This window comes from Streptomyces sp. Z423-1 (assembly GCF_013009255.1).
Lineage (GTDB): Bacteria > Actinomycetota > Actinomycetes > Streptomycetales > Streptomycetaceae > Streptomyces > Streptomyces gossypiisoli.
This window is the reverse complement of sequence record NZ_CP053109.1, coordinates 343,614-400,101: the sequence shown is the minus strand read 5'-3', so window position 1 is coordinate 400,101 and position 56,488 is coordinate 343,614. Positions and strand designations below refer to the sequence as shown.

Below are 56,488 nucleotides of genomic sequence, written 5' to 3'. Positions count from 1 at the left end.
GCAGTCAAAGACGTCGACGCCGTGATGTCACCGGATGCAGCAGGCTGGTCGGTTCTCAGCGAACGACCCCATGCGGTCTTCAACGACGGGCGATGATGGGAAGACGGTGTCACAACCAGCGCTTCCGTTCTGTCTCTACGGGTGAAACCGAGAGGAACAGAGGACACCGTGCGTGAAATTCTGATCGTCGGCGGCGGCTACGCGGGTTTCTACACCGCATGGGGCCTGGAGAAGAAGTTGGGTCGGGGCGAGGCACACGTCACCGTCGTGGATCCGCGTCCGTACATGACGTACCAGCCGTTCCTGCCGGAGGTCGTGGCAGGGTCGGTGGAGGCTCGTCACGCAGCGGTATCACTGCGCAGGCACCTGCAGCGGACCCGCTTGATCGCGGGAACGGTGACGGAGATCCGCGACAGCGAGCGCACAGTCACCGTCCGACCCGAGAGCGGAGCGGACTACCAGCTGAACTACGACATTCTCGTCGTCACGGCCGGGGCAGTCACCAGGACATTCCCCATCCCGGGGCTCAGTGAAGAGGCGATCGGCCTGAAGCATGTCGAGGAGGCCGTGGCCATCCGTGACCGACTGCTGACGTCGTTCGACCGTGCGGCAACGCTGCCTCGCGGTCCCGAACGCCGAAAGCTGCTCACGGTCACCTTCGTCGGCGGTGGCTTCGCCGGTGTGGAAGGATTCGGCGAGTTGCTGTCCTTGGCGACCGCACTGCTGAAGCACTACCGGAACTCGACGCGGAGGAACTGGACTTCCACCTCGTCGAGGCACGTGGCCGGATTCTTCCCGAGGTCGGTGACCGGACGGCCGCATGGGTGGTACGGGCGCTGGAGAGACGCGGAGCGCGGATCCACCTGAACACCCAGCTCGTGTCCGCCATGGGTGGCCACGTCGTACTGTCCAACGGGGAGGACTTCGACTCGGGCCTGATCGTGTGGACCGCGGGCAACGCGTCGAATCCCACCGTCCACAATCACACGGACCTACCGGTCGACGACCGTGGTCTGCTCGTCGTTCGGGCCGATCTCCGCGTCGGTACGGAGACAGACCCGGTGGAGAACGTGTGGGCCGCCGGCGACGACGCCTCCGTGCCCGACCTCGCGGCAGGGCGGCCCGGAGCGTATACGGTTCCCAACGCCCAGCATGCGTTGAGGCAGGGCAAGCGCCTGGCGAAGAACATCCTGGCGACGCTGCGAGGGCGGCCTGCCAAGAACTACGTCCACCACAGTCTGGGGGTGGTGGCCACGTTGGGCCTGGGCCGGGGTGTGTTCCAATACCGCCGACTGGTCATCAAGGGCTTCCTGGCCTGGCTCATGCACCGTGGATACCACGTGCTCGCCGTACCGACGTGGGAACGCAAGATCCGCGTGCTCGCCGTCTGGATCACCGCTGCGCTCTACGGACGGGACATTGTCTCCCTGGCCTCGGTGCAGCACCCACGGGAGGCGTTCGTGTCCAGCGGTGAACCGGGTCGTGGTGAGCAGCCGGCTGACGCCCCTGTCCACTGAGCCGACCTGCTTCGCCGACTTCCGGCGTGGGAGCGCCGCATGTACGCACAGATGGACGGGTCTTGCGTCGAATCGGTCCAGGACCAAGTCCGGAGCACGTCCGAAGTGGTGTGCGGCGCTCTGCCGGAGGCTGCCCGTACCTACGCTGAGGAGCCGACATGAGTGAGGGCTCGACACTGATCACACGATGGAGGGCGCTCGACCGGCTGCACCGCCGGATCGAGGCCTCGGTCGAGCGGCGCATCCATGGAGAGCTGGGCTTGAGCCTTCGTGAGCTCCACGCTTTGGAAGCCCTCCAGAACGGTGCCACCACGGCGGCCGGGTGGCTCTATATGAACGACCTGGCCGCCGAGATAGGACTGAGCCAGTCGGCCACGAGTCGACTTGTGACCCGGCTGCAGGACCGAGGACTGATCACTACGAGTGCCTCTGTGCACGACCGTCGCAGCGTCGATGTACACCTCACCCCTGTGGCACAGGAGGTGTTGCGTCTCGGGGCCCCACTGCTCACCGAGGCCGTTCGAGAGGCGGTCCAAGCCATCGGTGCGGTGGACACCGACCCGCAGCTGCTCCGCTACCTGTGGGGAGGCCCCGGCATCAACGGCCACGCTGAGGGACGGACTCGGACTTTTGTGGAGCGTGCCTGACGGCTGCCCGGCTCTCTTCGAACGGGTGGGCAAGAGAACGGTCGGCACGGAGGACGTGGACGGTCCGTGTCGAAGACAGTGTGATCGGAGCGAAGATGTTGGTACACTGGGCACAACGTTTAGGACATTTCTGTTCGACACGGTCTCCGTGGAATGTCCGAACGTGTTGACACCTGCCGGAGCAGGTGCGGCGCTCCGGGCATCGACCATTCCCCCGTTGGCGGTGCCCGGAGCGGACCAAGCCACCCGGGCCCCTACTGAGGCATTCCGCCTGCCGCACGGCGCCGCCCCGCCTTTCAGGACGTGATGGCGCGGTACAGACCCCGGCCCGTTCGGCGGATCCGGGAGGTGCCGACCAGGCGGTCGAGGGTGCTCCTGACGGCGTTGATGCTGCCACTGTCGGTGTCCCGGCCGAGTGCCGCAGCGACATCCCGAGCCCGCACGTCGACGTCGCCGACTCTGGTGAAGTACTCCAGAATCTGTTCGGTGAGCTTGCCGTACTTGCCCTGTCTGTCGGCGTCGGCGGGGGATTCCGCCGCCGTGCTGCCCCCGGCGGGCGGGGCGGAGGAGGCAGGCTCCCGCACGCCCGTCCGGCCCGTCGTCGGCTGCTGTTCCCGCAACCCTGTCATGGTCCGGACTCCCACGGACTCCGCAGGTGGCAGCTCCGTCTGCGGCGCCACGTCGGCGGGAGCCGGAACCCGAGGCGCGCCTGCGGAGTGGACCGATGCAGGACCGGTCTGGGACATCACGGCCTGGAGGGCACTGAGCGCCCGCTGGACGGAACCTAGATGGGCAACAACCGCAGCCAGCTCCCTTTCCAGTGCCTGCTTCTGGACTTCCAGGCGGGCCAGGTCTTCCTGGAGGCTCTCAGCGGTGATTTCAAGGTCATGTGCTGTGTGGGTTACAGAGACCATGTGTTCCTCTCGTCCTCAACCCTTGTTCTCGCGTCCTCGCCTGGCTGATCCGCGATGTCGTTCGGCCCCAAGGTCGATGTGGGCACCGCCGGACATCATATGCGGGAGCGTGTTCTGTGTAGAGATGCACCAGGTTGACCACATGTGGCTCTGATGATGACTGTGTTGCAATCCATTGTCGCCACTGGCCGAAGCCAAACGCAACGGGTCCGAGGTGGCCGTGCACAGGAACAGGCACCATAACCGGCGGACACCGTCGAAGCCTGATTTGTCACTTGCTGTCAGGGCGGCCTGGCCGGCGCATCAAGGGTGGCATGTGATGAAGCCGTTGGGGCATGCGTCCTCCGAGTCGGTAGCGGCATCGTCGTGGCTCGGCCGGCTGCCGTCGTTCGCATGCTTCTCCCGGTCGGCGGAGGCCGTCGGTCGGCTCAGCCGCCGCAGAGTTTCGGAGACGGCCTCTATGCGCGAGTCGACCGTCGCGAGTTCCTCCTGAAGCACACGCAGGCGAGCCTCGAGCAGGGTGGCCTCCGTTGCCAGCCAGACACCGAGAGCCGCAGGATCGGAGTGGTGGTCAGGGTCTCCAGACATCTGCCGTCCTTCTGTGTTCAGTCTGCGAGTGCGCGGTATCTGCGTGGATGCGGGCGGTGCAAAGACAGTTCGGCACGGGCCATGCCGTGTGACCGCGGCATCGGGCATGAGCGGGGCCGAGGACGCCAGATGCGCAGAGAGGATCCGATACAGGGTCCTCGTCTGCGGGTGGTGACCCAGCGTTCCTACGGCAACCGGTCAAACCGTGCCGCCCCGCGCCTGGCCAGGACGAGAGTCACTCCGATCAGGAGCGACGCCACGATGCCGGTACCGAGCACAGGAAGACCGGTGAACGTGGTGGCCAGGACGGCGAGAACCGCGACCGGGTGGACCACATCGGCCGGGCCGCGCAGCTGCGAGGCCCGCCGGTGCAGAAGCCACACGCAGGCGATGAAGAGCGCGACGGGCACCGTGTACGTAGCCGCCGCCTGGCGATCGGTGAGGATGCCGTGCCCGGTGGCATGGGAGACGTTGAGGGCGAGGCCGGCACCCACGGCAGCCGCGGCCGCGAAGACCAGATAGTGGCCGTAGCCCCACAGCATTGCAGTGGTCAGCCCGGCGAGGTGGCGGGGAGCGTCCTGCGCGAAGTACAGCCACCACAGCGCGAAGACAGTGAGTATGCCGCCCGATGCGAGGGCGAGGACAGTACCGAGCTCCGCGTCGGCGTCCACAGCCGCGCGGACGGCGAGGGTCGCCGCCGTGATCGACTCCCCGAGCACGATCAGGGTGAACAGGCCGTAGCGCTCGGCTATGTGGTGCGGGTGCCAGGTGGTAGTGGCCGCACGCTCGGCCCACACGGGAACGGCGAGTTCCCCAAGCACCAGCACGACGAACGAGGCGACGCCTCCATCGTGGGGGAGGCTCAGGCGGGCCAACCAAACGACCTGCAGGACCAGGATGCCCAGGGCATAGCGCAGGGCGGCGCGGCGGTGCTCCCGGTCCGCGTGCGCGGCCCGCAGCCACTGAGTCACCATGGCCAGCCTCATGAGGACATAGCCCCACGTGACGACGGTGAAATCCGCTTGCTCGAGAGCCTTCGCGATGCCGGCGGCCATGACGAGCGCTCCGGCGATCTGGATGACGGTGAGCAGCCGATACGGAACGTCGTCGGTGTCGTAGGCGGAGGCGAACCAGGTGAAGTTCATCCACGCCCACCAGATCCCGAAAAAGACGAGTGCGTAACCGAGCAGCCCGTGACCGAAACGGCCCTCGGCAAGCTCGTGCTCGAACGCCGAGGCCGCTTGGGCGACAGCGGCGACGAAACAGAGGTCGAAGAACAACTCCAGCGTCGTGGCGGTGCGGTGTCCCTCGCCGGAATGGCGGGCGCGCATCGGGCGATGCCAGGCACTGGCTGCGTACGGTGACTGACTCATGTGGGCGCGATCCCTCCAGATGCGGAAAGGCCGGCAGGGGGCAGGCTCAGAGCGACGTTCACCGCATCGCCACAGCCGGTTGCACAGCGACGGACTCCGGCGGGGCTGGCGGGCCCCGCGCACCGAATCGGGTCAGCGGGCAGCAGACGGACTCGTCCATACGGCTTCACACGGTGGACCGCCCGACCTGGACGTCAGCCGACCACGGCGACGAAGGGTACTGATACCTGTCAGGCAAAGGTAAGGGCACTGTGGCGGGAGAAGTGGCCGAAGAGGAGTGGCCCTGGCCCTGAGGACAGGGCCAGGGCCAGGGCCACCCCAAGGTACTCAGCCCTGCTGCGCGAGCCAGTCGGTGAAGCGGGTCTCGGCGATGTGCGCGTCGGGGCCCGGGAGGAGCGTTGTCTCCTGCAGCTCGGCACCGAAGTAGGGGGCCCGCGGGTCCGTCACGACCGTGCGGGGGTCGTTCTTGGCCGCGAGGCCCTTGCGGATGAGTTCGTCCAGCTGGAAGGTGTCCGGACCGGCTACCTCAACCACGCCGTTGACCGGCGTGCCGACAGCCGTGCGGCCGACGACGGCGGCCACGTCGTCGGAGTAGATGGGCCGGATCCTCACGGGGGCCAGACGCACCGTGTCGCCGTCCGTCGCCGAGGCCGCGATACCCTTCATGAACTCGAAGAACTGTGTGGCATGGACGATGGAGTACGGAATTCCGGAGGACTTGATCAGCTCCTCCTGCGCCTGCTTGGCACGGAAGTAGCCGCTCTGCTGGAGCCGCTCGGTGCCGACCACGGAGAGCGCGACATGGTGGGTCACACCGGCGTTCGCCTCGGCCTTGAGGAGGTTGGTGGTCGAGGTGCGGAAGAACTCCATGACGGCATCGTCTTCGAAAGAAGGGGAGTTCGACACGTCGACCACGACCGAGGCGCCCTGCAGAACCTCGGCAAGGCCCTCACCCGTCAGCGTGTTGACTCCGGTGTTGGGCGCGGCCGGCACCGCCTCGTGGCCGTGCTCGTTGAGCTTCGCGACCAGCTTCGAGCCGATGAGTCCGGTACCACCGATCACTACAACCTTCATGATGGGAAACCCACTTTCCGAGATTTTTCTGATTCTTGCGATGCTTGCCGAGCGGTCTTGTCGCCGGCTCGTCCGCACCGGTCGATTTCGTCTGTACTAGGGATGACAAGGAGGTCGCTGGATTTGTGACAGGGAGCCCGGGGCAATCGCGGAAAAATTTCCGGAGATTACCCGCGGTCAACGCGGGCACGAGAGACGCGTGTCGGCGGTGCCGACGCCGTCGACGAAATGTGAAAGGCGGGAGATTACTCGGCGAGCTTGCCTTCGGTCGAGACTTCCTCCATCAGGGATGCGATCTCGTCCGGGACGGGAGGAATGCTCTCGCGTGTGATGCCCGTCGTCGGCGACCACACGAGATTGACCTGCAGAGCAGGGTCGAGGTCCGGATAGTCGCTGCGGTTGTGGCAGCCACGGGTCTCACGGCGTTCGAGTGCCGCCTCCAGAGTGGCCCGGGCCGACAGGGCGGCGGACTTCAGGTCGAAGGCGTGTGCGAGATCCTGGTAGCCGGCGATGTCGGGATGGACGCCGACGTTCTCCATCCGCTTCTCGATCACCTCCAGCTCCGCCAGCCCGGCGCGCAGCCCTTCCTCGTCGCGTACCACGCCGGCGTGCTCGGTCATGGTGTTGCGGATGGCGCGTTGGAGCGCTCGCACGTTCTCCGGGCCGTCCGCGGTCAGCAGTTCGTCGACCTCGGCGCGCGCCTCGGCCACCGCCGACGCCGAGCGCGGCTGCGCGGTCAGGGACTCCGAGTAGGCGGCGGCCGCCTGCCCGGTGATACGGCCGTACACGAGCAGCTCGATGAGGCTGTTGCCGCCGAGCCGGTTGGCACCGTGAAGTCCGCTGGAGGCCTCCCCGATGGCGTACAGGCCGCGGACGTCGGTGCTGTGGTCCTCCGGCCGGACCCAGACCCCGCCCATCGAGTAGTGGGCCGTGGGCGCGACCTCGATCGGTTCACGGGTGATGTCCAGCATCTGCAGATCCAGAAGAGTCTGGTAAACCCGGGGCAGCCGGTTCATGATCGTCTGCCGGGGTAGGTGGGAGACGTCGAGCCACACCCCGCCCTTGGACGTGCCGCGGCCTTCCTTGATCTCCGTGTAAGAGGCCAGGGCCACGCGGTCGCGGGTGGACAGTTCCATGCGCTCGGGGTCGTATCGGGCCATGAACCGCTCGCCGAGCGCATTGCGCAGGATGCCGCCCTCGCCGCGCGCGGCCTCACTGACGAGCGTGCCGGCCGCGTTCTCCGGCTCGATGATGCCGGAAGGATGGAACTGGACCAGCTCCGGGTCCCGCAGGCGCGCACCGGCCTCCACAGCCAGCCGGAACGAGTCACCGGTGTTCTCGTCGCGCCGTGACGAGGTGCGCCGCCAGATGCGGGTGTGGCCGCCCGCCGCGAGGATGACGGCGTCCGCGTGGATGAGGTAGCGCGTTCCGTCCCGCAGGTCGAAGCCGTAGGCCCCGAACACGGCGCCGTCGTGTGTCAGGAGCCGGGTGATGTACACGGTGTCGAGCATGGGGATGTCCAGTTGATTCGCGCGCCGGATGAGGGTGCGCTGGATCTCCAGGCCGGTGTAGTCGCCGGCGAAGGCGGTGCGCCGGAACTTGTGCGCGCCGAAGAAGCGCTGGGAGATACGGCCGTCCTCCTCGCGGGCGAAAGCCATGCCGTAGCGCTCGAGATCGTCGATGCCCCGGGCGGCTCCCTGGGTGACGATCTCGGCGGTGTGGGGATCGCCGAGCAGGTAGCTCTCCTTGAGGGTGTCAGCGGCGTGCTGCTGCCAGCTGTCCTCGGGGTCCATCGTGGCCAGGGCCGCGTTGATGCCGCCGGCGGCGAGGGACGTGTGGGTGTCCTCCTTGGGTCGCTTGCCGACGGCGAGTACGTCGGTGCCGGCCTCGGCCAGCTCGATCGCCGCCCGCAGGCCGGCACCGCCGGTGCCGATCACCAGCACCATGGTGGAAAGACGTTTCTCGGTGGCAGCCACGATTGCTCCGATCGTTTGGGTGGTCACTGACTCTGACCAGGACGTCGGAGTGTTTGTGACAACCCCACCGTTGACAAGCTGTCCACGGAACACCTGTGAGGAGACATTTCTCCGGCTGACAGCGCGTGGACCTGCGGGTTTGCGAGGGCTGGGCGGCGGAGTGCGGCCGCCGCAGAAGCATGGCAACCGGTCGTACACGGCCGGCCACCGTCCACCCCGAGGGCTCCGGGGAGGGGCTGTGTCACAACCTCACACGTCCCCTGGTCATACGGCTAGGGCGTGTTTCGAAAGTAGCGTCGTCCGCCCGGAGGGCGAGGCCCGCGGCGTCTGGTGCGGTGCATCGCAAGGCGGAGGTCGCCCGCGTACTGGGCGTACGCGGGCGACCCCGACAACGCAGCGAGGCGCCGTGCCAGGCGTCGCGGGCCAGACGGGACTTTCGAAACACGCCCTAGCAGGCCGGGGCTGCTCGGCGCAGCCCCGGCTGGACGTCTCCATTGGCGACGAAGGAGAAGAACATGGCGTACGTCATTGCCCAGCCCTGCGTCGACATCAGGGACAGGGCGTGTGTGTCGGAGTGCCCAGTGGACTGCATCTACGAGGGAGAACGCACGCTGTACATCAATCCCTCGGAGTGTGTCGACTGCCATGCGTGTGAACCGGTCTGCCCCGTGGAGGCCATCTTCCACGAGGACGACCTTCCGCCGCAGTGGGCGCACTACGCATCCGTCAACTCCGAGTACTTCGAGCAGCGGTCCCCCGGACGGGACGGGCAACCGCCGAGCGCCCTCAGCGACCACCCCCTCGTCGTCGGACTGCCGCCCCAGGTGTCGCACAAGAAGGACATCGCCGTGTTCACCATAGGCAAGGAAGAGGCGGCCGACGTCGACCTGTGGTTCCCGCCATTCCCGTCCTGATCCGACACGGCTGCCTGCCTTGCCCCCGACGTTCCCGGTGGCGGTCGTGTCGGACACGGGCTGGCCAGCCGCCGTCGACATCCTCTCCGGTCGGGCACAGCGCTCCTCGTGGAGGGCGCAGGACCGGCGACGTCGCCGATGCCCTCTCTCTACGGCGGGGACAAGCGGGCCTGCCGGTCGGCCGGTCCGTCCGACATGTCACCACTCTCATGACACAGCGGTGCCGCTTCAGCCGGCCAAGGAGGCCACATAGGGCGACAGCTTGGACGGGTTCATCACCCACATGATCTGGTCGATCCCCTCTGCGGATACGTCTACGCAGAGCAGGGCCACGGCGTTCCCGCCGGACGAGACGAGAACGGCGGGCCGTCCGTTGGCCTCGACCCACTGCACGTCCGACTGGGGCCAGAAGCGTGGCGCGAAGGCCACCAGGTACTTGGAGACGTGGAGACGCCCGATGACAGGGATCCTGGATGCGCCGCGCACCCCTCCGCCGTCGGAGTAGCTGACGACGTCCGCCGTGAGGAGCTCTTCCAGCACCGCCAGATCGCCCGTCTGCGCGGCCCTGAGGAAGACCTCCAGGAGGCGGCGGTGCTCAGCCGGGCTGACGCGCTCGCGGCGCTCGGCGGTCAAGTGCCTGCGCGCCCGGCTCACCAACTGGCGGGTGTTGGCCTGGCTCGTCTCCAGGATGTCCGCGATCTGCTGGTACGGGTAATCGAAGGCTTCCCGCAGGACGTAGGCCGCCCGCTCCACCGGGTTCAGCTTCTCCAGGAGCAGAAGGACGGCCAGTTCGAGCGCTTCGGCCCGCTCCGCCCCCACCTGCGGGTCCGTACTGGTGTTGACCGGTTCGGGAAGCCAGGGACCGACGTACGACTCCCGCCGTGCCCGGGCGGACTGGGCGAAGTTGATGGCCAGACGTGTGGTGACCGTGGTCAGGAACGCGGCCGGCGCGAGCACGTCGGCGTGGTCGGTGTTCTGCCACCGCAGCCACGCGTCCTGAACGATGTCCTCGGCCTCCTCAGCACTGCCGAGGACCCGGTATGCGATACCGAAGAGCTGCGGACGTACCGCGAGAAAGTCCCTCGTCGCCTGGTCAAAGGAAGCGGCGTCGGCACCAGCGTGCATGGTTGTCCCTTCCGGCGTCGTCGCCCTCAGCCTACAAGCCGTCCGAGTAGAGGCGCCCGCCGATCATCTCGGCCTGCGATGTCAGCTGTTGTGACACTGTCTCGTTGCACTCACGGGCCTGGCTGCCACGACAGAGGCAGGGACCGGCACGCGTGTCACAGAACCGCAGGGCTTCCGGTCAACACTGTCGAACAGTCATGGGATCGCGGCGGCCTCCGCCGGGGGACGCGCCCACCCTCATGACATCGGGATAGACGGAAGGTGCGAAACAGTGACGGACAAGGATTCAGCGCACGTGCACGGAGCCGATCACCACGGCGGGTCGGAGAGTTGGATGACGGCGGCGAAGATGCTGCAGGATGCGTCTCCGATCACCGTCCCCGAGGGTGCTTCGGCGATGACCGTATACGTGGAGTGGGAGCCCGGCGACCCGGGTACTCCTCCGCACCGCCACTCTGGGCCGGCGTTCGGGTACGTCATCGAGGGCGCCGTGCGTTTCGAGCTCGAAGGCGAGCCCGAACGTGTGGTTGAGGCCGGCGGCACGTTCTGGGAACCGGGCGGCGACGTGATCCACTACCAGGACGGCAACGCGCTGACGGACGCCAGGACCCGGTTCGTGGTGACCATGATGTGTGCTCCCGGGCGACCCATGCTCGAACTTGTCGACAAGGAAGAGCTGGAGAAGCGGGCCCACCTGCGGGCCCCACGACCGACCGAGTGACCTTTCGGCTGCTCGAACGCGCCGGTTCCGAACGGGGCCCGACCGCTCCCTGGGAGGACGCGAACAGGCATGAGTGCCCCTGACGTCGTGCACGGCATGCTGACGGCGCTCTTCACGGCCGCGGCTTTGCACGGGCTGCGGCACGGCATCCTGTCACCAGGTTCCGGGTGGCGGAGCCGCATCGACCATCTCCTGCATGCCGTCATGGCTCTGGCCATGGCGGCCATGCCCTGGGGCCGGGTGCCGGTGGGGACCGCACAGAGCACGTTCTTCGTGGCCGCCGCACTATGGTTCCCACTGACTGCCGTCCGCCGCCGCCACGAGTCCCAACTGACCGCGACCGCCAGGAGGCTGCCCTACGCGGTCGGCATGGCCGCGATGGCCTGGATGGTGATGCCCCACGCCACTAAGGATGCGCCGCACCAGACTCAGGCCAAAGGGTTGCCGTCGGCGCACCAGGGTGCGCATCTCGCCTGCCCCGCGGGGGAGTCGAGCCCCGCGGACGTGGTCATCGCGGTGTTGGCGCTGTGCTTGCTCACATGTGCGCTCCGGTCGCTGACGCGTGCCATGCTTCCCGTGAGGGCGACCAAGGAGACCGTGGACATATCGGACGCCGTGGGCACCTCGACTCTCGGCGAGTCCTATCGGCACTTCTGGGACGGATCCATGGCACTGGGAACGGCGATCATGCTGCTCATGCCTCACTGATCACGGCGCCCCCTGGTCAGGGCAGACGACCGCGATGTGTGGCGGATCCCGATGTGTGAAGGCCGTGCCCGCTCACGGCCTGACAGCATTCGCGGTGAAAGACGCGTTCGAGTCCGACTGATGCCCGGAACACTCGCCCTGTTGGCACTGCGGAGCCGTCGGTCCGGCTGCAACAGCCGGGAAACCGCGTGTGCACCAATACCTCAAGCGGGGAGAGTGAAGAGGCGGTACTCGGACACCGCGGTAAATCCGAGGCGCCGATACAGGGTTTCTCCTGCCGCACTTGCCGCGAGGGCTGCCAGTCGCATACCTCGCTCCTGACCGACCCGCAGCGCCTCAGTCGTCAGAGCTCCGCCGATCCCACGCCGACGACGGGTCTCGGCGACGTGGACAAGGAAGATGCCGGCGACGCCTCGCGCCGCGATGACCACCGTGGTGCCGACCACTTGGCCGTCGAGGACCGCGGCGAGACGGACGATGTCCGCGTTGTCCGACCGCTGCTCCTCGATGCGCACCACGTCGGCCTCCAGACCGGGAGCGACGCCCATGGAAGCGCTGTAAGTGCGGACCAGCTCCGTCAGTCGGGCATGCCCATTGACCCGCTCGATCCGCATGCCGACCGGGGGCTCACCGAGGTCCACGTCGCGATCGAGAGCCCGGACCATCACGGGCAGGGTCCCGAGCACGACAGCTCCGTGCTCGACGAGAGCGGCGCCTGTGCCGTCCGGACTGTCCGGACCGACCCACCACCACCAGGGAACTCCTGCCAGCCGGTTCCGCGCGGTTTCCACAGCGTGCCCGACCGCGTCGAGGGACCGTACCCGCACCACCCCGTTGAACTGCGGTTGGGGAAGCCCACTGCGATAGTGCTCGAAGCCTCGGTTGCCGCACTCCGCCTCCCCCCACCCCATGAGGTACTGCCGGAAGTTGGCTGTCACCTGTGTCATGGATGCCGCGGCGCCCACGGTGGTCGACGTGTCCGCCGTCTCCGCCACTTTCGTCACCTCACCATCCTCGGGCGGCCCTGCTGTCGGCCCTGTTCAGGGGTTCGCGTGGACCGGGTGCTTGCTCAAGACAGACACCCGGTTGAACGCGTTGATGGTGATGGCCACCCAGATCACCGCGGAGACCTGATCCGCGGTGAGCACCTCCTGGGCGGCCGCGTAGGCGGATTCCTGCGCGGCGGTGTCGGCGGGGTGGGTCGTCGCCTCCGCCAGGCCGAGTGCCGCGCGCTCCACGGCAGTGAACAGTTCCGTGTCCCGCCAAGCGGCCAGCACGCCGAGGCGCTGCGGCGTCTCGCCCGCGCGCAAGGCCGTTCGGGTGTGGACGTGCAGGCAGTAGGCACAGCCGTTGAGCTGTGACACGCGCAGGTTGACCAACTCGACAAGGTTCCGGTGGAGTCCCGCGTCCGCAGCGACCGCGCGGACCGCCGCGGATGTCTGCATGAGCGCGTCGTACGCCTTGGGACTCTGTTTGTCGATGAAGATCCGCCGGACGTCGGACGTCGCCATGGGCTTGCGCAACTCTGGCTCCTTCATGGGCGCTGCCACCGTCTCCCGAACATGTCATATCGTTGAAGTGAAAGTGTGAAAGTATCATAGTGTGAGGGGTGGTTCTCGGTGAGCAATGTGGAGATGACGCCAGTGGAGATGTGGTGCGGCTCTCCGGACGGTGACGCCACGTCGACAGTCGAGGTACTCACGCCACGTGACGTGCCGTTGGGCGGCCCCCGTGCCATGCCGGTACGGCGCACGCTGCCGCAGCGCGCCCGGTCCCTGATCGGCGCCTGGTGCTTCGCCGACCACTACGGTCCCGACGACGTCGCCCGCACCGGCGGCATGGACGTGGCACCGCACCCGCATACCGGGCTGCAGACGGTGAGCTGGCTGTTCAGCGGGGAGATCGAGCACCGCGACAGTCTCGGCAGTCACGCCTACGTCCGACCCGGCGAACTGAACCTGATGACAAGCGGGCACGGCATCAGCCACTCGGAGGTGAGCACCCCGCGCACCACCATCCTGCACGGTGTGCAGCTCTGGGTGGCGTTGCCGGACGCGCACCGACACACAGCGCGCGACTTCCAGCACCATGTGCCGGAGCCCGGGCGGGTGGAGGGGGCCGAGATCAGGGTGTTCCTGGGATCGCTGGCCGGGAACGCGTCACCGGTGCGGACCTTCACGCCCCTGCTCGGCGCGGAAATTCGCCTCGACCCCGGCGCCTCGCTCACGCTCCGCATCTACCCGGCCTTCGAGCACGGACTCCTCGTGGACCGGGGCGACGTCCGGCTGGCCGGGACCCTGTTGCGCCCGGCCGAACTGGGCTACGCGCCTCCGGGCGCCGACACCCTGACGCTCCGCAACGAGTCCGACGAGCCCGCGCTCACCGTCCTGCTCGGCGGACCCCCGTTCGAGGAGGAAATCGTCATGTGGTGGAACTTCATCGGGCGCAGCCACGAGGACATCGTCCGGGCGAGGGACGAATGGGACCAGGCGGACGAACGGTTCGGGGCCGTTGAGGGATACCCGGGGGACCGGCTCCCGGCCCCTGCCCTGCCCAACGCCACCATCAGGCCACGTCACAACCCCGCGCGCCACTGACCAGTAACCGAGAGGGAAACCGATGAGCCAGTCTGCCGCCACCCCGATCGTCGAGCGCAGGGACGACCACCATCGTTACGAGATCCTGGTCGAGGGCGAACGCGCGGGCCTGACCGCCTACCGTGACCGCGGCGCGCAACGCGTCTTCTACCACACCGAGATCGACGACGCCTTCGCCGGCAAGGGCCTCGCCGGCCTGCTCGTGCAAAAGGCGCTCACCGACGTGGCCACCCTTGGCATGCGCATCGTGCCCGTGTGTCCATACGTGGCCAAGTTCCTCACGAAGCACGAGGAGTTCGCCGACATCACCGATCCCGTGACCCCCGAAGTCCGTCATTGGCTGAAGAAAGAACTCGCTGACGAAAGGCCATGACATCCGCTGCCGCCGGGACCAGCCATGACACTGTTGAAACGCAACATTGGTAGAGTCCCTTGAGCCTCCGCCTTTCACAGGCAGCTGCCCGTGGTCGATCCGGGTGCACGGAGGCACGCCGTCGCCATGGCGTGAGAGAGCTGCCATGCGCCCCCCGTTTCCGAGAGGCAACCGTTGCTCATGACGAGCGAGTCATCGCGTGATCTCCGTCCTTCTTCCGCGATATCAGGCGTATCGCAGGGAACGACGAAGTACCTCGAATACTTCCAGGTCCAGCGCTTACACAGCCTGCAGCACCCCGTCACCGATACCCCTTACGAGATGGCCTTCCTGGTCAGCTCCCAAGTGATGGAGCTCTACTTCGGACTGCTGTGCCACGAGCTCGGCAGGTCACGCCAGGCAATCCGCACCGATGACATCCCCGGCGCGCTGCGCACCCTCAGCCGCAGCGCTTCCCACCTGCGTGCCCTGGAGGGCACGTGGGAGAGCTACACCGACATGACGCCGACGGACTGGAACCCGATCGTGGCCCACCTGGGCGGCTCGTCCTCCGTCCAGTCGCCGATGTACCGCCATCTGAACTTCCTGCTGGGCCTGAAGTCCCCCAAGATGCTGGCGCCGCACGAGCCCACACCGCAGATCTACGAAGGACTCAGGATGGCACTCGGCGAACCCAGCCTGTACGACGAGGCGCTCGCCCTGGTTCACCGCCGCGGCGTGCCGTTGCCCGATTCGGTCCTGCGCCGGGACTTCACCGAACCCTACGCCGCACGGCCGGAGGTCGAGGCGGCCTGGACACGCGTCTACGCGGACGACTCCCTTGGCGAACTACGGGAACTGGCCGAGGCATTGCTACGGATCGCCGATCGCTTCAACCGCTGGAAGCAGGGCCACCTGACCGTCACTCAGCGCACCTACGGGCCCAAACCTGGCTTCTATGGTACGGACGCCGTCGCCTGGCTGCGCCGCAGCCTGGACCTGCCCGTGTTTCCTGAGCTGTGGAGTGCTCGCGCCGCCATGTGAGAACGTATGACCAACGGCACGGCCGGCCCGCGGTGCGCCAGGGAGGCGCGCCGCGGGCCGGCCGGTGGTTTGGCCGGGCCAGATGTGTCAGGCGGGGACGACGGTCGGGTAGTCGGTGTAACCGGTGGCATCGCCGCCGTAGAAGCTGTTCGGGTCGGCCGTGTTGTACGGGCCCTTGGTCTTGAGGCGGTTGATGAGGTCCGGGTTGGCCAGGTAGGGGCGACCGAGGGCTACCGCATCGGCGATGCCCTCTTCCATCACCTCGGCCACCGCCTCGTGGGGCGCGTGCTCATCGTAGAGAGGGTTGAGAACAAACGTGCCCGGCCATGCGGCACGGATCTTACGGGTGAGGTCGCGCTCCCCGGTCTCGCGCATGTGGACATAGGCGAGGGACAGGTCGGAAAGGACGCTGAGCAGCGTGCTGTACAGCCCTGCGGGGTCGCTCTCCACAATGCCGAGGTCGGTGTTCCCGGGAGAGATGCGCAAGGCGACCCGCTCCGCGCCGATGGCCGCTGCGGCGGCCTTGACGACCTCGGCGGGGAAGCGGACACGGTTGTCCACACTGCCGCCCCAGTGGTCGGTGCGCAGATTGGCGTTGTCGGAGAGGAACTGCTGGAGGAGGTAGCCGTTGGCACCGTGGATCTCCACGCCGTCGAATCCGGCCTCGACGGCGTTGCGGGCGGCGGTGGCGTGGTCCTCGATGGTGCGGAGAATTTCCTCTTCGGTCAACTCGTGTGGGACGCCATTGTCCTTGGGGCCTTCTGCGGTGTACGTGACGCCGGGCGCAGCCACCGGCGACGGGGCCACGGGGGCAAGGCCGGTGAGCAAGGGGTGGCCCACACGACCCGCATGCATGATCTGCGCGAAGATCGTGCTGCCCGCCGCGTGCACGGCGTCCGTGACAGTGCGCCAGGCGGCGACCTGCTCGGAGTTGTGCAGACCGGGCGTGGAGATGTAGCCCTGGCCGACGACGCTCGGCTGGATGCCCTCGGTGATGATCAGACCGGCACTGGACCGTTGGGTGTAGTAGTCGACCATGACGTCCGTGGCACGTCCGTCCGGCGTGGCACGGTTACGTGTCATCGGGGCCATGAACACCCGGTTCGCCACCGTGATGTCGCCGACCTTGATGGGTTCTAATGCGTTGGTCACGAGTCTTCCTCTCCTGTGACAGCACCGCGACGATGCGGTTTCGGGGACGGCGTGGATGAGCTGCGCGCGGAGGGGCAAGCTTCTGCTCCACAGCCAGTGTTGTGGTGCGGGAATACGCCGGAGGGCGGACCGGGCCGGCGGGACCCCTTGACCACCGACGCCTCCGCCACCGCCACCCGTGGTCGGGTGGCGTCCCGCTGTGGCAGGGATCTGTGTCTGCCTCCGGATTGACCGGACAGCTCAGGAAGTTGTGACAGCCGCCGGTCCCGGGGCGACTCTCAGCAGTTACCCAGCCGGGCTACTCGAAGTCACACCCCGCGTTGGGCGCATCGCGGGACAAAGGTGCGCCGTGCGGAAGGACGTAGAGAACCTTCAGGACGACGTCGGTGGCCCCGAGGTTCCTGCCGATGTGCACGTGGTCCGCGCCGGAGGGCTCCTTGACAGAGCTCCCCCTGGGGTAGACCCCGTCGGACGCACACGTGGAGTCGAAGTGGCTGAGCGTCCCCTGCTTGACGTACCCGTACAGAGGACCGTCGTGGAAGTGCCAGCCGGTCGCCTGACCCGGCGGAATGGTGACCTCGCGCAGGATGAAGTCTGTCCCTCCGATGGTGGACTGGGTGATGATCTTGCCCGTCACACCGGGGCCTCCGGGGGTCGCGTCCGCGACCGCGGGAAGGGACAAGCCGACGAGCAGAGCACTGACGGCTCCGATTCGGGAGAGGTTGCGCATGTTCGCTCCATCTCGTGGGTGCATACGGTGACTTCCGGGCCTGTGTGAATGGCCGCTCCTCGCCAATGGCGTCACACGGTGTTGTCCGGAGCTGGGCGATCGGCCCGGATCCACCCTAGGCCATGGCCGCACACGAGGCGCAACCGCCCTCAAGTCAATACAGTGTGAGACAGTGTCATTCCTGTCGGCTGCCATGGGCGCGACCCGGGTTGGTCCTTCAGAGCACGCCCGGGTGACCTGACCTGACCTGACCTGACAACCTCTTCCACCGTGAGCGAAAGGCAGTTGCCATGGCCGAGGTGTTCTACGACGCCGACGCCGACCTGTCCATCATCCAGGGCCGCAAGGTCGCGGTCATCGGTTACGGCAGCCAGGGCCACGCCCACGCGCTGTCGCTGCGTGACTCGGGTGTCGACGTGCGTGTCGGTCTGCACGAGGGCTCCAAGTCCAAGGCGAAGGCCGAGGAGCAGGGCCTGCGCGTGGTGACGCCGGCGGAGGCCGCCGCCGAGGCCGACGTCATCATGATCCTGGTCCCGGACCCGATCCAGGCGCAGGTCTACGAGGAGCACATCGCCCCGAACCTGAAGGACGGCGACGCGCTGTTCTTCGGCCACGGCTTCAACATCCGCTTCGGCTTCATCAAGCCCCCGGCCGGCGTCGACGTCTGCATGGTCGCCCCCAAGGGCCCGGGCCACCTGGTGCGCCGTCAGTACGAGGAAGGCCGCGGCGTGCCCTGCATCGCCGCCGTCGAGCAGGACGCCACGGGCAACGCCTTCGCGCTGGCCCTGTCGTACGCCAAGGGCATCGGCGGCACCCGCGCCGGTGTCATCAAGACGACGTTCACCGAGGGACCGAGACCGACCTGTTCGGTGAGCAGGCCGTCCTCTGCGGCGGTACGGCCGCCCTGGTCAAGGCCGGTTTCGAGACGCTGACCGAGGCCGGTTACCAGCCGGAGATCGCGTACTTCGAGTGCCTGCACGAGCTGAAGCTGATCGTCGACCTCATGTACGAGGGCGGCCTGGAGAAGATGCGCTGGTCGATTTCCGAGACCGCCGAGTGGGGCGACTACGTCACCGGCCCGCGGATCATCACCGACGCCACCAAGGCCGAGATGAAGAAGGTCCTCGCCGAGATCCAGGACGGCTCGTTCGCGCAGAACTGGATGGACGAGTACCACGGCGGTCTGAAGAAGTACAACGAGTACAAGCAGCAGGACTCGGAGCACCTGCTGGAGACCACCGGCAAGGAGCTGCGCAAGCTCATGAGCTGGGTGAACGAGGAGGCGTAAACCTGATGAGCGACAGCCCTCCTGGCCCCCTTGCCGCTGCGGGCGGCGCTGCCTTCGCCGAACTGCTGCTGAGCAGTCATCTCGCCCTCACCGGCCGCCCCTTGTGCCCGCCTCGCTGGGCATCGATGCACGATGCGGCGCATTGGCTCTACACCGACGCGCCGTTTGGACTCCTGGCGCACGGCATGGGCCCGGACCCCGCGTTCATCTACGCCAACCGCACGGCCCAGCGGTGCTTCCAGTACTCGTGGGAGGAGTTCATCGGCATGCCCTCTCGCTTGTCTGCCTCCCCTCTTCATCAGGAAGACCGGCATGCCTTCGTCCGATCCGTGCATGAACACGGCTTCGCTGACGGCTACAGCGGACTGCGCAGGACCAAGAGCGGCGAAGAATTCTGGATCAAGGACGTGACGATGTGGGATCTCCTCGATCCGGAAGGGAACAGACGGGGGCAGGCCGCAGTCTTCCGCGACTGGCGCGGGCCCTGAAAGGGTGATGATTGCCCGTGCGCTGAAGTTTCCTTCGCCGCACGGGCTTTTGCTTCGCGCGCAGTGCGACGGCGGCGCGTTGGGGTGCCACCGGCGGTGTCACAACGTCTGCTGGATTCCGGTCAAGTTGACGAGCCAGCAGAATCAGAGGGTGCCGTGCGTGAGTCTCGCGTTGCCGAAAATCCCCGCCGAACAGGGCCGGGGTGCGGTACTGGACGGGTGTACGACCGGCCCATCCCTCGGCGGGCTCACGGACGACATGCCGGTCTTTCGCCGAGGACCGCTCCTCCTGACCGAAGCCATCTGCCTGGTGCCCGAAGCAGGAACTCTCACGTCCCGACATGCACGGCCCCGTTATCTGGATCACTGTCGCGGCGGCCACGTGATGTGTGCCGTGCGAGAGGGAGGTTGCCGTATGGATCACGATGAGGCGGTGCCGATCGCGGAGCTGCTCGACGAGCGTCGGCATCTGCTGGATGTGGCCTTTTGGATGCTGGGCAGTCCCGGTGAGGCGGAGAGTGCGGTCGATGAGGCCTACCGCCGGTGGTACGGGCTGTCCGAGGCCGTGCGCGGGCGGATCGCCTCGCCCCGGTCCTGGCTCGCCAGGACCGCCGGCGAGATCTGCCTGCGCCGCCTCGCCCAGCCCGACAGGGCTGACGACGCCACCGGCGCGGCAATCGCCGGCGACGGCTTAGAGTCATACGAGCATCCCGCTGCCACCCTGGACGAGGAGGAGGTGAGTCGGGTGCTGCTGAACGCGCTGGACTCCCTGTCACCGGACGAGCGGGCGGCGTTCGTGCTCAATGACGTGTTCGGCATGGACCGCGACACGGTCGCCGACATCGTGGGCCGCACCCAGCCGGAAGTGGCTGAACTCGCCGAGCGGGCCCGCCACAGCCTTCGGGTGCAGCGGTCCCCCCCCACGACGCCGGAGGAACACGATGCAGTGGCCCGCGCGGTCCGCCAGGCCTGTCTGAGTGAGGACGCCGATCTGCTGGCGTCGCTGCTGTGTCCGGACGCCACGGCGTTCTTCGACGGCGGCGGCAAGGTCCGGGCACTGATCAGGCCGGTACACGGCGGCCGGCAGGTCGCCCAGAGCCTGCTGACCCTCCTGGCCCGCCACCCGCGCACCACCCTGAGTGCCCAGTCCGTCAACGGCCGCACCGGCCTCGTCGTCCGCTACGACCGCCAAGTCGCGGCCGTCATCAGCCTCGACATCGCCGACCACCAGGTCGCACAGGTCTGGGTCATCCTCAACCCCGACAAACTCCGCTCCTGGAACCCACCCGCATCTCACACCTGAGTCAGACCTGGCTACGCGTGTGCAAGCGCCGAGGAGGCCGGGCCACAACATTGTGAGGCTTCCCGTTCGACTGCGTACGGTGCCCTCGCTTTCTCCCGCTGCTCGACAACGTGTTGATCCGCAGCCCCTGCGTGGAGTGTGCACAGAGAGGTGATGTGACTCCCACGGTATGCGGCGGCACAACTTTCTGCCCTGACGCTGTCACAAAAGCGAGCCGACCCCGGTCTTATGAGGCAGATGCGATTGGAGCAGCCGTGACCTTCAGTGACCCCAGTCCCCGCACCCCCCGAACAAGCCGTGCAGTGCCTCATATCCGGCAGTACGTCGGCCGTCAGAAGCGTCAGCCGGGATCGCTGGTCGGAGCCGTCGACCGCCACGCGGGGGCGGCGTGGCCGCACCACTAGACAGCCTCAACTGGAGGAACGGAGACCGCAGAATCATGCATATCGAACCGTCCCCCACGTCACATGACCTCGACGAGGCTGTGTCTGTCTTCGTGCAGCACCGGGCACGCCTGTTCGGAATTGCCTACCGTGTGCTGGGCAGCGTGGTCGAGGCCGAAGACGTGGTCCAGGAGGTGTGGCTGCGGTGGCAGAAGACCGACCGCTCCGTGGTGGTCAGCCCGGTGGCTTTCCTCTCGAGTACGACGACCCGCTTGGCCATCAACGTCGCGCAGTCTGCACGTGTGCGTCGGGAGACCTACATCGGACCGTGGTTGCCCGAGCCGATCGACACGAGTTCGGACCCAGAGGTGGGGGCGGAGCGCGCGGAAGCCCTGGAGCTGGCACTGCTGCTGGTGTTGGAGAAACTGAAACCCGCCGAGCGGGCCGCATACGTACTGCGCGAGGCCTTTGACTACGCCTATCCCGAGATCGCTGAGATCCTTCAACTCAGCCCCGTCAACGTGCGGAAGATCGTGAGCCGTGCCCGCAAGCATCTGTCGGAAGAGCAGCGGGAGAGTGTGGACACGGCAGAGCACCGACGCCTGCTCAACGTCTTCGTCTCAGCAGCTCAAACGGGGGATGTGGCTTCCCTGGAGGCGCTGCTCACCCCCGACGTCGTCAGTCTGTCCGACGGCAATGGCATGCGGGGCTGCGCTCGTATCCCTGTGCTGGGCCGAGCACGTGTGGCCAAGATGGTGACGTACCCCAAACTCTGGCGGGAAGCGGAGCCCAGGTTGGTCGACGCCAACGGCTGCACAGGCGTGATGGTCTACCGAGATGGCGACCCCATCGCGTTCATGACGATGGCCGCCTCGAAGGAAGGCATCCACAAGTTGATGTGGGTGTTCAGCCCGAGCAAGATCGCCGCGTTCCTGGATTCGCCCTCTCGGTTCACAGCTGAATCTCGGCTCTGTGCCGGGTGATGTGTCACTGCGGCCGTGTGACGAGGCGGAACGCACTGTCGACCGCCGGCTTGCCGAAGCAGCCGGTGCCCACAGGGCGTCCGCCTCATCATGACAAGCTCGCACCGTGGTTCCAGGAGCGGAGTTTGTCGGGGTTGAGGATGACCCAGACCTGTGCGACCTGGTGGTCGGCGATGTCGAGGCTGATGACGGCCGCGACTTGGCGGTCGTAGCGGACGACGAGGCCGGTGCGGCCGTTGACGGACTGGGCACTCAGGGTGGTGCGCGGGTGGCGGGCCAGGAGGGTCAGCAGGCTCTGGGCGACCTGCCGGCCGCCGTGTACCGGCCTGATCAGTGCCCGGACCTTGCCGCCGCCGTCGAAGAACGCCGTGGCGTCCGGACACAGCAGCGACGCCAGCAGATCGGCGTCCTCACTCAGACAGGCCTGGCGGACCGCGCGGGCCACTGCATCGTGTTCCTCCGGCGTCGTGGGGCGGGACCGCTGCACCCGAAGGCTGTGGCGGGCCCGCTCGGCGAGTTCAGCCACTTCCGGCTGGGTGCGGCCCACGATGTCGGCGACCGTGTCGCGGTCCATGCCGAACACGTCATTGAGCACGAACGCCGCCCGCTCGTCCGGTGACAGGGAGTCCAGCGCGTTCAGCAGCACCCGACTCACCTCCTCCTCCAGCCGCGCGCGTGCCTCTTGCGCGTCCCCGCTCTGCGCGCTCAGCCCCTCCCTCTGTCCGGTCGCACTCCTGTCGGGCTGGGCGAGGCGGCGCAGGCAGATCTCGCCGGCGGTCCTGGCGAGCCAGGACCGGGGCGAGGCGATCCGCCCGCGCACGGCCTCGGACAGCCCGTACCACCGGCGATAGGCCTCATCGACCGCACTCTCCGCCTCACCGGGACTGCCCAGCATCCAAAAGGCCACATCCAGCAGATGCCGACGCTCGTCGAGCAGCTCCGCGATCGGCACCGCCTCATCGTGATCCATACGGCAACCTCCCTCTCGCACGGCACGACGGATACGGCCGCACACCGGCTCAATCCGTTAGACCGGGCACCCACGGATCTTGTGACACGGCCTTCCGTGTGATCACGGGGTCCGGGTGCCGGACGGCGCCGGGCGCGACTGCATGTCACACGCGCGCCGGTTGCTCGGTCTCACGTGACGATCCCGTTTGCCGAAAAGTGAACTTTGGAGGTGTGCTCTGCCATGACTGCTGAACGCGGAGAAAACGCCACGTACTGGCGCGAGCGGGCAGCTTGCCTGCGTGTGGACCCCGATCTGTTCTTCCCCATCGGAAGCGGTGATCTGACGCTTGAACAGATCGACGAAGCCAAGGCCGTCTGTGGTCGTTGCCCCGTCGTGGAACAGTGCCTCGACTGGGCCGTGCGCGCAGGGCACGTGGAAGGCATATGGGGCGGCTCGACGGAGAGCGAACGCCGTGCGATGAGGCGACGTGAGGCCCGCGGGGTGAGCTACACGATCACCACGGCGGCGTGACCGCACGTGGTGGCCGTCAGGTGAGCCCGAAGTCGGTGAGGTGCAAGCGGCGGGGCGGTGGCTCGGGCAGCTCGCCGGCGCTGGTGGTGCACAGTCCGTCGAAGGCCAGTTCGAGGTAGCGTCGCCATGCCTGCGGCTGGACGGCGAGCAGAGGCGCGGCCGTCTGGTGGATGCCGCCGAGGAGCAGCACGACGTCGGTTCCCGTGATGTCGCTGCGGATGGCGCCTTGTTCGCGCGCCCGAGCTGTGAGTGTCTCGGCGACGCCGCAGAGGCGGTCGATCGCGTCCCGCACCTCGGCATGCTGCAGTGACGGCCGGCCGATCACCTCACAGAACGCCCGGTCGGCCGCAAGCACCTCGACCCCGGCGGTCATGAACTCCCGCAGCGCCTCAGTCGCATCGTCTGCCTCCGCAAGGCGGTCGGCTGTGTCGATGAGCTGGTCGAGCATCTGCAGCATGATCGCCGCGAGCAGGTCTTCCTTCGATGCGAAGTGCCGGAACACGGTGCCCTTGGCCACGCCGGCACGTTGGGCGATCTCGCCCATCGAGACGTCGACGCCGCGCTCGGCGAACGCCGCGGTCGCGGCCCCGAGCAGGAGGCGTCGATTGCGCAGCATGTCCGCTCTCGGGCTCGGAGCGGCTGTCCTCTCGGTCATGCGTACCCCTCTCGATCCAGAGTCTATCAGTAACATGACCGCCCGGTCATGTTAGGTGGTACGCTCAACATGACCGTGCGGTCACCTTCTCGTGCGCAAGACCGCCGGCCGTCAGGCATGTCGCCTGCTTCTCATCGCGCACTCCTGGGAGGAAAACATGAACGACACCTCTGCCCTTGAAGGGAAGGTCGTCCTGGTCACCGGCGCGTCCTCGGGCATCGGCCAGGCCACGGCGCTGGCCCTGTCGAAGGCGGGGGCCACCGTGGCCGTCGGGGCTCGCCGGACCGACCGGCTCAAATCCCTGGCACAGGACGCCCCCGGCGAGATGCTGGCTCTCGAGCTGGACGTCACCGACCCCCAGTCGGTGCAGGACGCGGTCGCGGCGACCGTCGAGCGATTCGGCGCGCTCGACGCCTTGGTGAGCAACGCAGGTGTCATGCTCAGCGCCCCGATCCTGAACGCGGACACCACGGAGTGGACGCGCATGGTCGAGACCAACCTGCTCGGGTCGATGTACGCGGTCCATGCCGCCCTGCCCCACCTGCTTCACTCCAAGGGCGCCGTGGTGCAGATCTCCTCGACCGCAGGCCGTACGGCATCGGCCGCCAGCGGCGTGTACGCGGCCACCAAGTTCGGGATCACCGCGTTCTCGGAGGCCTTGCGGCAGGAGGTCACCGCGCAGGGCGTACGCGTCATTGTCGTCGAGCCCGGCTTCGTCTCGACCGAGCTGGCCGACCACATCACCGACACCGCCATACGGGCCATGGCCAAGAACATGGCCGAGTCGATGCGCACCCTCCAGCCCGAGGACATCGCCGGTGCCGTCCTGTACGCACTCACCCAGCCCGAGCACGTCGCCGTCAACGAGATTCTGATCCGGCCGACCGACCAGACCCGCTGACCCCGGGTGCGGGCCCGCGGCCGGGTTCGCACCACAGGCCTCCAGTCCCCACGCGTGGCCGGCCGCCCGCAACAATTTTTCCCGACGTATGTCACACCTTCGGCGCGTGCCCTGTCATAAGGGTGAAAGCAGGCAAGAGCTTGCCGCCCCAAGGAGGCAGTGATGACCAACCCCGTTCTTGAGCCCGCGGCGCAGGAGATCGCGGATGCCACGGCCAACCCGCCGTTCCTGTACGAGCTCGGCCCGGAGGGCGCCCGCAAGGTCCTGGACGACCTGCAGGCGGCGCCGGTGGAGAAGCCGGACGTCGAGGAGAAGTGGATCACGGTGTCTGCCGAAGTGGGCGATGTGCGGGTACGCATCGTCAAGCCGGTCGGGAGCCAGGGCGTGCTGCCGGTCGTTCTCTACGTGCACGGAGGCGGCTGGGTCATCGGCAACGCCGGTACCCATGACCGGCTGGTGCGCGAGCTGGCTGTCGGCGCGAATGCCGCCGTCGTGTTCGTCGAGTACGACCGTTCGCCGGAGGCCAAGTACCCGGTCGCCATCGAGCAGGCGTACGCGACCGCTCGATGGATCACCGCGAAAGGCGCCGAGGAAGGCCTGGATACCTCCCGCCTGGCGGTGGCCGGCGACTCCGTCGGCGGCAACATGACCGCGGCCCTGACCCTCATGGCCAAGCAGCGCGGTGATGTCTCCTTCGTGCACCAGTCGCTGTACTACCCCGTCACGGATGCGGCCCAGGACACCGAAAGCTACCGGGAATTCGCGGACGGGCCCTACCTCACGGCGAAGGCCATGGCGTGGTTCTGGGACAGCTACACCACCGACCCCGCCCAGCGCGCGGAGATCACCGCCTCACCCCTGCGGGCGAGCCTGGAGGAGTTGCAGGGGCTGCCGCCCGCGCTCGTCATCGTCGATGACAACGACGTGCTGCGGGACGAGGGTGAGGCGTACGCGCGCAAGCTGACGCAGGCCGGCGTCCCGACCACGAGTATCCGCATCAACGGCACCCTCCACGACTTCATGATGCTCAACCCCCTCCGCTCCACGCAGGCCACAACTGCCGCGATGCAGCAGGCGGTTCACACGCTGCGCATCGCTCTCGGCACCAACTGAGAGTTCTGCACCGCTCTCGGCCGCCACATTTGAAGGACCAGCAGCACAAGCTGCTCTCAAGCCCCGGCGCTCGTGCGCCTGAACTTGTCGGCGCAGGACAGCGATCATCCCTGTCCGCCAACTTCTGGCCGACCGATCCACCAAGCCGATCCCGGCCGCAGCATGTTCCGGGCGAACTCCGGGACGCATGGCACGCGTCATACGCATCGCCCGCCTGCCGACCACGGCCTTCCTCTCCACGACTTGCGACAGTGTCCTGCCGCAGTCGCGGCCCTGTCCTGCTGCCCGGACACGGCCGAAACCTCTGCCTCGAAAGGGCCTCCCATGCACCGTCGTTCCCTGTATCGCCGTGCCCGCACTCCACTCGCCCTGATGGCCACCGTCACGGTCGCCGCCGGCATCCTCGCCGCGTCGGTCGGTCCGGCGAGCGCCGGCAAGACCAGTGCACCGCAGCACCGCAAGCCGACCGTCGTGCTCGTCCACGGGGCGTTCGCCGACTCCACCAGCTGGAACGGCGTCGTCAAGAAGCTGAAGCGGGAAGGCTATCCGGTGGTGGCCGCGGCCAATCCGCTGCGCGGGCTGAGCAGCGACGCCAACTATCTCAGGGACCTCCTCGCCGACATAGACGGCCCGGTCGTGCTCGCCGGGCACTCCTACGGCGGCTCGGTCATCAGCAACGCCGCCTACGGCGCCGACAACGTCAAGGCGCTCGTGTACATCGCCGCCTTCCTCCCGGAGAAGGGCGAGAGCGCGGTCGAGCTCTCGGGCAAGTTCCCCGGCAGCACCCTCGGCGACACGCTGCGCCCTGTTCCCGTCACTCTGCCGGACGGCACCAAGGGGACGGACCTGTACATCGAACAGGCCAAGTTCCACGACCAGTTCGCCGCGGACGTCCCCAAGGGCACCACTGACCTCATGGCGGTCGCCCAGCGACCGGTCACCAGCGCTGCCCTGGAGGAGGGCGCCTTGGAGCCTGCCTGGAAGACCATTCCGTCCTGGGTCCTGGTGGCCACCGAGGACCTCAACATCCCGCCGCAGGCGCAGACCTTCATGGCCGAGCGCGCCAAGGCCCGCGTCGTGAAGGTCCGGGCCTCGCACGCCGTGAGTGTGTCCCGACCCGACGACGTCGCCGACATCATCGAGAAGGCGGCGTGGACGGTCCGCTGACCGGCGTATCCGCGACAGGGTGGAGCGGCGAGGACGCCGCTCCACCCTGTCGCGACCGTGGGCTCTCTCACCCCGTTCGACCGGCCGCGGGTTGGTCGTCGTGGAGGGCCGACAAGGCGGCGGCGAGCCTGCCCCGGCTGGTGATGCCCAGGCGGGGATAGATGCGGTACAGGTGGGCGCCGACGGTGCGGTGCGAGATGAACAGGCGCTGGCCGATCTCCCGGTTGCTCAGCCCCCGTGACGCCAGCACCGCGATCTGCATTTCCTGCGCCGACAGTTGCGCCCTGGTGTTCGCACGTCGCCGGCCGCTCGACTCGCCGGCGGCGCGCAACTGCTCGCGGGCCATGTCGAGCCAGGGCTGCGCGCCGACCCGTTCGAACTCGTCGCGGGCGAGCCGCAGCGGAATCCGGGCGTCCACATTGCGGCGTTGCCGGCGCAGCCAGCGGCCGTGGTGCAGGTGCAGCCGGGCACGCCACAGCGTCCAGCTGGCCGGCAGGGCGTCCTGCGCCGCGGCGTAGCGCTTCTCGGCCGTGTCGTCCGGGGCCAGGACCGCGTCGGTGTAGGCCTGCGCGACCAGGAGCATCTCCGACGGCAGTCGGCGGGCCAGCTCCGGGAGTTCGGCCAGCAGTTCCCGGGCCTGGTCGACGGTACCCGCGGCCAGTGCGGCCTCCGCCAGGTCCGGTGCGAGCAGCCAGCGGCACACCGAGTGGTAGTGGATGTCGTCCGGGTCGAAGGCGCGCGCGAGGATCTCGTACGCTTCGGCCGGACGGCCGTCGAACAGGGCGAGCAGGCCGTCGACGTGCTGAGCTCTCGCGCCGGCGAACGGCATACCGGCGAACAGCCTGTGGGCGCGCATCTCGTGAATCGTCCGGGCCGCGTGCTCCGTCTCGCCCCGCAGGGCCGCCACCAGGCCGACATTGGCCTTCAGGCCCAGCCAGACGAGCCACTCTCCGGTCTCCTCGGCCAGGGTGAGACCTTCGGCCGACTCCTCGCGGGCCTGGTCGAGCTGGCCGAGGTACGACCTGGCATAGCTGGCGGCCAAGGAGCGGGCGAGCAGCCCGAGCCGGCCCTGTGCGCGCCACGCCGCGACCGCCGATGACAGGTAGCGGATGGCGCGGGTGACATCACCCATGCCGATGGCGCCACTGCCGAGGAAGTGCAGGCTCCGGCCGTCCTCACGGTCCGGTTCGAGGCCGTCGAGTCGCCTGAGTACGTCGGTCCCGTGCTGGTAGGGCTGGGTGTATGCCCGCACCGTCAGCACGTGGGGGGCGTCGGGATCGGGGTGCCACCGGTCCAGCTCGGCCGCGGCCCGAGCGCGCACCTGTTCGTCGCCGTCCTGGAAGAAACAGCGCGCCGCGGCACGACCATCTCCTGGATGCGTCGGTGCGGCTCGACCGGCTCGAACACGGACCTGTCGGAGACGACCATCAGGCGGGCACGCTCCACCGGTCCGAGCTCGGTCATGTCGGCGCGGTCCAGCAACAACTGGGCCTGACTGCGGTCGTTGATCTCACTGGCCAGCTCGGCAGCCCGAACGAGGATCCGGGTGCGGTCGCGGGGGTCGCGGACGAGTTCGGCCGCCTGGCGCAGGGCCGGGACGGCCGCCGCGACCTTGCCCCGGGCCTGGGACGTGTCGGCGAAACGCTCGAGGCGTGCGGCCAGTTCGTCGTCCGGGCCGAGCATGGAAGCCGCGAGATGCACGAGCTGCCGGTCGGGTGTCTCCTCGAGCAGCGCCGCGAGGGCGCGGTGGGTGGCCAGCCGGTCGGCGACCGTGGCGCGCGTGTAGATCGCCGAGCGCATCAGCGGATGCAGGAACTCCGGAGCACGGCCGACCAGGGTGACCAGACCGGCGTGGACCGCCTCCTGCAGCGCGGGCACGGACACTTCACAGCCGCAGAGACGGCTCGACACCTCCAGCAACAGGCTCAGCGGTGCGGTGGGCTCGGCCGCCAGGGCCAGCAGGAACGCACGGCACTCCCGGCTCACCGAGTCTGTCCGTGCCGCGAACGCCGCCTCCAGCCGCTGGGTCAGCGGCAGATCGTCCACCTGCGCGGCCATCCCCTGCAGCGCCTTGGGCAGCTCCACCAGGGCCAGCGGATTGCCCGCGGCGCGCTCCAGGATCAGCGCCCGCACCGGGGCCGGCAGGTCGGGCGCGCCTGTATCGAGCAGTTCCGCAGCGGCCGTCCGCCCGAGCGGCTCGAGAGGGAGGTCGGGGTACATGCCCAGGCCGTACTCCGAGGAGGTGTGCGTCCGTGCGGCAACGACGACCAGGATGGGGAGGTCACGGGTGCGCCGGGCGACGAACCTGAGCACGTCCCGGCTGGACGAATCGATCCACTGCATGTCGTCGACGAGCAGCAGCAGCGGCTGCCGATCGGCGGCGTCGGCGAGCAGTTCGAGTACGGCCAGACCGACCCGGTAGGTGTGGGGCTCGGTCTCCGTGGTGCCGAACACACCGCCCAGCGCCAGCCGGTGGGGAGTCGGCAGGTGCTCGATACCTGGAAGGGCCGGGTGCAGCAGCAGTTGCAGCGCGGCAAACGGCAGCCACTGCTCGGTCTCCACCCCAGAGGTGCGCAGGACCCTGAAACCGCCCTCGTCGGCCGCGGCGCCGACCGCTCCCAGAAGAGCAGACTTGCCCACCCCTGGAGTGCCATAGACCAACAGCGCGTTGCCGCGCCCCGCCGCCGTGTCCGTCAGCAACCCTCGCAGGACGCGCAGCTCCTCCTCACGGCCGATCATCGCGCCTGTGCCGGGTGCGGTCCTTGCGGAGTCTCCCGTTCTGTTTTCGTCGCAGCAGGCATCGTGCGCGGCATGTCCAACTTCCTCCGGCAACGGGTAACAACGTGCAACATGTTACCCGTTCGCTGCAACTGTCCACACGTTGCATGACACGTTGCCGTGTGGTTGACCGTGTCCTGCGTGCACGTGCAGTCAGATGACCGATGTTCGGGCGTGGGGCGACCGCGGAAGCTGGCCCGGTACAGGTTGGAGGTGAAGCGGGTCCCGGGGGACCCCGCATTTATTCGGCTCCGATTGTCCTCATCGCTTTTCCCACCCTCAGTGAAGAGGGTCTATTTCGACACGTAACACCCATGAGCCTTCTTTTCTTTCCGGGAAACAAGCATGGCTGCGCTGGCAGAACACGGACCGTGCCGGGGTGCTGAATCCTTCAAGCTATCTGGCGCGGATCACAACCCGGCTTGCACTCAACGTCGTTCAGTCCGCCCGTGCCCGCCACGAGATCGGTACACATCACTGGCACCCTGAGACGATCGACCCCAGCACGGATCCAGCCACCAGGGCCGAGCGAGCCGAGGAACTGGAACTGGCCCTACGCCTGCTGCTCGAGAAGCTCACCCCCCTGGAACGAGCGGCCTTCGTTCTTCGTGTGGCGTTCGACTACCCCTACAGTGAGATCGCCGCCAATCTTCAGCTCAGCCAGGTCAACACCCGCCAGATCGTCAGCCGAGCCCGCAAGCGCCTCTTCGCCGAGCGAGGCGAACCAGTAAGCGCGACGGATTATCAGCGATTTATCGAAGCGTTCGGTACCGCAGCGCAAGCGGGGGATCTCACTGGCCTTGAAGACCTCCTCATCGTCGATACCGGCCGGAATCGTATCCAGGCTGCCTACCGGTGGACACCGACCCAGCGGAACGCTCGCCGTGAAACAGAACCTGCACTTCCACATGATGTGCCACTTGCCGCCTGGTGAGTGTCTCGATTCACACTCCCACTCGCTGTCGGCGACGGTCTGCAGCGAGCCGATCCGGGGCGCGCGACTGCTGCCTCGTGTACATCGCCGCCTGCCTGCCGAAGAAGGGGAAGAGTGCGGTCCAGCTCTGGGGCACGTTGCCCGTTCGTCGGCAGCCCCCGCTTATCCGGCCGCCTCCTGACCACCACAGGGTCCCTGGACCCCAGGTCGGCATATGGAGAGGCGCGCAATCGTTGAGAGACGTACGATCGACGGAGGTGGCGCCTGGGTCGGGGAGATGGTGGTGTACGGGTGCTTGGCCGGAGCAAGGAGTGTCGTGCGCTTGATCAGCTCGCGGCGAGTGTACGAGCCGGCCAGAGCGCCGCGCTCGTACTGCGTGGCGAGGCGGGCATCGGCAAGACCGCTCTGCTGGACCATCTCGCGGAGAGCGCGGTCGACTGCCGGGTAGCGCGAGCCGGCGGCACCGAGACCGAGATGGAGCTGCCGTTCGCCGGGCTGCACCAGCTCTGCGGACCCCTGATCGAGGACATCGATCACTTGCCCGACCCACAACGCGACGCACTCGGCATCGCCTTCGGTCTTTCCAAAGGCGCAGCGCCGAACAGGTTCCTGATCGGCCTGGCGGTCCTCAGCCAGTTGGCCGTCGTGGCCGAGGAGCGGCCGTTGATCTGCCTGGTCGATGATGCGCAGTGGCTCGATCGCGCGTCGGCACAGGTTCTCGGCTTTGTGGCGCGACGCCTCGTAGCGGAGTCGGTCGGCTTTGTCTTCGCGGTGCGGGCGTCGGAGGACGAGGAGCCCGTGTTCGAAGGGCTGCCCGAACTGAGTGTGCGCGGCTTGAACGAGCCCGACGCTCGTTCGCTGTTGGACTCGGTGGCCCCTGGGCGGATCGACGAGCGCATCCGGAGCAGGATTCTCGGCGAAGCACGAGGCAACCCGCTCGCCCTCCTGGAGCTGCCGCGCGGGTGGACGGTCGTCGATCTGGCAGGCGGGTTCGCCCGGCCGGAGGCGCAGCCGGTGGCGAGCCGGATCGAGCAGAGCTTCCTCACCCGGGTCCAGTCACTTCCACCGGCGACGCAGCGGCTGTTGCTGATCGCCGCCGCCGAGCCGGTGGGGGACGTCACCTTGCTGCGACGCGCGGCGGAGAGACTAGGGATCGGAATGGACGCGGCGGCCCCGGCCCTGGCCGCGGGACTACTGGAGCTGGGCACGCGCGTGCGTTTCCGCCATCCGCTGGTGCGCTCGGCGACCTACCGCGCGGCGGCCTTGTCCGACCGGAAAGAGGTTCACCGCGCGCTGGCCGAGGTCACTGACGCGGACGCGGGCCCTGATCGCCGAGCGTGGCATCGCGCCCATGCGACGGTGGTCCCCGATGAGGCGGTGGCCGTCGAGTTGGTGCGCTCGGCGGACCGGGCGCGGGGACGGGGCGGCGTCGCGGCGGCGGCAGCCTTCCTCGAGCGGGCGATGGAGCTGACGCCCGACCCCGCTCTCCGTGGCACACGAGCGCTGGCGGCCGCCCAGGCGAAGTTCGAAGCGGCGGCGCCCGAGGCGGCGTATCGGCTGGCGAAGGTCGCGGAGTTGGGGCCGCTCGACGAGCTGGAACGCGCCCGGCTGGCGCGGCTGCACGCACATGTCGTCTTCGCCCGCGGCTGCAGCGGTGCGGCCACGCCCCTCTTCATCGAGGCGGCCAAACAGCTCGAACCCCATGACGCGGCACTCGCACGCGAGGCCTGTCTCGAGGCGCTCGCTGCGGCGATCTTCGCGGGCCGGCTCGCCGACGGACTGACAGTTCGGGACGCCGCCGAGGCCGCCCGCAACGCGCCTCGCGGCCCCGGCCTGCCGGGGCAGACGGACCTCCTGCTGGACGGGGTGTCGGCCCGCTTCACGGAGGGCTACGCAGCGAGTGTGGAACCGCTCCAGAGGGCTGTCCGGGTATTCCATAACGACGATTGGGGCGATCAGAACGACGTCACGCGCCGGCTCTGGCTGGCGTGCCCGGTGGCACCTGAACTCGTCGCACCGGAGTTGTGGGACGACGAGGCGTGGCACGAGCTGGCCGGCCGTGCGGTCCGACTGGCCCGTAATGCCGGCGCGCTCGCCGTCCTTCCCATGGCGCTTGCCCATCGGGCGGCCGTACATGTGCTGGCCGGCGAGTTCGCCACCGCCTCGGCCCTGATCGACGAAGCGGACGCGATCACCAGGGCGACGGGCAACGCCCCACAAGGTTGCATCTCACTCATGGTCGTGGCCTGGCGGGACGACGAACATCAGGCGATGAAGTCGATCGACGCCGGTATCCGGAACGCGACGGCCAAGGGAGACGGACGGACCCTGGGAATGGCCCACTACTTCACCGCCCTGCTGCACAACGGCCTGGGCCGGTACGACGTCGCCCTCGGCCATGCCCAACAGGCGTGCGCATACGAGGACCTGGGTTGCTTCGGTTGGTACCTCGCCGAGTCGGTGGAGGCGGGGGTGCGCAGCGGCGATCACGACGCGGCCGTTGCCGCCCTGGCCCGGCTGGTCGAGATGACAGACGCCGCCGGCACGGACTGGGCGCTCGGTGTCCAGGCGCGCTCGCGTGCTCTGCTCAGCGAGGGCGACGCCGCGGAGCGGCTCTACCGTGAGGCGATCGAGCGGCTCGGCCGCACGCGCATCCGCCTTGAACTCGCCCGCGCACACCTGCTGTACGGCGAATGGCTGCGCCGCGAGAGCCGCCGCGTCGACGCGCGCGACCAGCTACGGACCGCCCACGAGATGTTCACCGGGTTCGGCGCGGGTGTGTTCACCGAGCGCGCGAGCCGAGAGCTGCGGGCCACCGGCGAAACGGTGGCCAAACGCACGACGACCACCCCGACGGCCCTCACCGCGCAGGAGGCACAGATCGCCCGCCTGGCCCGCGACGGACTGACGAACCGGCAGATCGGCGCGCAACTGTTCATCAGCGCTCACACCGTCGAGTGGCACCTGCGGAAAGTGTTCGCCAAACTCGGCATCACGTCCCGCAGACAGCTCCGCGGCGCACTGTCCGGCCGAGCATCCACCACAGCCCCGGCCTAGGGTCTGTTGCGAAAGTGGATCTTGGTCGTGAATGATCACGTTCCGTGAGACGTGGGGACCTGACGAACGGCCAGTGGGCCCGGCTGGAGCAGTTGCTGCCGAGGGGCATCAAGCCGGGCCGCCCGCCAGTGTGGACGCGGCGGCAGCTGATAGACGGCATACGGTGGCGGACCCGGGCCGGCGCCCCGTGGTGGGACGTGCCCGAAAGGTACGGCCCGTGGGACCGGGTCTACGACCTGTTCCGGCGCTGGCAGCGGGACGGCACCTGGGCCCGGATCGTCACCCAGCTCCAGGCCGAGCGGACGCGAAGGGCCTGATCACCTGGGACGTGAACGTCGACTCGACGGTTTGCCGGGCTCATCAGCATGCCGCCGGGGCGGCGAAAAGGGGGGATCTCCAGAAGGAGCCGTCCGGCGGGGTCTTCGTCGAGCCGGACGACCACGTGCTCGGTCGGTCCCGAGGCGGGCTGACCAGCAAGATCCACCTGGCGGTCGAGCAGGGGCAGAAGCCGCTGTCGGTGGTGATCACGCCCGGTCAGTGGGGTGATTCCCCGCAGTTCGAAAGAGTTCTGGAAGCGATTCGGGTGCCGAGGCTGGGTCTGGGGCGGCCGCGCATTCGACCGGACCGTGTGCGGGCGGACAAGGGGTACGACTCTCGCAGGAACCGCTCCTACCTGCGCCGACGCGGTATCAAGGCGACGATCCCAGTCCCTGCGGACCGCGTTCGCAACCGGCAGAAGCTCGGCGCTCGCGGCGGTCGGCCGCCGAAGTTCGACAAGACCGACTACCGCGAGCGCCACGCGGTCGAGTGCGGTATCAACCGCCTCAAGCGCCACCGGGCCGTAGCCACGCGGTACGACAAGCTCGCCGTCCGCTACGAGGCGACCGTGCTGGTCGCAGTGCTCAACGAGTGGCTGTGACCAGGGGGACCACCGTCAGATTGCCGCTGCATAACACCGGACGGCCACCTTCTGCTCCGGGCTCCACTGCTGTTCGACTGTGGCCAGCAACTGCCAGCCGAGCCTCTCGTACAAAGCTGCCGCCGCAGTGTCGGAAGCCACCACGTCGAGCACCGGATGCATGCCGCGATCCTGTGCTTCTGTGACAGCCCGCGCCATCAGCAGCGCACCGATCCCGTGGCCGCGAGCCCACGGGGCGACGAACAGCCGGTTGACCACGGCGGTCGCGTCGATACTCACCCCTGCACGAGCGCTCCACAGCCCAGGTGCCGCGTCTCCCACGTCGCTCCGGGACAGGCCAATGTGGCCGGCAATGCGGCCGTCCAGTTCCGCCACCCACGAGGCAATGAGCGAGGGCGGCGTGAGCCATGCCCCCGGGAGGTCGGGCCAGTTCACCGGATAGCCGTCGTGCTCATGGACCTCTGCCAGCACCCGCACACACTCACCGAGGTCGCGATCATTCCGCTGTCGGGCACTCGGGGGTACGTCCGCGCCGGACACGCTCTCGCTCTTCACTGCGGCATGGAAACACAGCCCGAAGGCCCGTGACCAGCGACTTTCGCAACAGACCCTAGGCCGATGTCTCCTCGCCGTCGAGCTGCATCGCGCGGATCTCCTTGCGGGAGGAGATGCCGAGCTTCGAGAACACCTTGCGGAGGTGCCACTCGACGGTGTGGGGGCTGAGGAACAACCGGGCGCCGATCTCGGGGTTGGTGAGCCCTTCGCCGGCGAGGCGGGCGATCTGCGCTTCCTGGGAAGTGAGGTCCGTGCGGGTCGTGACGGTCCGTCTCCGAATCGTCGCCCCCGTGGCCTGCAGCTCGCGCTCCGCGCGTTCGGCGAACGCCTCGGCCCCGATCTGGCTGAACATCTCGTGCGCGACGCCCAGTTGGGCACGGGCGTCGACGCGGCGGTTCTCGCGGCGCAGCCATTCGCCGTACAGCAGGTGTGCGCGGGCCAGCTCCACGCGGACACGGGTCCGGCCGAGCCGCTCGATCGCCTCACGGTAGAGCCGCTCCGCGGCGTCGCCCTCGCTGAGCAGAGCACGCGAGCGCGCCTCCACACCGAGCGCCCAGTCGGTGCCGCTGGCTCGCGTCGCCTCCGAGAGCTGCTCGATCGCGTCGGGTGCCAGCTCGGGCGCGCCGCTGCGTACGGCCGCCTCGACCAGCTCGGCCAAGCCCCATTGCGGCGCGCCGAACTCCTTTTGGTGGGCGGCTGCCGCCTGGGCCGCGGCCACAGCGTCCTCGTACTGGGCGAGGCTGTTGCAGAGCACCGCGTGGTAGTAGTGGGCGACGGTGGCTCCGAGCCCCTGGCCACGCGGCACGGACTCGCTGATCGTGGCTTCGATCAGCATGCGTGCCTCTCGCTCGCGACCACTGAAGGCAGCCAATGCCAGCGCCCCGAAGGGCGGCTGGATGCTCCCGATCGCCGCACTCACCGTTCTCACCTCCTCGATCAGCGACGCCGCTGCCGCCAGCTCGCCGGCGAAGACGTGCACGACGGCGGACGAGTCGAGCGCAAGGGGCAGCTCGCTGAGCGCACCGGCCTCACGGGCGATCGCCACATGACGGGCTGCGACTGTGTGCCAGCGCTCCTGGTCCCACAGGCCCGCCGCGATGATCCCGGCGAGCAAGAGCCAACGCAGTGAATCCTGGACGGAGACGTCCTCGTCACAGAACGCCCGGAGGACTCGCTCGATCATCGGCGCCGATACGGCGTGGCCGTCGGTGAGACGCACGGCCAGGGCATCCAGCAGCATGTCGGGCGCGCGCAGCAACTGCGACGGCGGCGCCCCGCGCGCCGCCTCGCCCACTTCCCGCCACCCTGGGCTGCGCGCCAGGCGGCCGGCGAAGATCACCGCCGAGACCGCTTCCAAGTACGTGTCACGAGCGAGCGCAACGTCGAGTTGCTCGAGCCGGCGAGCGGCGGCGAGCAGGAGCGGAGGAGCGGCACTGCCGTGGCCCTGGGCGAACGCGATCCGGGCACGCAGCACGTCGATCCGCGCGCGCCCGAGCTCGTCGAGGGGGCCGGCCTCCGCCGCGGCGAGGAGGGCAGCCGCCCTCTCGAACGCACCGGCGTGGAGCTTCGCCTGTGCGGCATCCACTGCGCGCTGCGCACGTCGTACGGGATCGGGGGTCAGCTCGGCAGCCCGCTCGAGGAACGCCGCCGCCGCCGCGATGCCGCCGCGCGCCTGCGCCCGGTCGGCCGAGCGCTCCAGCTCGGCAGCGATCGTTTCGTCATGGTCCAAGGTCGCGCGTGCCAGATGCCAGGCCCGGCGATCGGGATCGAGCCGAGCGTCGGTCGCGTCGGCCAGTGCCTTGTGTACCTTGCGCCGGTCGTTCGGGCCTGCGGCGCGATAGGCCGCCGAGCGCACCAGCGGATGCCGGAAGCGCACCCGGGTGCCGAGAGTGATCAGTTCCGTCGCTTCGGCGTGCGACGCGGCGGCGTCGATGTCGATCCCCAGCCGCTCGGCCGCACGTCTGAGCAGCGTCACGTCACCGACCGGCTCGGCGGCCGCGGTGAACAGCAGGCGTTGCGTCTCGGCCGGAAGCGACTGAACGCGACGGAGAAAAGCATGCTCGATCTGGCTCGACAGCGGTCGTACGTCCGGATGCCCGAAGCCGCCGGCCATCTCCGCCGCGGTCAGCCCGCGAGGCAGCTCCACCAGGGCCAGCGGGTTGCCGCGCGACTCGGCGACTATGCGATCGCGCACCCGCTGGTCCAGCGGCCCGGTGACGACCGAGTCGAGGAGTGTCCGGGCGTCGTGCTCGGTGAGCCCCGTGACGCGCAGCTCGGTGAGGCTGTCCAGTGTCTCGCCCGGGCTGGGCTCGCGGATGGCGAAGACGAGCACGACCGATTCCGCGAGCAGCCGGCGGGCGACGAACTCGAGGGTCTGTGCCGAGACGCGATCCATCCACTGCGCGTCGTCGATCAGGCAGATCAGCGGCTGGTTCCCTCCGGCGTCCGCGAGGAGGCTCAGTGTGGCCAGGCCCACCAGGAACCGGTCGGGCGCATCGCCGCTGCGCAGCCCGAACGCCGTGCGCATGGCGTCGCGCTGCGGCTCCGGAAGACTGTCGAGGCCGGCCAGCAGGGGAGCGCAGAGCTGGTGCAGGCCGGCGTAGGAGAGCTCCATCTCGGACTGGACGCCGGCGACCCGGACGGTGCGGCATTCGGTGGCGCGCTCGAGCAGGTACTTCAGCAGCTCGGTCTTCCCGATCCCTGCCTCACCGCGCAGGACCAGGGCCCCGCTGCGCCCCGCTCTGGCGCCGGCCACGAGGTCGTCGAGCACCTGGCACTCGTTGTGCCGGCCGAGGAGTCCGGTCCCTGCACCGCTCCCCGCCATGGCAGCCCCCCTGTTCGGATACTCCGACCCGCATCGTAATCCGTCCCCGGATCACCGCGGCCGTAGGTCGATCAAGGCGAACCGGATCGACCGTAGGGCCGTAACGCGGGCAGAGGCGGCCGACCCCGGAGGCTTGGCCATGGGATCCACCACGGCACCACCACGGAGCCGCCTACGGCTTTCCAAGGGCGCGATCGGGTGTCCCTGGGCGCGACGTTGGTTGTCGGCAGCCGTCGAGCCGCCGACCCACGGAGCAAAGGAGCAGGTCGTGGAGACACATCTGGGCCAGGCCGGGCAGGGCTGGGAGATGGCGGGGACGACGGCCCACCCGACGGACGGTGACCTGGAAGACGCGGCGTCGGTGTTCGTCCGTGTCAGCCCTGGACTGCTCAAGATCGCCAGCCGCATCGTCGGTAACCCGACCGAGGCGGAGGACGTCGTCCAGGAGGCGTGGCTGCGGTGGCAGGGCACCGATCGCACGGTGGTCTCGAACCCGTCGGCGCTGCTCAGGAGGACGACCATCCGGCTGGCCATCAACGTCGTCCAGTCCGCCTGGCGGCGCCGAGAGTTCTCCGCAAGTCCCTGGCTCCCGGAATCGGTGGACACTGGCGCGACGCCAGAGGCGGCGGCCGAACAGCAGGACGCCTTCGAGCGAGCGGTGTTCCTTCTGATGGAGACCCTGACGCCCAGGCAGCGCGCGGCGTACGTCCTACGGGAGGGGTTCGGATACCCGTACAGCCGGATCGCCGAGATCCTGGGCCTCAGTGTGGTCAACACGAGGCAGCAGGTTGCGCGGGCCCAGGAGCGTCTTGGCAGTAACCGGCGCAGGCAACCTGTGGACTCCGCAGCGCATCGGCGGCTCGTCCAGGCGTTCTTCGCGGCAGCCCGGACCGGTGATGTCGCGCACCTGGAGAGGGTCCTGTCCGCGGACGCGGATCATCAGCCGATCTGCCAACCGATGTTCTGTGGTCAGACGGCGTGACAGGAGCAGGCCTCAACCGGCAGTCAGCTCGCGCAGCGCGGCGGAGATGGCCGTCATCCGCTCGTCGAGGCTTACGAGTTCCTGGTGGAGCTCGCCGATCCGGGCCCGCAGCGCGTTGGCCTCCGCGGCCAGTGAGACGACTGTGGCCATGACGTCGACGCGGTTCTCGGTCGTTGGAGTCATCGTGTGTCCCTCTCCACCTGCACAGCGGAGATGTCGAGGATCAGGTTCACCTTGTCGCTGATCAGGGCCCCGCCCGAGGCGAGGGCCGTGTTGCCGTCGAGGCCCCAGTCCGAACGCCGCAGGGTGGCCGTGCCCTCGAAGCCGACACGGTTGCGTCCTTGGGCGTCCCGGCCAGCTCCGCCGAACTCGAGATCGATGTGGAGGGGCAGTTCGACGTCCTTGATCCGGAGGTACCCCGCCAAGCGGAACCGGTCGTCTCCGGCATCGAGGACTCCGGAGGAACGGAAGCTCATGAGAGGGAACGTTGCCGAGTCGAGGAAGTCCGGGCCGGTGACATGGGCGTCCCGCTCCGGGACACCCGTCTCCAGACTGCTGGTCTGGACACTGAAGTAGGCCTCGGACCGGGTGGGGCGGGCCCCGTCGAGCTTGAGGAGTCCCTCGAAGGCGGTGAATCTCCCGCGCACGTTGGCGATCATGACGTGCCGGACGGAGAAACCTATTGCGCTGTGGGCGGGGTTGATGGTGTAGAAGCCGGTCAGTTCTTCATAGGGGGTGGTGTGGGGAATCGCGATTTCGTTGGTATTGACCATGGTGAGCCTTAAATTCAGGACACGGGCGAAAAGCGGTGGCCCCCGTCCGCGGAGGCAGGGGCCACCCGCGGTGGAATTACTTCTGCTGCGCGAGCCAGTCGGCGAACTTGGTCCCGGCGATGTGCGCGCCCGGCCCCGGCAGGAGCGTGGTCTCCTGCAGCTCGGCACCCCAGTACGTCGCCTTCGGGTCAGTGACGATCTTGCGGGGATCGTTCTTGGCGGCGAGTCCCATGCGGATGAAGTCCTCGAGCTCGAAGGCCTCAGGGCCCGCGACCTCCACCACACCGTTGACCGGGGAACCGACCGCGGTACGGCCGACGGCCGCGGCCACGTCGTCGGAGACGATGGGCTGGATCTTCCCGGCGGGCAGACGCACGGTGTCGCCGTCGGTGACCCCGTCGGCGAGGCCCTTCGCGAACTCGAAGAACTGGGTGGCATGGACGATGGAGTACGGGATCCCGGAGGCCTTGATCAGATCTTCCTGGGCCTGCTTGGCGCGGAAGTACCCGCTCCCCTGGAGGCGGTCGGTACCGACCACCGACAGCGCCACATGGTGCTGGACGCCGGCCTCGGCCTCCGCCTTGAGGAGGTTGGTCGTGGAGGTGCGGAAGAACTCCATGACCGCCTCGTCCTCGAACGAGGGTGAGTTCGACACGTCGACCACGACCGATGCGTCCTCCAGAACATCGGCCAGCCCCTCGCCCGTGAGCGTGTTGACGCCGGTGTTGGGCGCGGCCGCGACCGCCTCGTGCCCGTGCTCGCCCAGCTTGCCGACCAGCTTCGAGCCGATGAGCCCGGTGCCACCGATCACTACGACCTTCATAACGGATTCCTCTCGGGGATTTCCTGGGAGACTTCGGCCTGCACGAGAAAAGACCGGGCAGCGGCCCTCCTTGTGACAGGTGGTTCGCGGAATGTTGTGCCTATTCGGCTAGTTTCCCTTCGGTCGAGACCTCTTCCATCAGAGCGGAAATCTCGTCCGGGGCAGCCGGAATGCTCTCGTGCGGATCTGTGACACGTTGTGTCGGTGACACTATGCGCAGCAGGGTCACGGCAGGATGTGGTCCAGGGGGACGTCCGGGTCGGAGAGGAACACGTCGTCGATCTCCGCTCTGGAGGCGATGAGTGACCGGATCGGATCCATGACGTCCCACACGTTGACACTCATCCCTGCCAGCACACGGTTGCCCGCCATCCAGAACGCGATGAAGCGTCGTTCGGACGGCTCACCGCGGAAGACGACGCGGTCGTAGCCGCCGGGCTCCACGTAACCCGTGTACTCCATGCCGAGGTCGTACTGATCCGTGTAGAAGTACGGAAGCCTGTCGTAGACGGCGTCCTTTCCGAGCATGCTGAGGGCCGCTACGTCCGGCTGATGCAGGGCATTGGCCCAGTGTTCGACCCGGAGGTGGCGGCCGAGCAGCGGGTGAAGAGCGTTGGCGACGTCGCCCGCGGCGTAGATGTCGGCCACTGAGGTCCGCAGGTGCTCGTCGGTGACGATGCCGTTCCGCACGTCGAGGCCGGCCTCCTGGGCGAGTTGGACATTGGGGGTGATGCCGACGCCTACGACCACGGCGTCCGCGGTCAGGTGTCTGCCGTCGGCGAGTCGCACCCCGTCCACACGGCCGTCCGTTCCGGTGAGGGACTCGACCTCCACGTTGGGCAGCAGCGTGACGCCGTGATCGGCGTGCAGCGCGGCGAACACCTCGGCCGCCTCGCGCCCGAGCACCTTGAGCAGGGGAAGCTCCGAGTGTTCGAGCACCGTCACCTCGGCGCCGGCCGTCCGAGCGGCTGCGGCGGTCTCGAGACCGATCCAGCCGGCACCGATCACGACGATCTCCGCTCCGGCTGTGAACGCGGACTTGAGCCGTTCACTGTCTTGCACACGACGCAGATACAGAACGTTGTCGAGGTCGGCTCCCGGGACGGACAGACGGCGCGGAGACGAGCCCGTGGCGAGTAGCAACTTGGTGAAAAGAACCTGCCGGCCGTCGTCCAGTTCCACCGTCCGCGCCTGCCGATCGATCAAGCGTGCGCGCCTGTTCAGCAGCAGATCGACGTCGTGCTCCCGATACCAGCCGTCAGGATGCACGAAGATCGAATCACGGGCCTCCTTCCCCAGCAGGTACCCCTTGGAGAGCGGTGGCCGAATGTACGGCTTCTCGCGCTCGTCACCGATGATGACGAGCGGGCCGTCATGGCCGTGCTTCCGCAGTGCCTCCGCCGCCTTGCCCGCGGCCAGGCCGCCACCGACGATCACGAAAGTGTTCACAGGGTGCCTCATCTCAAAGGTCGCATGCTGCGAGTCATGGAAGGAGAGTCACCCATGTGACCGTGCAGCTCCCCATCCTGTGACAACCCCTGCGAGGCCTACTGGTCGCCCACCCCGGCTCGTGTCACTGTCCGGCTGCGGGCCACGGAGAGCCCGCTCAGAACAGTGGGCACGGTCACGATCGAGGCCTCCCTGGTCAGGAGAATGCACCGGGCAGTGCCAGCAACTCCTTGACGCGGGCGGGCTCGGATCCCCCGCCAAACGAATGTCCTCGACGATCTTTCCTGACGATCGAAGCGCGCAGTCACAACGACCTCGTCGAGCGGCCAGCCGCACCGGTTCGCATGGGCCCGGACGGCCACGGATGTACACGATCCGAGCGCGGCCAGAAGCAGGTCTCCGGGTGTGGTCTCCGGGTGTGGGCCCCGAATCCGTGCTGATCGGACGGGGTTCGTCCGCGGTGAGCGTTTGAGGGCCGACCGCGATGGAGCGGGCGAGAGCGAGCCATCCGCGACGGACACGACACGTGCCTTCATGAGCGGCCCTTCACTGCTGAGACAGCAGGGCTCTCACTCATGTGACACGTTTATCCGGACAAGATCGGACAGCGCGTCGCCTCCGTGGCTACGAACTGTCACACAGTGCGCCGCTGCCTGCGCTTATGGACAGAACGAGCCCAAGACATCACCGCTGAACAAGTCAGACCGAACGCGCAGAATCGCTCATGCGCCCGGCTGCGGAACAGAGAGCCATACGCGACGAAACCCGAGTCATCCGAATCGGGCCCGATGATGTCGAACACGCCGCAGCCATGCATCGCAGGTGCTTCGTGCATACGCTGTGGAGCCGGTATCACAGGGCGATGGGCGATCCCCGCTCCTACCTGGGTACGCTGCTCGCCCGCCCCGGGTCAATTCATCTCGCTGTGCGGCAGGGCTCCAGCGGCATCGTCGCGCTGGCACACCTGATGCCCGACAGGCAGAGTGCGGACGCGCTACTCCTTGTGGAGGACGCCTGGCAGAACAGCGGGCTCGGTGCTCGTCTTCTGCGCCATCTCGGCCGCCATGCCGTCAGGGGTGGCTGGAAAAGGATCTACGGTCTCGTGCTGCCCGGCGACGAGAAGATCACTGCCATCCTGCGCCATGCATCCGTGCCGATTCACCGTGTGCCCGAGGAGGGCGTCACAACGGTATGGGTCGAGACTGAGCGCATCCCGGGTGCGGTCGTGTTGCCTGTTGGGTGAACGCGACGTCGGCGTTGACAGCGCTGCTCGGCGGTGGGCACTTCGACGACGGGCCGTCGTGTGCGGCACTCGCGGTACACGACGGCTGCACAGACGACCCGCAGGCCGCACACAACCGAGCAGCGCAGCCGATGCCGCCGGCTAGGAAGCCAGCGTGATGGTCGTCGGCGTTCCCTGCCCGGCCATCTTCGCGTAGGGACACAGCGAATCGGCCGCCTCCAGGAGCGGGGCGGCGAGGGCGGGGTCGACGCCCGGCCACTTGATCACCAGATCGACGCGCAACAAGTACCCGCCGTCATCCGGGTCCCGCCCGAACGCCACGGTTGCCTCCACGGAGATCGCGGCAGGGTCGAGTGCGGACTGCCGTGCCACCAGGCTCAGCGCCCCGTGGAAGCAGGCGGCGAAGCCGGCGGCGAACAACTGCTCGGGATTCGTGCCCCGGCCGTCTCCTCCCAGTTCCGCCGGCATGCGCAGTTCGAGATCCAAGGCTCCGTCGTCCGAGAGCGCCCTCCCCGAGGCCCGCCCGTGACTTGCTGTCCCTCCACTCACCGTGACCGTCGTGGTGTAGATGGGGGCGAAGGAATCGCCGTCGAAGTCCTTGTCGGTCGACAGATTGGGCAACGGTGTCTGGTCGCTCACCGCATGACTCCGTCGGCGCGGCAGTACACGGCCGGGCTGGGAGTCGGCATCGATGGAGGAGGGCTGGTGTACCTCGGCGTCAGCGTGTCACGCCGACCCGGGAAGAGAGATGCCCGGCCATGGGCAGAGCCCTCCGAACCAACCACGTCAAATACCATGTTTTACGCACCTTGCGTCGCGGGACAAGTCCCGGGTTCACGGACAGCAAGTTGACAGACAAGTCACCCTCGTTGTGACAGCCGACCGGCATGCGGTCCGAAGGACGTTCCGATCTGCGCGGACCCGTCTTCCGGTACCCGGACGCGGAGCTGACGGGCTGGCTTCAGCTGTCCAGCGAAGCCACAAAACGAGCCAGCTTGACCGGATTCATCATCCACAGGATGCGCTCGATGCCGCGGGCCGACACTTCGACGGACAGCAGGGCCACCGCGTTTTCCCCGGCCGAGACGAGAACAGCCGGGCTGCCGTTGGCCTCGACCCAGCGAATGTCCGTCTGAGGCCAGAAGCGTGGGGCGAAGGCGGCAAGGTACCTGGAGACGCGCAAGCGTCCGGCAACCGGAATCCTGGATGCTCCCCGCACTCCGTCGCCGTCCGTGTAGCTGACCACGTCCTCCGTCAGAACCTCCTCGAGCGCCGACAGATCGCCGGTCTGCGCCGCGGCGAGGAAGACCTCCAGCAGGCGCCGGTGGGCGGCCGAGCTGACGGGCGCCTTGCGCTCCGCTGCCAGACGCTTTCGGGCGCGGCTCACCAGCTGGCGCGTATTGGCTTCGCTGGTCTCCAGGATGTCCGCAATCTGCCGGTAGGGATAGTCGAAGGCCTCCCTCAGGATGTAAGCGGCCCGCTCCGGGGGATTCAGCTTCTCCAGGAGGAAGAGAACCGCCAGGTCAAGTGCCTCAGCCCGTTCGGCGCCCAGCTGTGGATCCAGACGTGTGTCGACCGGCTCGGGAATCCACGTCCCGGTGTACGATTCACGCCGCACCCTGGCGGACTGGGAGAAGTTGATCGCCAGACGGGTGGCGACCGTGGCCAGGAAAGCCACCGGATCATGGATGTCGCTGCGGTTGGTGTTCTGCCACCGCAGCCACGCCTCCTGGACGACGTCCTCGGCTTCCACCGCACTGCCCAGTACGCGATAGGCGATGCCGAAGAGTTTGGGACGCGCCGCCACGAAATCCCTCGCTGCCTGTTCGAGTGAGTCTGCGGGATCCTCGGCGCGCATAGATGTCCTCCAGTTCTGGATCACCATGCTACAAGCGGTCACGTCCGGACACGGTCGTAGGGCACGGCCGCCGAGGCCATGTCACAGATACAGCGCGTTCCCTGTCTGGTGTTACGAACCGGGGGCGGAGACAAGTGAATTGAGGATGGGGTACCGCGCCAATGCCTTATACAGCTTCAACGATCAGCGCCGGCAGTGCTTCTCTGGAAAGAAGCCTCCTTCCCGCGCCGACATTGCGTGGGGACGACTTCGTGGCCGCCTCACGTTACCTACCCGGTCGGCCCCGTGCGCTGCTGAGCGGTGATTTCTACGACATTGTGCAGACAGAGGACGCGACCGTGCACGTGATCATGGGAGACGTCTCCGGACACGGAGTTGCAGAAGCCGCTCTCGCGGTTCACTTGCGTGTGGCCTGGCGGACGGCCGTTCTCTGCGGAAAGAACCAATTCGAGCAACTGGGCATCCTTGAGAGGATCCTGGTCGACGAAAGAGCGCACGACGACACATACGCCACAGTCGTGTCGTTGGTGTTCCCTTCGGGAGGCAGGTCCGTCAGAGCGGTCAGTGCGGGGCACCCAGGACTTCTGCTGCGAAGGCGGGGGAAAGTCCATTGGGTCGAGCCGCAGGCCGGTATTGCGCTGGGGCTTTTTCCGGGATGCGAAGACTGGGCGGAAACGGTAATTCCGCTTTCCCCGTGCGATGGTGTGGTCCTCTTCACCGATGGACTGTTCGAGGGGAGAACCGCGCCGTCCGCACGCCTCGGCGAGGACGGACTGCTGCGGCTGGCGATACGGCACGCACACATGCCGGGGCAGGAGTTCATCGACGCGTTGGTCCATGGTGCCGCGTCGAAGGCGGCTCCCTACGGCGGCCTGGCGGACGACGTCGCTGTTCTGCACCTGGGATGGAACGCACAGAGCTGACCGGGCGGGCACGGCGCTGCCCTCCGGCGGGACACAGCCGCCCGGGACCTGGTCATCGCCGGCTGAGCCGCACCGCCAGTACGGCAGGATCGGCCCGCTCGGGAAGCGGGGCGAACCCGGACTCCGCCAGTTCCCCGATCATCTTCGTACGGGATGCCGGCCACATCCAGAACGTTTCGTTGTGTTCCCGCAGGAGACCGCCCTCATCACGTACCCGGTAGTCGAAACGTGTTCGGATCCGGTTCACGTCGGCCGACGCCACCATGCGTCCGCCGTACTCGTGCAGGCCGACCCTCTGCGTCGGAAGGACATGAGTGGTCTCGTGAAGCGGAAGGCGTGCGGGTGGGAGCTGAATGAGCAGCACACCGCCGGGCACGAGCGCCTTGGCGATGGCCGGCCACAGGGCCCGCCGTGAAGCAGGGTGAAGGCAGGCGACCGTGTTGTGGCATATGGCCACGTCGGCCACCTCGTGCAGTCCGGCCGCGTCGAGCGTGTGGGGATGCACCGTGACCCGCATCCGCAGGCCGGCGGGCAGGGAGGCGAGGCGCGTCATCAGGGGGGAGCGCATGGCACGCGTGGGCTCGATGGCGTGCACGGGGACCTGTGACTCCATGAGGCTCATCAGCGTGACCCGGCCGGTTCCTGCGCCGACATCCAGCACACCGAGACGGGCGTTCCCGACATCGCCGCTGTACAGCCGGCGCACGCGTGCCTCGTCCCGCTCGGCCTGCAGGACGTCGTAGAACTCGGCGCTGACCGCATACGCGTTCTGCTGGTCTTCCTCGAGAAGATCGATGGAGACATTTGCTGGCGAAGTGTGCATATCAATCAAGACAAGCCATGTGACCCATCTGTGACAGCGAGAACGAGGGACGCTGCGGTGCGTGGCTCCGGGGATGTCGAACAGTGTGCTGCGGCTGCCACGATGTCCTCACGGCGACGTTCAGGTCGCGTCGGCATCGCGGTCGATACCACGGATGGACCGATGACCCCGGTCATCAAGGGAGCCGGAGAGCCGGCGGCAGCCCCAGCCACAGGAGAAGAGGCTGCCAGGCCGTCGGTTGTGGAAACCGCGTGCTGCCGACGAAGTGCTCACCCCTGCCAGCCGTAGCGCTCGCGCGCTCGGGCAACCGTCTGGAGGTCGACCGCGCCGGCGCGCGCCAGTCGGTCCAGAGCGGCAACGACGATCGACTCGGCGTCCACTCGGAAATAGCGCCGAACGGCATCACGGGTGTCCGAGAGGCCGAAGCCGTCCGTCCCCAGGGACGTGTAGTCCTGCTCGACCCACTGGCTGATCTGGTCGGGGACCTGCCGCATCCAGTCGCTGACCGCGAGGACGGGCCCTGGTGCGTCCGCCAGCACCGCCGTCACGTACGGGAGCCGCTCCTCACCCCGCAGCCGTGCCCTGTCGGCATCCAACGCGTCGCGGCGCAGCTCCGTCCAGGACGTGACCGACCAGACGTCGGCGTCCACTCCCCACTGGGACCGCAAGAGCTCCTGGGCCTCCAGTGCCCAGTGGATGGCGGTGCCGGAGGCCAGCAACTGGATCCTCGGCCCCTCGCCGCGGGGTTCTGCCTGCCGGAACCGGTAGATGCCCCGCAGGATGCCTTCCTCGACCGATGGCCCGCTGGGCATGGCCGGTTGCTGTTTGGGCTCGTTGTAGACCGTCAGGTAGTAGAAGACGTCTTCGGGCCGGTCGCCGTACATGCGCCGGAGCCCTTCCCTGACGATCACCGCGATCTCGTACGCGAAGGCCGGGTCGTAGCTCACAGCGGCCGGATTCGTGGCGGCCAGCAGGTGCGAGTGGCCGTCGGCGTGCTGGAGTCCCTCGCCGGTCATCGTCGTACGGCCGGCCGTCGCTCCGATGACGAAGCCGCGGCCCATCTGGTCCGCCAGGGCCCAGAACTGATCGCCCGTTCGCTGGAACCCGAACATGGCATAGAAGATGTAGAAGGGGATCATGGGTTCGCCGTGTGTGGCGTACGACGTCGCCGCAGCCGTGAACTCGGCCATGGACCCGGCTTCGGTGATGCCTTCGTCGATGAGCTGGCCGTTCCTGGCCTCCCTGTAGTGCAGCAGCTGATCGACGTCGACCGGTTCGTAGTTCTGGCCCTCGGGCGAGTAGATCCCGGCCGTCGGGAACAGGGACTCCATACCGAAGGTACGTGCCTCGTCGGGGATGATGGGCACCCAGCGCGGCCCCGTCTCCTCGACGCGCATCAGGTCCTTGACCAGCCGGACGAGGGCCATGGTGGTAGCCACCTCTTGCTTGCCGAAGCCCTTCTGAAGGGTTTCGAAGGGGCCGGTCTCCGGCTGCTTCAGCGGCTTGGCCACGACTCTCCGTACCGGGACGGGCCCGGCCAGAGCGGCACGTCGCTCGCGCAGGTACCGCACCTCTTCCGAGTCCTCTCCAGGGTGCCAGTACGGCACGAGGTCCCCGCTCAACGCGCTGTCGGGGATGGGCAGTTCCAACCTGTCGCGCATCTCGCGGAACTGGGCCATGGTCAGCTTCTTCATCTGATGGTTTGCGTTGCGGGACTCGAAGTCCGACCCCAGCGTGTGGCCCTTCACCGTCTGGGCGAGGACGACGGTGGGTGTGCCCCTGTGCTCGACGGCGGCCTTGTAGGCGGCGTAGACCTTGAGGGGTTCGTGCCCGCCCCGGGAGTTCTCGAAGAGGTCGGTGAGCTGCGCGTCGCTCAGACCCCCGGCGAGGAGGGACAAGGAATCGCCGGTGAAGAAGTGCTTGCGTATGTAGGCGGCGTCCCGCGCGGCGTACGTCTGGAGCTGGGCGTCGGGTACTTCGCCCAGGCGGCGGACGAGGGAGCCGTCCGTGTCCTGCTGGAGCACCGGGTCCCAGGCCTCGCCCCACAGCGTCTTCACCACATGCCAGCCCGCGCCGCGGAACCGGCTCTCGAGTTCTTGCACGATCTTGGAATTGGCCCGTACCGGGCCGTCCAAGCGCTGGAGGTTGCAGTTGATGACGAAGGTGAGGTTGTCGAGACCCTCACGGGCGGCAAGGGACAGCGCCGCCGTCGACTCGGGCTCGTCCACTTCACCGTCTCCGAGGAAGGCCCAGACACGTGACCCCGAGGTGTCCTTGATGCCCCTGTTGAGCAGGTAGCGATTGAACCTCGCCTGGTAGACGGCGGCGAGCGGGCCGAGCCCCATGGAGACGGTCGGGAACTCCCACAGCCACGGCAGGCGCCGGGGGTGCGGGTAGGACGGCAGGCCGCGCCCGTCGGCCTCACGCCGGAAACCGTCCAACTGTTCCTGGCGCAGCCGGCCCTCCAGGAACACGCGTGCGTAGATTCCGGGCGACGCATGCCCCTGGAAATACAGCTGATCGCCGGAACCGTCGCCGTCCTTGCCCTTGAAGAAGTGATGGAAGCCGATCTCATAGAGCCACGCCGCCGAGGCGTAGGTCGAGATGTGGCCCCCGAGACCCAGACGGGAGCCACGCGTCACCATCGCCGCCGCGTTCCACCGGTTCAGCGCGGTGATGCGGGACTCCATGGCGAGGTCGCCCGGAAAGGCGGGCTCGGACGACGCCGGGATCGTATTGATGTAGTCCGAGGAAAGAAGCCCCGGCAGGACCACTCCGGATCTGGCCGCGTGCTCGTACACGCGGCGCAGCAGGTACACGGCGCGCTCAGGCCCTGCGTGTCTGATGACGGCGTCGAGTGATGCCTGCCATTCCACCGTCTCCTCGGCGTCACGGTCGGGCAGCTGGTCGAGCTCACTCATCGACGAGAAGTCCGCGGGCCGGGCCGGATCACTCATGACAGCCTTTCTGTGGTGGCGGGAAGGGACGTACGCGGTGGCCTGGCCGTCATCGCTGCGTGTGGACCACCGGCTGTGCGAGCCACTCGGTGAACGTCACGTGGCCCACGTGGGCGTCCGCTCCCGGCAGCAGCGCTCGCTCCCTCAACTCCGCGCCGAAGTAGCGGGCGTGCGCGTCGGTGACGACAACGCGCTTGTCGTGGCGGGCGGCCAGGACCTCTGCCGTGAGCTCGTCGAGGCGACGCTCTTCCGGGCCGGCGACTTCCAGGGTGCTGAACCTGGGAAGACCTACGGCGATATGCGCGAGGGCCACGGCGACATCGTCCGTCGACACGGGACGGATCAGGACCGGCGCCACGTGCACGCGGTTGTGGGAGGTGTTCTCGGCCGCCATGATTTCGACGGATTCGAAGAACGGAGTGGCCCGCACGATCGAATAGGGGATCGGCGAGCGCCGTACCTTCTCCTCCTGGAGCAACTTCGCACGGAAGTACGCCGATTGCAGTCGCTCGGCTCCCACAGTGGAGAGCAGCACGTGGTGTTCGACACCGGCCGCGGCTGCCGCGGACAGCAGGTGGGTGGTGGCGGTGCGGAAGAATTCCAGACCGGACTGATCCGTGTGTGACGGGGCGTTGGTCACGTCCACCACCACTTCAGCGCCGCGCAATGCCTCTCTCAGGCCACGACCCGTGATGACGTCGACACCGTCACGGCGGGAAACGGGCACGACTTCCACGCCGTGATCCCGAAGCCTGGCAACCGTCCTGGAGCCGGCCAGTCCGGTGGCTCCTGCGACAACGACTCTCATCTGGGTTCCTTCCCTTCGAGGGGTCAGGGACCCCGCTGGTGCCTTCAGGCCGGAGCAATCACGCACTCCACTGACTACGACAGAGCACGTGCTGTTGTTGTGACACTGTCGGCTATTCCACGAAGTACGAGTCGTGCTCGTCGAAGAACCGGGCGCGCTCCTCATCCGTGGCATGAGCCAACTGCGAAAGGCCCTCGAAGTACGCTTCACGCGGTGCTCCAGGCGTAAAGAGCAGAAGCATTTCAGCCGGAGCGTCGGAGTCGTTGCGGAAGGCATGCAGTCCGCCCTGCGGCACATGCAAGAAGTCGCCCTGCTGCGCGTCGACCCACTGCGCGCCGTTGAACAGGCGAACCGTGCCGTTGAGGATGAAGAACGACTCCGAGATGGACCTGTGGAAATGAGTCTTGGGGCCACCCGCCCTCGCACTCATCTCGACCCGGTAGAGCCCGAACTCGCCTCGGGTGGTGGTTGTGGTCGCCAGGTAGTGAATGGCGTCCTTGCCGGCGGTGCCGACATTCGGCGGTGTGTCCGCCGGCCGGAAATTCGCGCTGATCTCGCCGCCCTCACCCGCATAGACCTGCTTGGGGTACGACATGTGAACCATTCCTTCCCTGAGGGATGCGTAATGACGGGCTGATGAGGCATGTGCGGTCCTACCGGCGTGCGGCGTGTTCCCGGTGCAGTGCTCGCACGTCCCGCACCGCGGCCGCGAACGCTTCGGGATGTTCCTGAGGCAGGTTGTGACCGGCGTCCTGCACCTGACGGTGCAGCCGGGGACCGGTGAAATGGTGGGCGGAGGGCGTGCCGTCCGTCGCGGGAAAGTTTCCGTCGGCCGTGCCGTCGAGCGTGATGGCCGGCACGGTGATCACGGGCTGGTCGGCGAGAAGCGTTTCGAGCTGTTCGTAGTCGGGGTGGCCGGGGGCCATGCCGAGCCGGTGGCGGTAGGAGTGCGTGACGATGTCGGCATAGTCGGGGTTCTCGAAGGCCTCGGCGGCTCGGTCAAGGATCTCCTCGGTGAACGACCACTTGGGCGAGTTCCTCGTCCAGATGACACGGGCGATCTCCTTCGCGTCGGCGGTGAGTGCCGTACGCCCGCGCTCGGTGAGGAAGTAGTAGAAGTACCAGAATCCCGCCTCCAGATCGGGGCTGATGGGGGTCATCGCCGAGCTGATGTCCTGGATGAGGTAGCCGTTGACGGACACGAGCCCGAGACAGCGTTCTGGCCATACCGCCGCTGCTATGCAGGCGGCTCGCCCACCCCAGTCGTATCCGGCGAGGTATGCCTTGTCGATGTCCAGGGCGTTCATCAAGGCGATGACGTCCGTACCGATGGCGGCCTGCTGGCCTGATCGCGGCGTCGACTCGGCGAGGAACGTCGTCGGACCATGGCCTCGCAGGTAGGGGACGACGACGCGGAAGCCCTCCTCGGCGAGCAGCGGAGCCACTTCGACATAACTGTGGATGTCGTAGGGGAAGCCGTGAAAGAGCACAATGGGGTCCCCCTTCTCCGGCCCTGTCTCGTAATAGGCGACATCCAGCACGTCGGTGCGGGCGTGCCGCAGTGGCCGAAGCCGTTGGGTCGGGGCAGGCGCCGACGCCGCGGAGGCGGCGGGGGAGGACGTGTGGCGGTCCGACATGAGGTCATCCGTTCGCTACTCGATGCGAGGACCGGAGTGCTGCCCAGCAGGGCCGAGTCAGCTGAGCTCGAGTCCGCCGTCGATCGTCAGCACTTGACCGGTGATGTGCCTGTGCAGGGGATCAGCGATGCGCAGGATCCAGTCCGCGACGTCCTTCGGGTCGCCGTGACGGCCTGTCGGGATGCGGTCACGTTCCTTGGCACGAATATCGTCGATGGTGTCCTGGGAGAGCCCTGCCGCAGACAGGACATCGGTCTCGATGGGGCCGGGGGCGATGGCGTTCACCCGCACCCCTTCCGGCGCGAGCTCGAGCGCCCAGCTCCGCGTCAGCTGCTCCAAGGCGCTCTTGGTGGCGGCGTAGTGGGCTGCTCCGGCCAATGGGCGGTGACCGTAGGTGCTCGAGACGTTGACGATGGAACCCGACGAGTCGCGCAGGTGCGGCAGAGCCGCATGGGCGAGCATGGTCGGGGCCGTCACGTTCAGGTCGAACAGGCTGGTGATCACGGCTTTGTCCGTGTCCGCCAGCGGCATCACCGCAGTGGTGCCGGCGTTGTTCACCAGCACGTCGAGGCGGCCCCACCATTCCACGGCGGTGGCGACAACCGTGTCCGCGGCGCCGTCCTCGCAGATGTCGAGCGGCAGGATCGCGATGCTGGAGTGGGCCCGGGCCGTCTCCTCGAGGGCTTCCTTCCGGCGACCCACTCCGAGGACGCGTGCTCCTGCCGCGGCCAGGGCGATCGCGGTGGCGCGGCCGATACCCGATCCTGCCCCGGTGACGATGGCGACGCGGTCGGTGAAGTGCAGAGATGTGGAGCTGGGCATGGCTTTCCTCTGTTCGATGTTCGTAAGACGTGGTCCGTCTCCCGCCGTTGGTCGGGGAGGCGCGGAGACGGACCGTGGGTGGCCGGGCGGGCCGGTCAGCCGAACTGGCCGGGCCGGTAGTCCCCGGCAGGCTGCTGGTTGATGACGTTGATGCGGTTGTACGCGTTGATGATCGCGATGAGGGAGATCAGGGCAACCAGCTGTTCCTCGTCGAAGTACTTGGCAGCGTTCGCCCATGCCTCGTCGGTGACGCCACCGCCGGCGTCGGCGATACGCGTGCCCTGCTCAGCCAGCTCCAGGGCGGCGCGCTCGGCTTCGGTGAAGACCGTGGCCTCACGCCACGCCGCGACCAGGTTGAGGCGCTGTGGGGTCTCCCCGGCGTGCGCGGCGTCCTTCGTGTGCATGTCGGTGCAGAAGCCGCAGCCGTTGATCTGGCTTGCGCGGATCTTCACCAGTTCCTGGGTCAGGGTCGGAAGTGCCGAGTCCGACACCACCTTGCCGGCGGAGTTGATGTGTTTCAGGATCCTTCCCGCGAGGGGGTTGCCGAAGTAGTTGAGACGCGATTCCACGGTGATCTCCTTGCCGTGTGGCGGATACACACTACTGACAGGGCTGCTCCGCAATGTGTGACATGGAGTCGGGTATGTCACCGTGTGATGCGGTCCACCAACCGGTGTGGATGCGCCGGATACACGCCGAGGATGCGTACCTCGGACGAGAAGAAGCGCAGTTCCTGCAGGGCGAGGGCAACGCGGCGCTCGTCGGGATGCCCCTCGATCTCGACGTAGAAGCGACTGGGACTCTGCCCGGCGCCCATCTGGTAGCTCTCGATCTTGGTGAGGTTCACGGCGCTGCTCGCGAATCCGCCGAGCGCCTTGCAGAGCGCGCTGGGAATGTCCGTACGCAGAAGAACAGACTCGTCATCGTCGGCTCCTCCGTCCTCGGCGAGAGGGTGCCGTCCCTGGAGAGCACGACGAACCGGGTGGTGTTGTCGGGATCGTCCTCGACGGCCGGCCGCAGCAGCTGAAGGCCGTAGAGGGACCTGCCGTGTCGTCGCTGACGAGGGTGCGCCAGCCGCCTTCGCGCAGTACCTTTCGGCACTGTCCCAAGGCGTGCACGTGGCTGCGTACGCACTCCACCTGGTCGAGCGATGTGCCGGGGACGGCCATGAGATCGAAGCGGATGGCGAGGAAGTACTCGGCGATGATGAACAGGCCTGATTCCGGTAGCAGCGCAGCACCTGTGCCAGGGCGGTGCCAGGCCCGACGACCTCGGGGGGAAGAACCTTGCGATGCTGTGCTGTGCCTAGGCAGCTTGATCACCGGCCCAGTGTTCGGGCGCGATGGGGATGACGTTCTCCAACTCCTCGCCGGCTGCGTAGCGGTGCAGCTGCCGCCGTAGGAAGCCCATCGACATCGGTCGGAACGCGTCGGTGAACGCCGCCGTGTGAGGGGTGATCAGCGCACAGGGGAGGTTCCACAGCGGGTGTCCGGCGGGCAGTGGCTCGGGATCCGTCACGTCGAGCGCAACCGCAGTCGGCCGTGGCGTACCTCGCGGACCACGGCAGCGGTGTCCACGAGCTCGCCGCGGGCGGTGTGGACCAGCGCGGCCCCGTCCTTGAGCAGTGCCAGGGAGTCCGCGCCGAACATGCCGCGCGTCGCCTTCGTCAGCGGTGCGCAGAGCACCACCGCATCCGCCGTGGGCAGCAGTTCGGGCAGCAGCGCCGCACCGTGCACACGGCCGGTGGGGGAGGTGCGCTCGACCCGCGCCACCGGCACGACCTCGCACCCGAACGCATGAAGCCGGGCTGCGACGGCCGTGCCCACGGCCCCGTATCCGACGACCAGGACACGCTTGCCGGCCGAGTGGGCCAGATCCTCGACTTCCCTGCGTGCTGCGCCTGTTGGCCGATGAACCGGTCGACACCGCGCATGAGTGCGAGCAGCAGAGTGACAGCGAGCTCTGCCGTCGCTTCACGGTGCACTCCGCGTGCGGTGGCCAGCTGTGCCCCGGGCGGCATCGCGTCCAGCAGCGGCACCATGGTGTCGTATCCCGAGCTGAGGAGCTGGAGGACCTCCAGGTTTCCTGCTTGCGGCAGCACGCGGCTCAGGGCATGTTCCGCGCCGGGCGCCGGGGGCCGGCGCCCCCTCCGCTGACCAGGAAGCGGACGTCGTTCGGGTCACCGGGCAGCGCATGGGAACCGTCCCAGTAGTGGTAGGAGATTCCGTCCGGCAGTCCGGGAATCTCCGCTGGAGGATAGGGAAGCCACGCGGTCACGCCCTCATTCATCATGCATCAGCTACTTCCAGGTCTTGTCGTGCAGCTCGGATGACTGCCGGAATGCCGCCCATGCGGCGGAACTCCCCTGCGGGGTCTCGTCCTTGCGGCGGAAGGCGCGGCGCCCCGGCGCCGCGCACGGAGAGGGCAGGTCGGCGTCTGCTCCTGTGCTCCCGTCGGCTGTCTCCGGAGTCCGTGTTGCGACGTTGCAAGGCCGACGGGCCACATCGAATTATACAGTGTCACACGTTGTGTACGCAGGCGTCTCTGTCGGTGCCGCGGTCGTCGCGCTCGCAGGGTTGCCGGATGTGGCAACGTGTTGCTTCACACGGTATGTTCACTGTGCACGCCTATGCATGGTTGCAATCTGCGCCGCAGCATTCATCCGCGCCGACTTGGGACGCGAGCCGCCGCGACGGAACAATGTGTCGCGGGACTGCTCTGCTGTTTCCCTGGATGCGCGCGGCTGTGGCACCACGAGCCAGCCCTTTTGTCTCTGCTGAGACCTCTACCGTGAAGGACCCGACCGTGCCAGCAATCCTGATCCACGGCGTCCCCGACACCCATCGTGTATGGGACGGCGTACGCCGGAATCTGACCCGCAGTGACGTGGAGGCCTGGGACCTGCCCGGCTTCGGAGCGCCACTGCCGCCCGGCTTCCGCTCCACCAAGGAGGAGTACGTCGACTGGCTCATCGACCGGCTGGAACGGGTCGGCGAGCCGGTGGACCTGGTCGGCCACGACTGGGGCTGCATCTTCACCGCCCGCATCGCATCGATAAGGCCTGACCTGGTCCGTACCTGGGCGGGGGGAAACGGTCCGATCAGCGCTCAGTACGTCTGGCACCCCC

At 67.8% G+C, this 56,488-nt stretch carries 49 protein-coding genes and 6 pseudogenes (1 of these 55 running past the window's edge); 23 read left to right on the top strand and 32 right to left on the bottom strand.

Annotated features, from left to right (window positions below):
• Positions 1-168: 168 nt before the first annotated feature.
• Both HJD23_RS01860 and HJD23_RS01855 read left to right on the top strand, forming a co-directional pair.
• Positions 169-1,517: pseudogene (locus HJD23_RS01860) on the top strand (FAD-dependent oxidoreductase).
• A gap of 158 nt (positions 1,518-1,675) precedes the next feature.
• Entirely contained in the window at positions 1,676-2,164 is a 489-nt protein-coding gene (locus tag HJD23_RS01855) for a MarR family transcriptional regulator (RefSeq protein WP_171115124.1), read from the top strand.
• 296 nt (positions 2,165-2,460) lie between these two features.
• Here the strand turns inward: HJD23_RS01855 and HJD23_RS01850 are convergent, their stop codons facing one another.
• The 4 genes from HJD23_RS01850 to HJD23_RS01835 form a co-directional block, all read right to left on the bottom strand.
• On the bottom strand, positions 2,461-3,078 hold the full coding sequence (locus HJD23_RS01850) for a hypothetical protein (protein WP_171115126.1): 618 nt from the start codon (positions 3,076-3,078) through the stop codon (positions 2,461-2,463).
• A gap of 773 nt (positions 3,079-3,851) precedes the next feature.
• Positions 3,852-5,039, bottom strand: a complete 1,188-nt coding sequence (locus HJD23_RS01845) for a low temperature requirement protein A (protein ID WP_171115128.1) — start codon at positions 5,037-5,039, stop codon at positions 3,852-3,854.
• 327 nt (positions 5,040-5,366) lie between these two features.
• On the bottom strand, positions 5,367-6,113 hold the full coding sequence (locus HJD23_RS01840; RefSeq protein ID WP_171115130.1) for an SDR family oxidoreductase: 747 nt from the start codon (positions 6,111-6,113) through the stop codon (positions 5,367-5,369).
• A 245-nt stretch (positions 6,114-6,358) separates the two neighbouring features.
• Positions 6,359-8,059 (bottom strand): FAD-binding protein, encoded by a 1,701-nt coding sequence (locus HJD23_RS01835; RefSeq protein ID WP_171118896.1) that lies wholly within the window; start codon positions 8,057-8,059, stop codon positions 6,359-6,361.
• 545 nt (positions 8,060-8,604) lie between these two features.
• Between HJD23_RS01835 and fdxA the strand changes: the two are divergent.
• Positions 8,605-8,913: pseudogene (fdxA, locus tag HJD23_RS01830) on the top strand (ferredoxin); the annotation flags it as partial.
• Positions 8,914-9,231: 318 nt separating this feature from the next.
• Here fdxA and HJD23_RS01825 read toward each other — a convergent pair.
• The gene (locus HJD23_RS01825; RefSeq protein ID WP_171115134.1) at positions 9,232-10,128 is read right to left on the bottom strand and encodes an RNA polymerase sigma-70 factor; all 897 of its coding nucleotides are present in this window, start codon (positions 10,126-10,128) and stop codon (positions 9,232-9,234) included.
• A 334-nt stretch (positions 10,129-10,462) separates the two neighbouring features.
• Here HJD23_RS01825 and HJD23_RS01820 point away from each other — a divergent pair, with 334 nt between their 5' ends.
• Positions 10,463-10,849, top strand: a complete 387-nt coding sequence (locus HJD23_RS01820; protein ID WP_171115136.1) for a cupin domain-containing protein — start codon at positions 10,463-10,465, stop codon at positions 10,847-10,849.
• Between the two features lie 69 nt (positions 10,850-10,918).
• Complete coding sequence (locus HJD23_RS01815) at positions 10,919-11,557, top strand: DUF5134 domain-containing protein (RefSeq protein WP_171115138.1); 639 nt, start codon at positions 10,919-10,921, stop codon at positions 11,555-11,557.
• 203 nt (positions 11,558-11,760) lie between these two features.
• Here the strand turns inward: HJD23_RS01815 and HJD23_RS01810 are convergent, their stop codons facing one another.
• Both HJD23_RS01810 and HJD23_RS01805 read right to left on the bottom strand, forming a co-directional pair.
• Positions 11,761-12,561, bottom strand: a complete 801-nt coding sequence (locus HJD23_RS01810) for a GNAT family N-acetyltransferase (protein WP_240980604.1) — start codon at positions 12,559-12,561, stop codon at positions 11,761-11,763.
• Positions 12,562-12,597: 36 nt separating this feature from the next.
• Positions 12,598-13,068 (bottom strand): carboxymuconolactone decarboxylase family protein, encoded by a 471-nt coding sequence (locus HJD23_RS01805; protein WP_171118899.1) that lies wholly within the window; start codon positions 13,066-13,068, stop codon positions 12,598-12,600.
• Positions 13,069-13,176: 108 nt separating this feature from the next.
• Here HJD23_RS01805 and HJD23_RS01800 point away from each other — a divergent pair, with 108 nt between their 5' ends.
• The 3 genes from HJD23_RS01800 to HJD23_RS01790 all read left to right on the top strand — a co-directional run bounded on the left by HJD23_RS01800 (position 13,177) and on the right by HJD23_RS01790 (position 15,550).
• The gene (locus HJD23_RS01800; protein ID WP_240980603.1) at positions 13,177-14,154 is read left to right on the top strand and encodes a pirin family protein; all 978 of its coding nucleotides are present in this window, start codon (positions 13,177-13,179) and stop codon (positions 14,152-14,154) included.
• Between the two features lie 22 nt (positions 14,155-14,176).
• A complete protein-coding gene (locus HJD23_RS01795) occupies positions 14,177-14,527 on the top strand; it encodes a GNAT family N-acetyltransferase (RefSeq protein WP_171115140.1) in 351 nt (116 codons plus the stop codon).
• 180 nt (positions 14,528-14,707) lie between these two features.
• The gene (locus HJD23_RS01790) at positions 14,708-15,550 is read left to right on the top strand and encodes a tryptophan 2,3-dioxygenase family protein (protein ID WP_171115142.1); all 843 of its coding nucleotides are present in this window, start codon (positions 14,708-14,710) and stop codon (positions 15,548-15,550) included.
• Between the two features lie 87 nt (positions 15,551-15,637).
• Here HJD23_RS01790 and HJD23_RS01785 read toward each other — a convergent pair whose 3' ends face one another.
• Both HJD23_RS01785 and HJD23_RS01780 read right to left on the bottom strand, forming a co-directional pair.
• Positions 15,638-16,702 (bottom strand): alkene reductase, encoded by a 1,065-nt coding sequence (locus HJD23_RS01785; RefSeq protein WP_171115143.1) that lies wholly within the window; start codon positions 16,700-16,702, stop codon positions 15,638-15,640.
• Between the two features lie 298 nt (positions 16,703-17,000).
• On the bottom strand, positions 17,001-17,432 hold the full coding sequence (locus HJD23_RS01780; protein ID WP_171115145.1) for a cupin domain-containing protein: 432 nt from the start codon (positions 17,430-17,432) through the stop codon (positions 17,001-17,003).
• A gap of 290 nt (positions 17,433-17,722) precedes the next feature.
• Between HJD23_RS01780 and ilvC the strand changes: the two are divergent.
• From ilvC to HJD23_RS01760, 4 genes and pseudogenes are all read left to right on the top strand, one after another.
• A pseudogene (gene ilvC, locus HJD23_RS01775) lies at positions 17,723-18,720 on the top strand (ketol-acid reductoisomerase).
• Positions 18,721-18,725: 5 nt separating this feature from the next.
• Positions 18,726-19,208, top strand: a complete 483-nt coding sequence (locus tag HJD23_RS01770) for an MEKHLA domain-containing protein (protein ID WP_171133975.1) — start codon at positions 18,726-18,728, stop codon at positions 19,206-19,208.
• Positions 19,209-19,623: 415 nt separating this feature from the next.
• Complete coding sequence (locus tag HJD23_RS01765) at positions 19,624-20,511, top strand: sigma factor-like helix-turn-helix DNA-binding protein (RefSeq protein ID WP_171133974.1); 888 nt, start codon at positions 19,624-19,626, stop codon at positions 20,509-20,511.
• Between the two features lie 439 nt (positions 20,512-20,950).
• The gene (locus tag HJD23_RS01760) at positions 20,951-21,877 is read left to right on the top strand and encodes an RNA polymerase sigma-70 factor (RefSeq protein WP_171115752.1); all 927 of its coding nucleotides are present in this window, start codon (positions 20,951-20,953) and stop codon (positions 21,875-21,877) included.
• 88 nt (positions 21,878-21,965) lie between these two features.
• On the opposite strand, the gene HJD23_RS01755 is transcribed toward HJD23_RS01760, so the two are convergent.
• Positions 21,966-22,847, bottom strand: a complete 882-nt coding sequence (locus HJD23_RS01755; protein ID WP_171133973.1) for a sigma factor-like helix-turn-helix DNA-binding protein — start codon at positions 22,845-22,847, stop codon at positions 21,966-21,968.
• A 222-nt stretch (positions 22,848-23,069) separates the two neighbouring features.
• On the opposite strand from HJD23_RS01755, the gene HJD23_RS01750 reads away from it, so the two are divergent.
• Entirely contained in the window at positions 23,070-23,360 is a 291-nt protein-coding gene (locus HJD23_RS01750) for a WhiB family transcriptional regulator (RefSeq protein ID WP_171107978.1), read from the top strand.
• Between the two features lie 16 nt (positions 23,361-23,376).
• On the opposite strand, the gene HJD23_RS01745 is transcribed toward HJD23_RS01750, so the two are convergent.
• A complete protein-coding gene (locus HJD23_RS01745; RefSeq protein ID WP_171107977.1) occupies positions 23,377-24,015 on the bottom strand; it encodes a TetR family transcriptional regulator in 639 nt (212 codons plus the stop codon).
• A gap of 157 nt (positions 24,016-24,172) precedes the next feature.
• Here HJD23_RS01745 and HJD23_RS01740 point away from each other — a divergent pair, with 157 nt between their 5' ends.
• The 3 genes from HJD23_RS01740 (at position 24,173) to HJD23_RS01730 (ending at position 27,196) form a co-directional block, all read left to right on the top strand.
• A complete protein-coding gene (locus HJD23_RS01740; protein ID WP_171107976.1) occupies positions 24,173-24,916 on the top strand; it encodes an SDR family NAD(P)-dependent oxidoreductase in 744 nt (247 codons plus the stop codon).
• Positions 24,917-25,078: 162 nt separating this feature from the next.
• Positions 25,079-26,029: an alpha/beta hydrolase gene (locus HJD23_RS01735; protein ID WP_171107975.1), complete on the top strand. Its 951-nt coding sequence runs from the start codon at positions 25,079-25,081 to the stop codon at positions 26,027-26,029.
• A 324-nt stretch (positions 26,030-26,353) separates the two neighbouring features.
• Positions 26,354-27,196, top strand: a complete 843-nt coding sequence (locus HJD23_RS01730) for an alpha/beta hydrolase (protein ID WP_171107974.1) — start codon at positions 26,354-26,356, stop codon at positions 27,194-27,196.
• 67 nt (positions 27,197-27,263) lie between these two features.
• Here the strand turns inward: HJD23_RS01730 and HJD23_RS43325 are convergent, their stop codons facing one another.
• Positions 27,264-28,517 carry a LuxR family transcriptional regulator gene (locus tag HJD23_RS43325; RefSeq protein WP_240980602.1) on the bottom strand — a complete coding sequence of 418 codons (1,254 nt, stop codon included), beginning with the start codon at positions 28,515-28,517 and terminating at the stop codon, positions 27,264-27,266.
• On the bottom strand, positions 28,451-29,935 hold the full coding sequence (locus tag HJD23_RS43320; protein ID WP_240980601.1) for an AAA family ATPase: 1,485 nt from the start codon (positions 29,933-29,935) through the stop codon (positions 28,451-28,453). Before HJD23_RS43320 ends, HJD23_RS43325 begins: the two co-directional genes overlap by 67 nt.
• 418 nt (positions 29,936-30,353) lie before the next feature.
• Between HJD23_RS43320 and HJD23_RS01720 the strand changes: the two genes are divergently transcribed.
• The 3 genes from HJD23_RS01720 (at position 30,354) to HJD23_RS01710 (ending at position 34,884) form a co-directional block, all read left to right on the top strand.
• A complete protein-coding gene (locus HJD23_RS01720; RefSeq protein WP_240980600.1) occupies positions 30,354-30,908 on the top strand; it encodes a sigma-70 family RNA polymerase sigma factor in 555 nt (184 codons plus the stop codon).
• Positions 30,909-31,199: 291 nt separating this feature from the next.
• Positions 31,200-33,965 carry a helix-turn-helix transcriptional regulator gene (locus tag HJD23_RS01715; protein ID WP_171107973.1) on the top strand — a complete coding sequence of 922 codons (2,766 nt, stop codon included), beginning with the start codon at positions 31,200-31,202 and terminating at the stop codon, positions 33,963-33,965.
• Between the two features lie 44 nt (positions 33,966-34,009).
• Positions 34,010-34,884, top strand: a protein-coding gene (locus tag HJD23_RS01710) for an IS5 family transposase (RefSeq protein ID WP_206352690.1) whose coding sequence is annotated in 2 segments (ribosomal slippage) — positions 34,010-34,262 and positions 34,262-34,884 — 876 coding nt in all. Because the reading frame shifts where the segments join, the coding sequence is not laid out codon by codon here.
• A gap of 15 nt (positions 34,885-34,899) precedes the next feature.
• Here HJD23_RS01710 and HJD23_RS01705 read toward each other — a convergent pair.
• On the bottom strand, positions 34,900-35,439 hold the full coding sequence (locus tag HJD23_RS01705) for a GNAT family N-acetyltransferase (RefSeq protein ID WP_171107972.1): 540 nt from the start codon (positions 35,437-35,439) through the stop codon (positions 34,900-34,902).
• Between the two features lie 55 nt (positions 35,440-35,494).
• Positions 35,495-38,263 carry a LuxR family transcriptional regulator gene (locus tag HJD23_RS01700; RefSeq protein ID WP_171107971.1) on the bottom strand — a complete coding sequence of 923 codons (2,769 nt, stop codon included), beginning with the start codon at positions 38,261-38,263 and terminating at the stop codon, positions 35,495-35,497.
• 268 nt (positions 38,264-38,531) lie between these two features.
• On the opposite strand from HJD23_RS01700, the gene HJD23_RS01695 reads away from it, so the two are divergent.
• Complete coding sequence (locus HJD23_RS01695; RefSeq protein ID WP_240980599.1) at positions 38,532-39,245, top strand: sigma-70 family RNA polymerase sigma factor; 714 nt, start codon at positions 38,532-38,534, stop codon at positions 39,243-39,245.
• Positions 39,246-39,257: 12 nt separating this feature from the next.
• Here HJD23_RS01695 and HJD23_RS01690 read toward each other — a convergent pair whose 3' ends face one another.
• The 5 genes from HJD23_RS01690 to HJD23_RS01670 form a co-directional block, all read right to left on the bottom strand.
• Positions 39,258-39,428: a hypothetical protein gene (locus tag HJD23_RS01690; protein ID WP_171107970.1), complete on the bottom strand. Its 171-nt coding sequence runs from the start codon at positions 39,426-39,428 to the stop codon at positions 39,258-39,260.
• Positions 39,425-40,018, bottom strand: a complete 594-nt coding sequence (locus HJD23_RS01685) for a YceI family protein (protein WP_171107969.1) — start codon at positions 40,016-40,018, stop codon at positions 39,425-39,427. Before HJD23_RS01685 ends, HJD23_RS01690 begins: the two co-directional genes overlap by 4 nt.
• 76 nt (positions 40,019-40,094) lie before the next feature.
• Complete coding sequence (locus HJD23_RS01680; RefSeq protein WP_171107968.1) at positions 40,095-40,841, bottom strand: SDR family oxidoreductase; 747 nt, start codon at positions 40,839-40,841, stop codon at positions 40,095-40,097.
• 225 nt (positions 40,842-41,066) lie between these two features.
• Positions 41,067-42,290, bottom strand: coding sequence for an FAD-dependent oxidoreductase (locus HJD23_RS01675; RefSeq protein ID WP_240980598.1), 1,224 nt, complete (start codon positions 42,288-42,290; stop codon positions 41,067-41,069).
• Positions 42,291-42,388: 98 nt separating this feature from the next.
• Positions 42,389-42,826, bottom strand: a complete 438-nt coding sequence (locus HJD23_RS01670; protein ID WP_240980597.1) for an OsmC family protein — start codon at positions 42,824-42,826, stop codon at positions 42,389-42,391.
• A gap of 326 nt (positions 42,827-43,152) precedes the next feature.
• Here HJD23_RS01670 and HJD23_RS01665 point away from each other — a divergent pair, with 326 nt between their 5' ends.
• Positions 43,153-43,533 carry a hypothetical protein gene (locus tag HJD23_RS01665; RefSeq protein ID WP_240980596.1) on the top strand — a complete coding sequence of 127 codons (381 nt, stop codon included), beginning with the start codon at positions 43,153-43,155 and terminating at the stop codon, positions 43,531-43,533.
• 141 nt (positions 43,534-43,674) lie between these two features.
• Here the strand turns inward: HJD23_RS01665 and HJD23_RS01660 are convergent, their stop codons facing one another.
• Together HJD23_RS01660 and HJD23_RS01655 are read right to left on the bottom strand one after the other, a co-directional pair.
• A complete protein-coding gene (locus tag HJD23_RS01660) occupies positions 43,675-44,172 on the bottom strand; it encodes an Ohr family peroxiredoxin (RefSeq protein WP_171107963.1) in 498 nt (165 codons plus the stop codon).
• A 322-nt stretch (positions 44,173-44,494) separates the two neighbouring features.
• Positions 44,495-45,391, bottom strand: a complete 897-nt coding sequence (locus HJD23_RS01655) for an RNA polymerase sigma-70 factor (protein WP_171111377.1) — start codon at positions 45,389-45,391, stop codon at positions 44,495-44,497.
• Positions 45,392-45,573: 182 nt separating this feature from the next.
• On the opposite strand from HJD23_RS01655, the pseudogene HJD23_RS01650 reads away from it, so the two are divergent.
• Positions 45,574-46,314, top strand: a pseudogene (locus HJD23_RS01650) (PP2C family protein-serine/threonine phosphatase); the annotation flags it as partial.
• A 52-nt stretch (positions 46,315-46,366) separates the two neighbouring features.
• Here the strand turns inward: HJD23_RS01650 and HJD23_RS01645 are convergent.
• The 10 genes and pseudogenes from HJD23_RS01645 to HJD23_RS43310 all read right to left on the bottom strand — a co-directional run bounded on the left by HJD23_RS01645 (position 46,367) and on the right by HJD23_RS43310 (position 55,653).
• Positions 46,367-47,137 carry a class I SAM-dependent methyltransferase gene (locus HJD23_RS01645; RefSeq protein ID WP_171107959.1) on the bottom strand — a complete coding sequence of 257 codons (771 nt, stop codon included), beginning with the start codon at positions 47,135-47,137 and terminating at the stop codon, positions 46,367-46,369.
• A 269-nt stretch (positions 47,138-47,406) separates the two neighbouring features.
• On the bottom strand, positions 47,407-50,094 hold the full coding sequence (aceE, locus tag HJD23_RS01640) for a pyruvate dehydrogenase (acetyl-transferring), homodimeric type (protein WP_171107957.1): 2,688 nt from the start codon (positions 50,092-50,094) through the stop codon (positions 47,407-47,409).
• 49 nt (positions 50,095-50,143) lie between these two features.
• Positions 50,144-50,902 (bottom strand): NAD(P)H-binding protein, encoded by a 759-nt coding sequence (locus HJD23_RS01635; RefSeq protein WP_171107955.1) that lies wholly within the window; start codon positions 50,900-50,902, stop codon positions 50,144-50,146.
• A gap of 112 nt (positions 50,903-51,014) precedes the next feature.
• Complete coding sequence (locus tag HJD23_RS01630) at positions 51,015-51,497, bottom strand: cupin domain-containing protein (RefSeq protein ID WP_171107953.1); 483 nt, start codon at positions 51,495-51,497, stop codon at positions 51,015-51,017.
• Between the two features lie 58 nt (positions 51,498-51,555).
• Positions 51,556-52,539 (bottom strand): alpha/beta hydrolase, encoded by a 984-nt coding sequence (locus HJD23_RS01625; protein ID WP_171107951.1) that lies wholly within the window; start codon positions 52,537-52,539, stop codon positions 51,556-51,558.
• Positions 52,540-52,596: 57 nt separating this feature from the next.
• A complete protein-coding gene (locus tag HJD23_RS01620; RefSeq protein ID WP_171107949.1) occupies positions 52,597-53,361 on the bottom strand; it encodes an SDR family oxidoreductase in 765 nt (254 codons plus the stop codon).
• Between the two features lie 95 nt (positions 53,362-53,456).
• Positions 53,457-53,930 carry a carboxymuconolactone decarboxylase family protein gene (locus tag HJD23_RS01615; RefSeq protein WP_171107947.1) on the bottom strand — a complete coding sequence of 158 codons (474 nt, stop codon included), beginning with the start codon at positions 53,928-53,930 and terminating at the stop codon, positions 53,457-53,459.
• Between the two features lie 77 nt (positions 53,931-54,007).
• Positions 54,008-54,593 (bottom strand): annotated as a pseudogene (locus HJD23_RS01610) (prephenate dehydratase domain-containing protein); the annotation flags it as partial.
• Between the two features lie 73 nt (positions 54,594-54,666).
• Positions 54,667-55,187, bottom strand: a pseudogene (locus tag HJD23_RS43315) (NAD(P)-dependent oxidoreductase).
• 280 nt (positions 55,188-55,467) lie between these two features.
• On the bottom strand, positions 55,468-55,653 hold the full coding sequence (locus HJD23_RS43310; protein WP_171107931.1) for a hypothetical protein: 186 nt from the start codon (positions 55,651-55,653) through the stop codon (positions 55,468-55,470).
• 513 nt (positions 55,654-56,166) lie between these two features.
• Here HJD23_RS43310 and HJD23_RS01590 point away from each other — a divergent pair.
• On the top strand, positions 56,167-56,488 hold the 5' end (the start) of the coding sequence (locus HJD23_RS01590; protein ID WP_240980595.1) for an alpha/beta hydrolase. 437 nt of this gene lie beyond the right edge of the window; the window shows 322 of its 759 coding nt (coding positions 1-322); it begins with the start codon at positions 56,167-56,169; its stop codon lies off the right edge, out of view.

Excerpts from the sequence above, each read along its gene's own strand:
- HJD23_RS01790 (WP_171115142.1), top strand. The coding sequence starts at position 14,708 with ATGACGAGCGAGTCATCGCGTGATCTCCGTCCTTCTTCCGCGATATCA.
- HJD23_RS01670 (WP_240980597.1), bottom strand. The coding sequence starts at position 42,826 with ATGAAGGCACGTGTCGTGTCCGTCGCGGATGGCTCGCTCTCGCCCGCT.
- HJD23_RS01620 (WP_171107949.1), bottom strand. The coding sequence starts at position 53,361 with ATGCCCAGCTCCACATCTCTGCACTTCACCGACCGCGTCGCCATCGTC.
- HJD23_RS01845 (WP_171115128.1), bottom strand. The coding sequence starts at position 5,039 with ATGAGTCAGTCACCGTACGCAGCCAGTGCCTGGCATCGCCCGATGCGC.
- HJD23_RS01770 (WP_171133975.1), top strand. The coding sequence starts at position 18,726 with ATGAGCGACAGCCCTCCTGGCCCCCTTGCCGCTGCGGGCGGCGCTGCC.
- HJD23_RS01805 (WP_171118899.1), bottom strand. The coding sequence starts at position 13,068 with ATGGCGACGTCCGACGTCCGGCGGATCTTCATCGACAAACAGAGTCCC.
- HJD23_RS01815 (WP_171115138.1), top strand. The coding sequence starts at position 10,919 with ATGAGTGCCCCTGACGTCGTGCACGGCATGCTGACGGCGCTCTTCACG.
- HJD23_RS01850 (WP_171115126.1), bottom strand. The coding sequence starts at position 3,078 with ATGGTCTCTGTAACCCACACAGCACATGACCTTGAAATCACCGCTGAG.
- HJD23_RS01625 (WP_171107951.1), bottom strand. The coding sequence starts at position 52,539 with ATGTCGGACCGCCACACGTCCTCCCCCGCCGCCTCCGCGGCGTCGGCG.
- HJD23_RS01795 (WP_171115140.1), top strand. The coding sequence starts at position 14,177 with ATGAGCCAGTCTGCCGCCACCCCGATCGTCGAGCGCAGGGACGACCAC.
- HJD23_RS01635 (WP_171107955.1), bottom strand. The coding sequence starts at position 50,902 with ATGAGAGTCGTTGTCGCAGGAGCCACCGGACTGGCCGGCTCCAGGACG.
- HJD23_RS01655 (WP_171111377.1), bottom strand. The coding sequence starts at position 45,391 with ATGCGCGCCGAGGATCCCGCAGACTCACTCGAACAGGCAGCGAGGGAT.
- HJD23_RS01760 (WP_171115752.1), top strand. The coding sequence starts at position 20,951 with ATGCATATCGAACCGTCCCCCACGTCACATGACCTCGACGAGGCTGTG.
- HJD23_RS01665 (WP_240980596.1), top strand. The coding sequence starts at position 43,153 with ATGGGCGATCCCCGCTCCTACCTGGGTACGCTGCTCGCCCGCCCCGGG.
- HJD23_RS43310 (WP_171107931.1), bottom strand. The coding sequence starts at position 55,653 with ATGATGAATGAGGGCGTGACCGCGTGGCTTCCCTATCCTCCAGCGGAG.
- HJD23_RS01820 (WP_171115136.1), top strand. The coding sequence starts at position 10,463 with ATGACGGCGGCGAAGATGCTGCAGGATGCGTCTCCGATCACCGTCCCC.
- aceE (WP_171107957.1), bottom strand. The coding sequence starts at position 50,094 with ATGAGTGATCCGGCCCGGCCCGCGGACTTCTCGTCGATGAGTGAGCTC.
- HJD23_RS43320 (WP_240980601.1), bottom strand. The coding sequence starts at position 29,935 with ATGATCGGCCGTGAGGAGGAGCTGCGCGTCCTGCGAGGGTTGCTGACG.
- HJD23_RS01740 (WP_171107976.1), top strand. The coding sequence starts at position 24,173 with ATGAACGACACCTCTGCCCTTGAAGGGAAGGTCGTCCTGGTCACCGGC.
- HJD23_RS01735 (WP_171107975.1), top strand. The coding sequence starts at position 25,079 with ATGACCAACCCCGTTCTTGAGCCCGCGGCGCAGGAGATCGCGGATGCC.
- HJD23_RS01700 (WP_171107971.1), bottom strand. The coding sequence starts at position 38,263 with ATGGCGGGGAGCGGTGCAGGGACCGGACTCCTCGGCCGGCACAACGAG.
- HJD23_RS01685 (WP_171107969.1), bottom strand. The coding sequence starts at position 40,018 with ATGGTCAATACCAACGAAATCGCGATTCCCCACACCACCCCCTATGAA.
- HJD23_RS01630 (WP_171107953.1), bottom strand. The coding sequence starts at position 51,497 with ATGTCGTACCCCAAGCAGGTCTATGCGGGTGAGGGCGGCGAGATCAGC.
- HJD23_RS01680 (WP_171107968.1), bottom strand. The coding sequence starts at position 40,841 with ATGAAGGTCGTAGTGATCGGTGGCACCGGGCTCATCGGCTCGAAGCTG.
- HJD23_RS01840 (WP_171115130.1), bottom strand. The coding sequence starts at position 6,113 with ATGAAGGTTGTAGTGATCGGTGGTACCGGACTCATCGGCTCGAAGCTG.
- HJD23_RS01780 (WP_171115145.1), bottom strand. The coding sequence starts at position 17,432 with ATGCGCAACCTCTCCCGAATCGGAGCCGTCAGTGCTCTGCTCGTCGGC.
- HJD23_RS01765 (WP_171133974.1), top strand. The coding sequence starts at position 19,624 with ATGGATCACGATGAGGCGGTGCCGATCGCGGAGCTGCTCGACGAGCGT.
- HJD23_RS01835 (WP_171118896.1), bottom strand. The coding sequence starts at position 8,059 with ATGGTGCTGGTGATCGGCACCGGCGGTGCCGGCCTGCGGGCGGCGATC.
- HJD23_RS01855 (WP_171115124.1), top strand. The coding sequence starts at position 1,676 with ATGAGTGAGGGCTCGACACTGATCACACGATGGAGGGCGCTCGACCGG.
- HJD23_RS01825 (WP_171115134.1), bottom strand. The coding sequence starts at position 10,128 with ATGCACGCTGGTGCCGACGCCGCTTCCTTTGACCAGGCGACGAGGGAC.
- HJD23_RS01730 (WP_171107974.1), top strand. The coding sequence starts at position 26,354 with ATGCACCGTCGTTCCCTGTATCGCCGTGCCCGCACTCCACTCGCCCTG.
- HJD23_RS01745 (WP_171107977.1), bottom strand. The coding sequence starts at position 24,015 with ATGACCGAGAGGACAGCCGCTCCGAGCCCGAGAGCGGACATGCTGCGC.
- HJD23_RS01755 (WP_171133973.1), bottom strand. The coding sequence starts at position 22,847 with ATGGATCACGATGAGGCGGTGCCGATCGCGGAGCTGCTCGACGAGCGT.
- HJD23_RS01690 (WP_171107970.1), bottom strand. The coding sequence starts at position 39,428 with ATGACTCCAACGACCGAGAACCGCGTCGACGTCATGGCCACAGTCGTC.
- HJD23_RS01750 (WP_171107978.1), top strand. The coding sequence starts at position 23,070 with ATGACTGCTGAACGCGGAGAAAACGCCACGTACTGGCGCGAGCGGGCA.
- HJD23_RS01645 (WP_171107959.1), bottom strand. The coding sequence starts at position 47,137 with ATGCACACTTCGCCAGCAAATGTCTCCATCGATCTTCTCGAGGAAGAC.